General features: G+C 67.2%; 56 protein-coding genes. 14 read left to right on the top strand and 42 right to left on the bottom strand.

The features are described 5' to 3' along the window. Positions 1–277: 277 nt before the first annotated feature. Both AC1DYK_RS27300 and AC1DYK_RS27305 read right to left on the bottom strand, forming a co-directional pair. Positions 278–517 carry a DUF5666 domain-containing protein gene (locus AC1DYK_RS27300; protein ID WP_478169197.1) on the bottom strand — a complete coding sequence of 80 codons (240 nt, stop codon included), beginning with the start codon at positions 515–517 and terminating at the stop codon, positions 278–280. 815 nt (positions 518–1332) lie between these two features. Further along, complete coding sequence (locus AC1DYK_RS27305; RefSeq protein WP_478169145.1) at positions 1333–1689, bottom strand: hypothetical protein; 357 nt, start codon at positions 1687–1689, stop codon at positions 1333–1335. A gap of 468 nt (positions 1690–2157) precedes the next feature. On the opposite strand from AC1DYK_RS27305, the gene ku reads away from it, so the two are divergent. After that, entirely contained in the window at positions 2158–3018 is an 861-nt protein-coding gene (ku, locus tag AC1DYK_RS27310; RefSeq protein WP_478169146.1) for a non-homologous end joining protein Ku, read from the top strand. Positions 3019–3124: 106 nt separating this feature from the next. Continuing rightward, the gene (locus AC1DYK_RS27315) at positions 3125–3859 is read left to right on the top strand and encodes an oxygen-binding di-iron domain-containing protein (protein WP_478169147.1); all 735 of its coding nucleotides are present in this window, start codon (positions 3125–3127) and stop codon (positions 3857–3859) included. 38 nt (positions 3860–3897) lie between these two features. Here AC1DYK_RS27315 and AC1DYK_RS27320 read toward each other — a convergent pair whose 3' ends face one another. The 10 genes from AC1DYK_RS27320 to AC1DYK_RS27365 form a co-directional block, all read right to left on the bottom strand. Then, the gene (locus AC1DYK_RS27320) at positions 3898–4350 is read right to left on the bottom strand and encodes a chromate resistance protein ChrB domain-containing protein (RefSeq protein ID WP_478169148.1); all 453 of its coding nucleotides are present in this window, start codon (positions 4348–4350) and stop codon (positions 3898–3900) included. Continuing rightward, entirely contained in the window at positions 4347–5261 is a 915-nt protein-coding gene (locus tag AC1DYK_RS27325) for a Fe-Mn family superoxide dismutase (RefSeq protein WP_478169149.1), read from the bottom strand. The genes AC1DYK_RS27320 and AC1DYK_RS27325 overlap by 4 nt, the downstream gene beginning before the upstream one ends. Before the next feature lie 10 nt (positions 5262–5271). Then, a complete protein-coding gene (gene chrA, locus AC1DYK_RS27330; RefSeq protein WP_478169150.1) occupies positions 5272–6627 on the bottom strand; it encodes a chromate efflux transporter in 1356 nt (451 codons plus the stop codon). Further along, positions 6624–7568 (bottom strand): chromate resistance protein ChrB domain-containing protein, encoded by a 945-nt coding sequence (locus tag AC1DYK_RS27335; RefSeq protein ID WP_478169151.1) that lies wholly within the window; start codon positions 7566–7568, stop codon positions 6624–6626. Before AC1DYK_RS27335 ends, chrA begins: the two co-directional genes overlap by 4 nt. Before the next feature lie 93 nt (positions 7569–7661). Continuing rightward, on the bottom strand, positions 7662–8099 hold the full coding sequence (locus AC1DYK_RS27340) for a CBS domain-containing protein (RefSeq protein WP_478169152.1): 438 nt from the start codon (positions 8097–8099) through the stop codon (positions 7662–7664). Between the two features lie 44 nt (positions 8100–8143). Further along, positions 8144–9199 carry a 2-oxoacid:ferredoxin oxidoreductase subunit beta gene (locus tag AC1DYK_RS27345; protein ID WP_478169153.1) on the bottom strand — a complete coding sequence of 352 codons (1056 nt, stop codon included), beginning with the start codon at positions 9197–9199 and terminating at the stop codon, positions 8144–8146. Next, positions 9196–11127 carry a 2-oxoacid:acceptor oxidoreductase subunit alpha gene (locus tag AC1DYK_RS27350; RefSeq protein ID WP_478169198.1) on the bottom strand — a complete coding sequence of 644 codons (1932 nt, stop codon included), beginning with the start codon at positions 11125–11127 and terminating at the stop codon, positions 9196–9198. The genes AC1DYK_RS27345 and AC1DYK_RS27350 overlap by 4 nt, the downstream gene beginning before the upstream one ends. A gap of 77 nt (positions 11128–11204) precedes the next feature. Beyond that, complete coding sequence (locus AC1DYK_RS27355) at positions 11205–13037, bottom strand: FAD-dependent oxidoreductase (RefSeq protein ID WP_478169154.1); 1833 nt, start codon at positions 13035–13037, stop codon at positions 11205–11207. 156 nt (positions 13038–13193) lie between these two features. Then, a complete protein-coding gene (locus AC1DYK_RS27360) occupies positions 13194–13604 on the bottom strand; it encodes an SRPBCC family protein (protein ID WP_478086730.1) in 411 nt (136 codons plus the stop codon). A 36-nt stretch (positions 13605–13640) separates the two neighbouring features. Continuing rightward, a complete protein-coding gene (locus AC1DYK_RS27365) occupies positions 13641–14120 on the bottom strand; it encodes an Lrp/AsnC family transcriptional regulator (protein ID WP_478169155.1) in 480 nt (159 codons plus the stop codon). A 116-nt stretch (positions 14121–14236) separates the two neighbouring features. Between AC1DYK_RS27365 and AC1DYK_RS27370 the strand changes: the two genes are divergently transcribed. Further along, a complete protein-coding gene (locus tag AC1DYK_RS27370; protein ID WP_478169156.1) occupies positions 14237–14857 on the top strand; it encodes a LysE family translocator in 621 nt (206 codons plus the stop codon). Between the two features lie 82 nt (positions 14858–14939). Then, a complete protein-coding gene (locus tag AC1DYK_RS27375) occupies positions 14940–15227 on the top strand; it encodes an acylphosphatase (RefSeq protein ID WP_478169157.1) in 288 nt (95 codons plus the stop codon). Between the two features lie 49 nt (positions 15228–15276). On the opposite strand, the gene AC1DYK_RS27380 is transcribed toward AC1DYK_RS27375, so the two are convergent. Continuing rightward, positions 15277–16203 carry a LysR family transcriptional regulator gene (locus AC1DYK_RS27380; protein WP_478169158.1) on the bottom strand — a complete coding sequence of 309 codons (927 nt, stop codon included), beginning with the start codon at positions 16201–16203 and terminating at the stop codon, positions 15277–15279. 144 nt (positions 16204–16347) lie between these two features. Here AC1DYK_RS27380 and AC1DYK_RS27385 point away from each other — a divergent pair, with 144 nt between their 5' ends. The 5 genes from AC1DYK_RS27385 to AC1DYK_RS27405 all read left to right on the top strand — a co-directional run bounded on the left by AC1DYK_RS27385 (position 16348) and on the right by AC1DYK_RS27405 (position 21524). Beyond that, a complete protein-coding gene (locus tag AC1DYK_RS27385; RefSeq protein WP_478169159.1) occupies positions 16348–17322 on the top strand; it encodes a Bug family tripartite tricarboxylate transporter substrate binding protein in 975 nt (324 codons plus the stop codon). After that, positions 17323–18558, top strand: coding sequence for a CaiB/BaiF CoA transferase family protein (locus tag AC1DYK_RS27390; RefSeq protein ID WP_478169160.1), 1236 nt, complete (start codon positions 17323–17325; stop codon positions 18556–18558). 47 nt (positions 18559–18605) lie between these two features. Then, positions 18606–20390 (top strand): acyl-CoA dehydrogenase family protein, encoded by a 1785-nt coding sequence (locus AC1DYK_RS27395; protein ID WP_478169161.1) that lies wholly within the window; start codon positions 18606–18608, stop codon positions 20388–20390. 64 nt (positions 20391–20454) lie between these two features. Then, entirely contained in the window at positions 20455–20850 is a 396-nt protein-coding gene (locus AC1DYK_RS27400) for a hypothetical protein (protein ID WP_478169162.1), read from the top strand. A 41-nt stretch (positions 20851–20891) separates the two neighbouring features. Then, positions 20892–21524: a class I SAM-dependent methyltransferase gene (locus tag AC1DYK_RS27405; protein WP_478169163.1), complete on the top strand. Its 633-nt coding sequence runs from the start codon at positions 20892–20894 to the stop codon at positions 21522–21524. A 20-nt stretch (positions 21525–21544) separates the two neighbouring features. On the opposite strand, the gene AC1DYK_RS27410 is transcribed toward AC1DYK_RS27405, so the two are convergent. From AC1DYK_RS27410 to AC1DYK_RS27465, 12 genes are all read right to left on the bottom strand, one after another. After that, complete coding sequence (locus tag AC1DYK_RS27410) at positions 21545–23287, bottom strand: SulP family inorganic anion transporter (protein ID WP_478169164.1); 1743 nt, start codon at positions 23285–23287, stop codon at positions 21545–21547. Between the two features lie 33 nt (positions 23288–23320). Next, on the bottom strand, positions 23321–23677 hold the full coding sequence (locus AC1DYK_RS27415; protein ID WP_478169165.1) for a hypothetical protein: 357 nt from the start codon (positions 23675–23677) through the stop codon (positions 23321–23323). A 308-nt stretch (positions 23678–23985) separates the two neighbouring features. Continuing rightward, complete coding sequence (locus AC1DYK_RS27420) at positions 23986–24759, bottom strand: DUF2092 domain-containing protein (protein ID WP_478169166.1); 774 nt, start codon at positions 24757–24759, stop codon at positions 23986–23988. A gap of 64 nt (positions 24760–24823) precedes the next feature. Further along, positions 24824–24949: a hypothetical protein gene (locus AC1DYK_RS27425; RefSeq protein WP_478169167.1), complete on the bottom strand. Its 126-nt coding sequence runs from the start codon at positions 24947–24949 to the stop codon at positions 24824–24826. 11 nt (positions 24950–24960) lie between these two features. Beyond that, a complete protein-coding gene (locus tag AC1DYK_RS27430) occupies positions 24961–25521 on the bottom strand; it encodes a dihydrofolate reductase family protein (protein ID WP_478169168.1) in 561 nt (186 codons plus the stop codon). Between the two features lie 71 nt (positions 25522–25592). Further along, entirely contained in the window at positions 25593–26441 is an 849-nt protein-coding gene (locus AC1DYK_RS27435) for a tetratricopeptide repeat protein (RefSeq protein WP_478169169.1), read from the bottom strand. A 114-nt stretch (positions 26442–26555) separates the two neighbouring features. After that, entirely contained in the window at positions 26556–27500 is a 945-nt protein-coding gene (locus AC1DYK_RS27440) for an MlaD family protein (protein WP_478169170.1), read from the bottom strand. A gap of 203 nt (positions 27501–27703) precedes the next feature. Next, positions 27704–28501, bottom strand: a complete 798-nt coding sequence (locus tag AC1DYK_RS27445; protein WP_478169171.1) for an ABC transporter permease — start codon at positions 28499–28501, stop codon at positions 27704–27706. A gap of 4 nt (positions 28502–28505) precedes the next feature. Continuing rightward, entirely contained in the window at positions 28506–29279 is a 774-nt protein-coding gene (locus AC1DYK_RS27450; protein WP_478169172.1) for an ABC transporter ATP-binding protein, read from the bottom strand. 25 nt (positions 29280–29304) lie between these two features. After that, entirely contained in the window at positions 29305–30306 is a 1002-nt protein-coding gene (locus AC1DYK_RS27455; protein ID WP_478169173.1) for an ABC transporter substrate-binding protein, read from the bottom strand. Positions 30307–30342: 36 nt separating this feature from the next. Further along, positions 30343–32079: a hydantoinase B/oxoprolinase family protein gene (locus AC1DYK_RS27460; RefSeq protein ID WP_478169174.1), complete on the bottom strand. Its 1737-nt coding sequence runs from the start codon at positions 32077–32079 to the stop codon at positions 30343–30345. Further along, on the bottom strand, positions 32076–34196 hold the full coding sequence (locus AC1DYK_RS27465) for a hydantoinase/oxoprolinase family protein (protein WP_478169175.1): 2121 nt from the start codon (positions 34194–34196) through the stop codon (positions 32076–32078). Before AC1DYK_RS27465 ends, AC1DYK_RS27460 begins: the two co-directional genes overlap by 4 nt. A gap of 213 nt (positions 34197–34409) precedes the next feature. Between AC1DYK_RS27465 and AC1DYK_RS27470 the strand changes: the two genes are divergently transcribed. Both AC1DYK_RS27470 and AC1DYK_RS27475 read left to right on the top strand, forming a co-directional pair. Continuing rightward, a complete protein-coding gene (locus AC1DYK_RS27470; RefSeq protein WP_478169176.1) occupies positions 34410–35093 on the top strand; it encodes a TetR family transcriptional regulator in 684 nt (227 codons plus the stop codon). 140 nt (positions 35094–35233) lie between these two features. Beyond that, positions 35234–35611, top strand: a complete 378-nt coding sequence (locus AC1DYK_RS27475; RefSeq protein WP_478169177.1) for a RidA family protein — start codon at positions 35234–35236, stop codon at positions 35609–35611. A 163-nt stretch (positions 35612–35774) separates the two neighbouring features. Here AC1DYK_RS27475 and AC1DYK_RS27480 read toward each other — a convergent pair whose 3' ends face one another. The 17 genes from AC1DYK_RS27480 to AC1DYK_RS27560 all read right to left on the bottom strand — a co-directional run bounded on the left by AC1DYK_RS27480 (position 35775) and on the right by AC1DYK_RS27560 (position 53657). Beyond that, positions 35775–36482 (bottom strand): GntR family transcriptional regulator, encoded by a 708-nt coding sequence (locus AC1DYK_RS27480; protein ID WP_478092133.1) that lies wholly within the window; start codon positions 36480–36482, stop codon positions 35775–35777. 59 nt (positions 36483–36541) lie between these two features. Beyond that, complete coding sequence (locus AC1DYK_RS27485) at positions 36542–37297, bottom strand: aspartate/glutamate racemase family protein (RefSeq protein WP_478169178.1); 756 nt, start codon at positions 37295–37297, stop codon at positions 36542–36544. A 24-nt stretch (positions 37298–37321) separates the two neighbouring features. Then, the gene (gene hydA / locus AC1DYK_RS27490) at positions 37322–38749 is read right to left on the bottom strand and encodes a dihydropyrimidinase (RefSeq protein WP_478169179.1); all 1428 of its coding nucleotides are present in this window, start codon (positions 38747–38749) and stop codon (positions 37322–37324) included. After that, positions 38746–39465: a maleate cis-trans isomerase family protein gene (locus AC1DYK_RS27495; protein ID WP_478169180.1), complete on the bottom strand. Its 720-nt coding sequence runs from the start codon at positions 39463–39465 to the stop codon at positions 38746–38748. Before AC1DYK_RS27495 ends, hydA begins: the two co-directional genes overlap by 4 nt. Positions 39466–39486: 21 nt before the next feature. Continuing rightward, complete coding sequence (locus AC1DYK_RS27500; protein WP_478169181.1) at positions 39487–40812, bottom strand: MFS transporter; 1326 nt, start codon at positions 40810–40812, stop codon at positions 39487–39489. Between the two features lie 228 nt (positions 40813–41040). After that, positions 41041–42267, bottom strand: a complete 1227-nt coding sequence (locus AC1DYK_RS27505; RefSeq protein WP_478169182.1) for a pyridoxal-phosphate-dependent aminotransferase family protein — start codon at positions 42265–42267, stop codon at positions 41041–41043. A 34-nt stretch (positions 42268–42301) separates the two neighbouring features. Beyond that, positions 42302–43072 carry a fumarylacetoacetate hydrolase family protein gene (locus tag AC1DYK_RS27510; protein WP_478169183.1) on the bottom strand — a complete coding sequence of 257 codons (771 nt, stop codon included), beginning with the start codon at positions 43070–43072 and terminating at the stop codon, positions 42302–42304. Between the two features lie 35 nt (positions 43073–43107). Further along, entirely contained in the window at positions 43108–43902 is a 795-nt protein-coding gene (locus tag AC1DYK_RS27515) for a 2-keto-4-pentenoate hydratase (RefSeq protein ID WP_478169184.1), read from the bottom strand. Beyond that, positions 43878–45254, bottom strand: a complete 1377-nt coding sequence (locus AC1DYK_RS27520; RefSeq protein ID WP_478169185.1) for an amidase — start codon at positions 45252–45254, stop codon at positions 43878–43880. Before AC1DYK_RS27520 ends, AC1DYK_RS27515 begins: the two co-directional genes overlap by 25 nt. 7 nt (positions 45255–45261) lie before the next feature. Then, the gene (locus tag AC1DYK_RS27525) at positions 45262–46554 is read right to left on the bottom strand and encodes a TRAP transporter large permease (RefSeq protein ID WP_478169186.1); all 1293 of its coding nucleotides are present in this window, start codon (positions 46552–46554) and stop codon (positions 45262–45264) included. After that, a complete protein-coding gene (locus tag AC1DYK_RS27530) occupies positions 46551–47213 on the bottom strand; it encodes a TRAP transporter small permease subunit (RefSeq protein ID WP_478169187.1) in 663 nt (220 codons plus the stop codon). The genes AC1DYK_RS27525 and AC1DYK_RS27530 overlap by 4 nt, the downstream gene beginning before the upstream one ends. Next, entirely contained in the window at positions 47210–48265 is a 1056-nt protein-coding gene (locus AC1DYK_RS27535; RefSeq protein ID WP_478169188.1) for a TRAP transporter substrate-binding protein, read from the bottom strand. The genes AC1DYK_RS27530 and AC1DYK_RS27535 overlap by 4 nt, the downstream gene beginning before the upstream one ends. 167 nt (positions 48266–48432) lie before the next feature. Further along, the gene (locus tag AC1DYK_RS27540; RefSeq protein WP_478169189.1) at positions 48433–49260 is read right to left on the bottom strand and encodes an IclR family transcriptional regulator; all 828 of its coding nucleotides are present in this window, start codon (positions 49258–49260) and stop codon (positions 48433–48435) included. Between the two features lie 214 nt (positions 49261–49474). After that, on the bottom strand, positions 49475–50488 hold the full coding sequence (locus tag AC1DYK_RS27545; protein WP_478169190.1) for a Bug family tripartite tricarboxylate transporter substrate binding protein: 1014 nt from the start codon (positions 50486–50488) through the stop codon (positions 49475–49477). Between the two features lie 30 nt (positions 50489–50518). Next, positions 50519–51904: a sensor histidine kinase gene (locus tag AC1DYK_RS27550; protein WP_478169199.1), complete on the bottom strand. Its 1386-nt coding sequence runs from the start codon at positions 51902–51904 to the stop codon at positions 50519–50521. Positions 51905–51946: 42 nt separating this feature from the next. Then, positions 51947–52612 (bottom strand): response regulator, encoded by a 666-nt coding sequence (locus AC1DYK_RS27555; RefSeq protein WP_442285891.1) that lies wholly within the window; start codon positions 52610–52612, stop codon positions 51947–51949. Between the two features lie 25 nt (positions 52613–52637). Then, positions 52638–53657, bottom strand: a complete 1020-nt coding sequence (locus tag AC1DYK_RS27560; protein ID WP_478169191.1) for a Bug family tripartite tricarboxylate transporter substrate binding protein — start codon at positions 53655–53657, stop codon at positions 52638–52640. Positions 53658–54078: 421 nt separating this feature from the next. On the opposite strand from AC1DYK_RS27560, the gene AC1DYK_RS27565 reads away from it, so the two are divergent. The 3 genes from AC1DYK_RS27565 to AC1DYK_RS27575 all read left to right on the top strand — a co-directional run bounded on the left by AC1DYK_RS27565 (position 54079) and on the right by AC1DYK_RS27575 (position 55679). Further along, complete coding sequence (locus tag AC1DYK_RS27565) at positions 54079–54345, top strand: hypothetical protein (protein WP_478169192.1); 267 nt, start codon at positions 54079–54081, stop codon at positions 54343–54345. Positions 54346–54643: 298 nt separating this feature from the next. After that, positions 54644–55249 carry a methyltransferase domain-containing protein gene (locus tag AC1DYK_RS27570; RefSeq protein WP_478169193.1) on the top strand — a complete coding sequence of 202 codons (606 nt, stop codon included), beginning with the start codon at positions 54644–54646 and terminating at the stop codon, positions 55247–55249. Between the two features lie 250 nt (positions 55250–55499). Then, entirely contained in the window at positions 55500–55679 is a 180-nt protein-coding gene (locus tag AC1DYK_RS27575; RefSeq protein ID WP_478169194.1) for a hypothetical protein, read from the top strand. Positions 55680–55988: the final 309 nt, after the last annotated feature.

Below are 55988 nucleotides of genomic sequence, written 5' to 3' on the forward strand. Positions count from 1 at the left end.
TCGCCCCGGCCCCAGCGGCCGTCGTTCAGGTTGAACATGGCCGGAAACCGTCTCCACACTGGCTTTGAATTCATTCGTTTCTGTTCTTTGGTCAGTGAACTGGGATTGTGCGCAATCAGTCGGCCGCCCCGTGCAATTCGGCCCCGTCCGCCAAGGGGTGGCCGCACTCTTCGATGCGTTGACACGCTTACGCGAAATTTCCCATCAGGGGTGATCGTACCTTTCCAACGAAATGACCCTCCCGCATACCCGAATTTTCTCATTAGGAATCAATGGCTTACGTCACTCGCCTTGACACAGGGACATCACCCACCAAGGCCGCGGCGAGCCCGGTCACATCGGCCCAGACGGTGGCCTCGTTCGTGGCCACTGTCGTGCCCAGGATGACGAAACTGCCTTGTGCCGGATTGACGGAGAAAAGCGGCCCGCGAATATTCGCGGCCGAATCGACCTGCCGGGCAATGCCGCTCGTGAAGTCCGCGTTGACCAGCCTGTAGCGCAGCCCGCTGACGATGATGCTGCCCGCGCCGTCGAGCCTGACCCATGGATCCTCGGAAGGGAAGAGGCGGGTCGCAACGCTCCGTTACCAACTGGACAGCAACATTGGCCGCTGTCTTACACAGCAAGTGCACATCGCTATAAGACAAGAGTACTATGGATGTGACGTTTTCACATCTGCCTTGCTTTGAAAGGGAAAAAGATGTCAAAGCCTGTCACTCGCAGAAGGAAGTCAGCGCCGCGGAGAAACAAGCGCCCGGCAAGTGCCTTGCGGCGATGCAAGGGCGCGCCGACGCGAGCCCTGCTCGGTCTTCGAAAAACGAGCGCGCAAAGGGCCTGGGCCGCCGCGGGGCGCGTCAGGAAAGCGGTGCAAGATCGCATCGTATGCGCCTTCCGAAAACAGCTTGACGGTTCGGGCCCTGGACCCGCGGATGCAGAACTGCTGATGTTCGCAAGGCTCGCTGTGGCAGAGCAGCGATTGGGACGCAGCCTCGCACAGGCCAAGGTGGAGTGGTACTTCCGACGTGCGCGCTTCGATGGCCAAGCATCCAACCTTCGCCGAGGAGAGCATTCATGAGCACCGTTTCAGTGACCTTCGTCGAGCCTGCGGATTCCCCTTCGGGGGTCGCTTTTGGGAGCCTCATCGATCTTGCAAGAATGCAAACGGGCACGACCGCAGCCGAGATCTGTGAGGCCTGCAGCACCATCAACCTGGGCTCCGCACGTCTGTGCAAAGGCTGTTCGCACAAGCTGCCGGCGTTCTATGCAAACGAGAGTCCCAGCGAACCCATGCCATCCGCCAAGCAGCCGCGCGTCGGGTCAGAGTGGGCGTGGTCATTGGATTTCGCGTTCTTTTGGCTCGTGATCATTTCGCTGGTGGTCGTCACGAGGTTCATTCCCATCGGATAGCACACTCCCAGCGGACAGGGAGGAGATGGCGAAATCACGCGTATCCAGCTTGACGGGCTTGGACGGTTCGACGCGATGGCGCAGCAAAGCCTTGGCCTCGATCACATCGAAATGAAGCTGGCAAGCGTGCACCAGGCTGTCGCCGCGCCCGCGTCCGCCGAACAGGTCGCGCAACGCGTCCTCGGATATTTCGGCAAGGATGCGCGGGCCGTCGAGCCCGTCGGGATAGATGGCGAACCGAACGCTCGCCTTGTCGAAGCAATGAATCGCTTCGCATTTCATGATCGGTCTCCTTCCTGTAGCGCCATGGAACTCGAGCCGGCGTGACCGGCGGTGACCGGAGTTCACGCAGTTTCTGTCGGACCCGTCGTCGAATGCTCCCGCCTGGCGGCGAGGCTGGAGCGTCCGCCCTGGATCCGCTGACCACCGTGGAGGGTATGCAGCGGATGCAGCATTCGTGCCATCAGGCTACGGGCTGAGCGCCTGTAGGCGGCGGCGTCGTTCCCGATCATCACTCCCCGCACGGGTCCCGCGCCGCAGGCGAATGCATCGGCGTCGTCCTGCATGAAAACGGACGCCTTTCCGCCATCGCAGGCGCCCGCCGGCCGCCACACTGCTGCGCATCCGATGGAGAGCTGCAATGCCCGACGATCCTCCTGCCCACGATGCGCACAGTTCGATGGTCGATGCCCACAAGGCCGGCGAGGCGCCGTGCAGGTTCGAGCGCCACGGCGCGCAGTGAGCGGCTCCGTGGCTTCCGGCAGCCGCACGCTCTGGAAGGGTGCAATCACCTTCGGCCTGGTCCACATCCCGGTGGGCTTGCACACCGCGAGCATCGAACAGGGCGTCCACTTCGATTGGCTCGACCGGCGCAGCATGGATCCGGTCGGCTACCGGCGCATCAACAAGAAGACCGGCAAGGAAATCGACCGCGACGACATCGTCAAGGGCGTCGAGTACGAAGACGGCAAGTACGTGGTCCTGTCGAACGAGGACATCGAGGCCGCGTATCCGCGCACCACCCAGACGATCGAGATCCTGCGCTTCGTCGAGGCCGGCGAGATTCCATTCGTCTACCTCGAACGCCCCTATTACCTGGGGCCGATCAACCGGGGTCAGAAGGTCTATGCCTTGCTGCGCGAGGCGCTGGCGAAAACCGGAAAGATCGGGCTGGCCAAGGTCGTGATCGCCACCAAGCAGCATCTGGCGGTGCTCGTTCCTTCGGGCCGGGTGCTGGTGCTGAACCTGATGCGCTGGGGCGACGAGATCAAGACCCTCGAAGGCCTCGACCTGCCGCCCGAGGGCAGCAAAGCCGCAAAGATCAGCGCCGCCGAGATGAAGATGGCCGAGCAGCTGGTGAAGGACATGAGCGGCCCCTGGGAACCCGCGGCGTTCAAGGACGAGTTCAAGCGCCAGATCATGAAACTGGTCGACAGGAAAGTGAAGGCCGGCGACACCGAGACCGTGACCCAGCCCGAGGAAAAGGCGCCCGAAGGCGCCAGGATCATCGACCTGACCGAACTCCTGGCACGCAGCCTCAAGCCGGCCAGGCGCCCGGCGACAAAGGCAGCGCGCAAGAATCCCGCGAAGAAGGCCCGCAAGGTCGCCTGAGGCCAGTGGGCCGGTTCTGTTCGGATCATCGACAAGTCGAAGATCGGAGTAATGTCGGACGCCCTGGCGACACCTCTTGCCGTCATTCAAGCCACAGGAGCCCCACATGACCTCCACGAATCCGCAGTCCGGCACCAACATTCAGGAAATCGCCACGGGCATCTTCCGCATCAACACGCCGGTGCCGCTGCCTGACGGCAACCTGTTCAGCTTCAACCAGTACCTCGTGGTCGACGACCAGCCGCTGCTGTTCCACTCCGGGCCGCGCCAGCTCTTTCCGCTGGTGAGCGAAGCCATCGCCCGCGTGATGCCGGTCGATCGCCTGCGCTACATCGGCCTGTCTCATGTCGAGGCCGACGAGTGCGGTGCGTTGAACCTGTTCCTGGCTGCAGCGCCGCAGGCCGTGCCCCTGTGCGGCGGGATCGCGGCCATGGTCTCGATGGCCGACCTGGCCGACCGCCCGCCGCGCGCTCTGGCCGATGGCGAGGAACTCGCGCTCGGCAGCCACACGATGCGCTGGTTCGACACGCCCCATCTGCCGCACGGCTGGGAATGCGGGCTGATGATGGACACGCACACGCGCACGTTCTTCTGCGGCGACCTCTTCACGCAGCCCGGCAACAGCGAGAAGGCACTGACCGACACCGACATCCTGGGCCCCAGCGAAGCGTTCCGGCACCAGATGGACTACTACGCGCATGCACCGCAGACCGCCGCATTGCTGGACCGGCTCGCGCAACAGGCGCCCCGCACGCTCGCCTGCATGCACGGCAGCGCATGGCAGGGCGACGGCGCATCGCTGCTGCGCCAGCTTTCGCAGGCTCTGTCGGCAACCCATTGAAGGGCGCGCGTGCCAGGAAGCGGGAGCACCGCCTGCCGTCACATCTTCGGCGGCCAGCTGTGCGTCTCTGCCTGGCAGCTCTTGCACCAGGCATAGAACGCGTCATACATCACCATGCCGTGCGCGAGCATCTCGTGGTCGTCGGCGAACACCTGGGACAACCCCAGCGACAGCGCGTACAGCCCGGCAGACTGCGGCGTGAGGTCCAGACGGGAAGTGTCTGCGCCTCGGATGATGGCGGCCAGCTGCCGCAGGGCCGGGTCGCCAAGCTCGTACTTCGACAGGAAGGCATCGAAGCTGCACAGCTCTGCGACATGCGTCATCTCGACGCCGGGGATGTCGTAGGGCACCGCGCCGGTCCTCGCCGCCGTCGCGAGAACCTGGTCGGCGGGAACGTACAGGAACTCCGGCGCATCGTCGATGAAGCGCGCGATGAGCCATGGACATGCGATGCGGTCGATCTTCGGCCGCTCACGGGTCACCCACTTCATGATGGACCTCCTTTGGGTTCCAGGGGCTTGCCTGCAGCCTGCCAGCCATCGAGACCGCCGCGCAGAAAGCGGGCCCGCAGACCGGCCGCCCGAAGGCGCAATGCAGTGGCACGTCCGACCTCGTGTCCGTAGACACAGTAGACGACCAGGTCGCGGTCGGCTGGCAAGTCGCTAGCCCAACGGTCCACGGTGGCAGGGTCCCGCCAGGTGGCACCTGGCAGCCGAGTCTGCGCATCCTCGAAGACCCCGGAGCGACGCACATCGACGACCAGGGCGCCAGCGACCTCATCCTGCGTGGCCCCGAACGGTTCGGTGGCGCCGTGCACGGCGAGCTGGTAGCGCCCGTACACGTTGGCCCAGTCGATGTTCTCCATGAACGCATGAACGTAGTTGCCCGCGGCCGCGCCGAAATCCATGTGGTACGCGTGCTCGTACATGTCCAGTGCAAGGATGGGCACGCCGCCGGCCATGGCATGCGTATGGTCGGCGGACCATTGGTTCACGAGTGTCCCGTCCCGCGGCTGGAACACGAGCAGAACCCAGCCTGACCCACCACCCAGCGCCGTGCCCATGGCGACGAACTCCTCTCGCCAGCGAGCGAGGCTCCCGAAGCTGGCTTGCAGCGCGAGTTCCATGGCCGGAGTCATCGTCTGCCCGTCTCCACCCAGGCTGCCGAAGTACATCTCGTGCAAGAGCATGGAGTTGTTCGCGACGAGCTCTTCGCGCTTCAAGCCGTTGAGCTCGAAGCCCGGCAGGGTCGCGGGCGACCGCGCGGTCAGCTTCGAGCGGATGGCGTTCAGGCGCTTGACCGCGCCGCCGTAATTGTTCTGGTGATGACTGCGAATCAACTTCTCGGACAGACCGTGCAGTGCTGCAGCCTCGAAGGGCAAGTCCTGGATTCGGTTTTCCATGGGGAACCTCTCACGCAAGCAGGGGCCGCAGAAACGTCAGCGCCAGTCCCGCCAGCCCGGAGCCCAGGACCACGGGAATGACGCCGACCTTGAATCGGAACAGGGCCACGGCCGCCGCCACGCCGATGAGCGCGGATGGCCACTCGAATCGACCGGCGAGCCCCTCCGGCCAGAGCACGTGGTACGCGAAGAAGACGGCCAGGTTCACGATCACGCCCACCACCGCGGCCGTGATGCCGGTCAGCGGCGCCGTGAACTTGAGATTGCCGTGGGTCGATTCGATGAAGGGTGCGCCCAGCAGGATGAAGAGGAACGAAGGCAGGAAGGTGAAGAAGGTCACCACCGTGGCAGCCACCGCACCCGCCAGGAAGAGCGCGTCCGGGCCGAAGATGGCCTGGGTCCAGCCGCCGACGAATCCGACGAAGGACACCACCATGATGAGCGGGCCCGGTGTCGTTTCGCCGAGCGCCAAGCCATCGATCATCTGCGGCGCCGTGAGCCACTGGTGGTTCTCGACCGCCCCCTGGAACACATAGGGCAGCACGGCATAGGCCCCGCCGAACGTCATCAGGGCCGCCTTGGTGAAGAACCAGCCCATCTGCGTCAGGACCGCGTCCCATCCATAGAGCGCCGTCAAGGTCCCGATGCCGGCGAGCCAGAGCGCCAGGCACACGGCCAGCACGCGGCCGAAGCGCCGCCAGCTGAACAACGCATGCGCCGGCGTCGGCGTGAGGTCGTCGATGAGTGCCGGGCCGAACGACTTGGCGGCCGTGCCATGGCCGCCTCCGGCGGTGAACTTGGCCGGTGCCCAGCGTCCACCGAAGTAACCGATGACGCCGGCGGCCAGCACGATGAGAGGAAAAGGCAATTGCAGCGCGAAGATGGCCAGGAAGGCCGCCACCGCGATACCCCACAGCCACGCGTTCTTCAGGGCCCGGGATCCCACCCGATAGGCCGCATGCACCACCAGCGCGGTGACGGCGGGCTTGATGCCATGGAACAGGCCGGCGATGACGGGCACATTGCCGTACGCCATGTAGACCCACGACAGGCCGATCAGGATGAACAGCGACGGCAGCACGAACAGGACGCCCGCGACGATGCCGCCCCAGGTGCGGTGCATCAGCCATCCGATGTACGTGGCGAGTTGCTGCGCCTCGGGCCCGGGCAGCAGCATGCAGTAGTTCAGCGCATGCAGGAACCGGCCCTCGGAGATCCAGCGACGTCGCTCGACAAGGTCCTCATGCATGATGGCAATCTGCCCGGCCGGCCCTCCGAAGCTGATGAAGCCGAGCTTGAGCCAATAGACGAAGGCCTCGCCAAAGCTGAGGCGGTCAGGCGCCGCGGTGGTTGTGGTCGTGATCACTGGCGTACCTTCATGGCGGCGTAGAGGGTGTCGAACAGGGGCAGGGACGCCGCGAGCAGCGCATCGTCCTTGTCGTGCTGTGCCTGAAGGCCTCTCACGATGGTTTCAATGCCGGCCGCCTCGTCGACAGGGATGCCGCCGACATCGATGTAGTGCACGAGTTGGCCGAGCCGCCGGATGCCCGGGTCCTCTTCCAGGCCGAACGCATGCGCCACGACCTCAAAGCTGACCTTGTCTCCCACGTGGGTGAACGTGGCGCCGTCGAAGTCGAACCCAAGGACCCCCTTGGGGCACTTGCACGGGTCTGCCAGCCAGACGAAGCGCGCCGAGGCATCGACGAAGCGCTGGATCAACCAGCCCGTGGCGAGCCGGTCCACCCAGGGGCGCTTGCGCGTGGCCCATGTCTTTCCCTGGTAGGCCTGCGGCGAGCGTCGTTCGATCGCTCCCGATGCGGCCGTCGGCTCACCCGGCGAGAGCTTGCGTTCGATCTCCGCTCGCAAGGTTTCGAGGCCCGCAGCTGCCGCGGCGGCTGCCTTGCCCGGAAAGAAGTCCGTGGCGCGAAGGGTCTGGAACTGCTGGTCCAGGGTGCGTGCCACCTTGCGCAGATCGGCTTCCGTCGCAGCCTTGAGCGACTCCCGAGTCTCCTTGAGTGACTGCGCAAAGTCGGCGTACTGCTCGGTCCGGTCGAACAGCGCGAGGAAGGTGTTCTCCTGTTCAGCGTCGCGGGCCTGGAGCGTCAGCATGTGAGCCTCGGCGCCGCCTTCCCGGATGGCCTTCGCGATCGACCACAGGTCTTCGGCGGACGCGGCATTCGCGGGCAGGATGTAGACGCCGTCCCGAAGGGTTCCGCAACCGGTGGCCTTGAGCGAACGCCAGATGCGAACGCGCAAACCGCTCGGAGAGGTCGGCAGCGACGCGGTCAAGACTAGCCAGTTGATCATGTATCAAGTATCACGCAGTGTGATGCTTGCTACAAGAACTGGTCAATGCCTTGATCGCGAAGTGGCTATCGGGATCGATGGATCTGCGACTTCCTAACCCAAGGCATCGTTCACCTGCTCGTTGAATTCGGCCTGGCTCAGCGCCGTGCCGATCTCCCGCGGCAGCGCATCGCGCACCGAGAAAACCCCCAGGATCTTCGTCCCCGCCACCAACGGGAGATGGCGGAAGCCGCGCTCGAGCATCAGCACGACGGCGTCGGACACCGGGGTTTCGGGCGGCACGCAGATCGGATTGGGCGTCATCACCTCGCGCGCCGTGGTGTGATCGGGGTCGAGCCCCCGGGCCAGCACGCGCGTCATCAGGTCGCGCTCGGTCAGGATGCCCAGCAGGGTGTCCGGCGGTTCCATGATGAGCACGCTGCCGCAACCGGCGCGTGTCATGACGCAGGCGGCATCGCGCGCACTGGCCTGCGGACCCAGGCTGGTCACATGCTTGCGCGAGATGGACTGAAAAACAGTGCGTTCGGCCATGGTCCGCCCTCCGAAAGAAGCGCAATGGTGCCCCGGGCCCTCGTTCAGCGCAAGGAGTCGTTGAGCCGTTCCAGCGCCCGGGCGCCGGGGCACAGCTGCGCGGCCTCGAACGTGTTGAGGGGCCGGTCGCAGGTGTTGAGCGCCGTGTGCAGGTCGGTGGCCAGCGGGTCGACGTAGAGCAGGCCCGTCACCACCTCGCCCATCTCCTGGTGCCGCTGCATGTGGGCCATGGCGGCGAAGCGGTCGCCCGGGTTGTAGTCGGCATGCAGGCTGCGCAGCCGCAGCAGGGTGCCGTCGTGCTGGCGCACGTCCAGCACTTCGACCGGCGCCATGTCGACGGCGATTTCCTCGCGGGCGCTGATGAAGTCGATGCGGCTCACCGCCTCGTTGTGCTCGCGCACGTAGTCGTAGCTCTTGGTGCTGCCGGGGTGGTTGTTGAAGGCCACGCAGGGGCTGAGCACGTCGATGAAGGCCGCGCCGCCATGGCTGATCGCCCCCTTGATCAGCGGCACCAGCTGCGCCTTGTTGCCCGAGAAGCCGCGCCCCACGTAGCTGGCGCCCAGCTGCAGCGCCATGGCGACCAGGTCGACCGGGCTGTCGGTGTTGACCACGCCCTTCTTGCTCTTGGAACCCTGGTCGGCCGTGGCCGAGAACTGGCCCTTGGTCAGGCCATAGACGCCGTTGTTCTCCACGATGTAGGCCATCCGCACGCCGCGCCGCATGGCGTGGGCGAACTGGCCCAGGCCGATCGAGGCCGAATCGCCGTCGCCCGAGACGCCCAGGTACAGCAGGTCGCGGTTGGCCAGGTTGGCGCCGGTCAGCACGCTGGGCATGCGGCCGTGCACCGTATTGAAGCCGTGTGAGGCGCCCAGGAAGTAATCCGGCGTCTTGGAGCTGCAGCCGATGCCCGAGAGCTTGGCCACCCGGTGCGGCTCGATGTCCAGCTCCCAGCAGGCCTCGATGATGGCGGCGGAGATCGAGTCGTGGCCGCAGCCTGCGCACAGCGTGGAGATCTTGCCTTCGTAGTCGCGCCGCGTGTAGCCGACCTTGTTGGTGGCCAGCGTCGGATGCCGCAGCCGGGGCTTGGCAAGGTAGGTCATGCAGGGTCCTTCGTATCGGTGGCGCCGGGCGCGCGGGCAGGCGCCTGCAGATGCGCGCTGATCGCCTGGACGATGAAGCGCGCCGTGATGGGTGTGCCGTCGAAATGCAGCACCGGGATCAATCGGGCGGGATCGATGCCCAGCTCGTTGACCAGCAGGCTGCGCATCTGGGCGTCGCGGTTCTGCTCGACCACGAACACCCGCGGGTGCTGGGCCAGGAACTGCACCACGCTGTCCGGGAAGGGAAAAGCGCGCAGCCGCAGCGCATCCAGGTGGATTCCGCGCTCGTCGAGCGCTTCCAGCGCCTCCTGCATGGCCGGGCTGGTCGAGCCGAAATGGATCACGCCGAGATCGGTTTTCTCAGCGGCCGGCTGCAGCACCGGCTGCGGCACCAGGGTGGCCGCGGTCGCGAACTTCTTCAGCAGCCGCTCCATGTTGTAGATGTAGTCGGGCCCGCGCTCCGAGTACCGGGCGTAGGCGTCGCGCGTCGTGCCGCGGGTGAAGAAGCTGCCTTTGGTCGGGTGCGTGCCCGGCAGCGTGCGCCAGGGGATGCCGTCGCCGTCCACGTCCTTGTAGCGGCCGAAGTCCCGGCCCGCCTCCAGCTCCTCGGCGGTCATGACCTTGCCGCGGTCGTAGGCGCGGCTGTCGTCCCAGGCAAAGGGCGCGCACAGGCGCTGGTTCATGCCGATGTCGAGATCGGTCATCAGGAACACCGGCGTCTGCAGCCGGTCGGCCAGGTCGAGTGCCGCCGCCGCGTGTTCGAAGCACTCGTGCGGGTCCTCGGGAAACAGCAGCACGTGCTTGGTGTCGCCATGCGAGGCATAGGCACACGAGAGGATGTCGGCCTGCTGGGTCCGCGTGGGCATGCCGGTGGAAGGGCCGCCGCGCTGCACGTTGATGAGCGTGACCGGGATCTCGGCGAAATAGGCCAGCCCGATGAACTCGGTCATCAGCGAAATCCCGGGCCCCGAGGTCGGCGTGAAGGCCCGCGCACCGTTCCAGCCGGCACCGACCACCATGCCGATCGAGGCGAGTTCGTCTTCTGCCTGGACGATGGCGAAGCGGTTCTGGCCGGTGACCGGATCCACCCGGAATTTCGCGCAGTACTTCTGGAAGGCCTCCGCCACCGAGGACGACGGCGTGATCGGATACCAGGCCGCGACCGTGGCGCCGCCATACACGCAGCCCAGCGCCGCGGCGCTGTTGCCGTCGACGAAGATCCGGTCGCCCACCCGGTCGGCGCGGCGGACCTGCAGCCCGACGGGCTCGCGCAGGTTCTCGCGGGCGAAGTCGCATCCCAGGTGCAGGGCCTGCACATTCGAGGCCAGCAGCTTCTCCTTGCCCTTGTACTGCTCGCCGAACAGCTTCTCGACCACTTCGGGCTCGATGCCCAGCAGGATGGCCAGGGCGCCCACGTAGACGATGTTCTTGAACAGCTGGCGCTGGCGCGGGTCGTGGTAGACCGCGTTGCAGATCTCGGTCAGCGGCATGCCGATCACCCGGATGTCGCTGCGGAACTTCGACGGCGGCAGCGGCCGCGTGCTGTCGTAGAACAGGTAGCCGCCGGGCTCGAGCTCGGCCACGTCGGCGTCCCAGGTCTGCGGGTTCATCGCCACCATCATGTCGGTGCCGCCGCGCCGCCCGAGGTGGCCTTTCTCGGTCACGCGCACCTCGTACCAGGTCGGCAGGCCCTGGATGTTGCTGGGAAAGATGTTGCGCGGGCTCACCGGCACGCCCATGCGCAGGATGGCCTTGGCGAACAGCTCATTGGCCGAGGCCGAGCCCGAGCCGTTGACGTTGGCGAACTTGATGACGAAATCGTTGACGGCCGCAATCTGGGGAATCACTCCCCCCACGCTCGCCACTTCGTGTGCTTCGCTGCCCCCCAAGGGGGCTTTCGCGCCTTCGGGCGGCCGTACGGCGCGAATGGCCCCCACGCTCGCCACTTCGTGTGCTTCGCTGCCCCCCGGGGGGGCCTTCGCGCCTTCGGGCGGCCGTACGGCGCTCATGCCGGCACCCCCCTGGCCGGCACCGGATGCGCATCTCGGCACGCCGGCCCCGCCGGTGTCATCTCGAGCAGGAACTTCTGCATGTCCCAGGCCCCCGTGGGGCAGCGCTCGGCGCACAGGCCGCAGTGCAGGCAGACGTCCTCGTCCTTGACCATCACCCTGCCCGTCTTGAGGCCGCCGGACACGTACAGGTCCTGCGCCAGGTTCAGCGCCGGTGCCTTCAGCCGGGGCCGCAGGTCCGCCTCCTCGCCGTTGACGGTGAAGCTGATGCAGTCCATCGGGCAGATGTCCACGCAGGCATCGCATTCGATGCACGCGGTCTCGGTGAACACGGTCTGCACATCGCAGTTCAGGCAGCGCTCGGCCTCCTTGAAGGCGGTGGCGGCGTCGAAGCCCAGTTCCACCTCCACGCGGATGCTGGCCAGGGCCGCCTCGGCCTTGGCCCAGGGCACCTTGTAGCGCAGGTCGTTGGAGGTGTCGTTGTCATAGCTCCATTCGTGGATGCCCATCTTCTGCGACACCAGGTTGGTCATGGGCGCCGGTCGGACATGGATCGGCTCGGCATGCAGGAGCTTGTCGATCGACACGGCAGCCTCGTGCCCATGCGCCACGGCCGTGATGATGTTCTTGGGTCCGAAGGCCGCATCGCCGCCAAAGAAGATCCGCGGCACCGTCGACTGGAAGGTGTCCGCGTCCAGCGTCGGCAGACCCCATTTGTCGAAGGCGATGCCGCAGTCGCGCTCGATCCAGGGGAAGGCGTTTTCCTGCCCCACGGCCACCAGCACCTCGTCGCATTCGAAGAAGGCCTCCGGCTCGCCGGTGGGCACCAGCGAGCGGTTGCCCTCGCCGTCGTACTCGGCCCGGACGATCTCGAAACGCATGCCCAGCAGCTTGCCGCCCTCGTGCACGAAGGCCTTGGGCACATGGAAGTTGATGATCGGAATGCCTTCGTGCTGGGCGTCTTCCTTTTCCCAGGGCGAAGCCTTCATTTCCTCGAAGCCACTGCGCACGATGACCTTCACGTCGATGCCGCCCAGGCGGCGGGCCGACCGGCAGCAGTCCATCGCCGTGTTGCCGCCGCCGAGCACGATCACGCGCTGGCCGATGGTGGTGACGTGGCCGAACGAAACGGAATTGAGCCAGTCGATGCCGATGTGGATGCTGGCCGCCGCTTCGTGCCGGCCGGGAATCACCAGGTCGCGCCCGCGCGGCGCGCCGCAGCCGACGAAGATCGCGTCCCACCCCTGCGCCATCAGGGCCTTCATCGAGTCGACGCGCTCGCCGCTGCGGAATTCCACGCCAAGGTCGAGGATATAGCCCGTTTCCTCGTCGATCACCGACTCGGGCAGCCGAAAGCGCGGGATCTGCGTGCGGATGAAGCCGCCGGCCTTGGCCTCGGCGTCGAACACCGCGACCTCGTAGCCCAGCGGCGCCAGGTCGCGTGCGACGGTGAGCGAGGCGGGCCCCGCGCCCACACAGGCGATGCGCTTGCCGTTCTTCGGCTCGAGCTTGGGCATGCGCGACCGCACATCGTCCTTCATGTCGGCCGCCACGCGCTTGAGCCGGCAGATCGCCACCGGCTCGGGGTCCTTGGCGTTGCTTTCCTCGACCCGCCCGCGCCGGCAGGCCGGCTCGCAAGGCCGGTCGCAGGTGCGCCCCAGGATGCCGGGGAAGACGTTGGAGACCCAGTTGACCATGTAGGCGTCGCTGTAGCGGCGCTGCGCGATCAGGCGGATGTATTCAGGGACGGGGGTGTGCGCCGGACAGGCGTACTGGCAATCGACGACCTTGTGGAAATAGGCCGGGTTGGCAATGTTGGTTCGCTGCAAGGCGTGTCTCCTGGCTGCCGCCCGCGGCCTGGTGGTGTCGGCGCGGGTCTGACGCAAGTATGCGCCGCGCCGGGCAGCGTGCTGCCTTGGTGGAATCCCGCAGCACGTCAGGCGAGGCTCAGTGGCGGCGCTCCGTCGGCGACTCACGGCGCGCGGTCAGGATGCGGGCCGCTCCAGCAATCGCTTCAATGCCATCAGGTCCCGCCGGACATGCGCCACATCGGCATCGAAGTCTTGCTGGCTGACGCCCGGCAGCCGAAGCACGACGAAGGTCAGGAGACTTCCTTCGCCGCAGGGCGACACGCGCAACGCATTGTGGACGCTGGTTCCGTCCGGGAGCACGACCTTGTGGTCGAGCACGCCGAAGGGGTTGTCCGGGGCCATGGACACCTTGACCTGGCCCATGGGCGACTCGGCGAGCCATTCGCCCCGGTGCCGGGCAATGCCCTGGGCCAGGCCGGACGCCCACAGCGGCAGGTTCTCCATCTGCCGGGCGAAGCGGTAGACGGTGTCGGCGGGGGCATCGACAGCTTGGCTGACGACCTGTGCTTCGTGCGACTTCGGCATCTGACGATCTCCTTGCTTCAACACCATGCAACGGCCTCAGCGACGCCGGGTGGCTCCCGGCCGGACAAGCTCGCGCCGTTCGATGGGGGTCGAAAACACAATCGAGGTGCGGGTTTCACCATACACGTTGATGGTGCCGACAAAGCGCTCGAGATCGGCGAGGCTTCGAGAAACCACAATCATCACGTAGGAGTCCGCTCCGGCGACGTGATGGCACTCCAGCACTTCGGGTGCCTTCTTCAGCTTTTCGAGCAATGCCTTCTTGCCGGGCTGAAGGACGGTGATGCCCACGATCGCCTTGACGGAATAGCCCGCCTTCGAGGTATCGACATCTGCCGTGATCGCGCGGACAAGGCCGGCCTCCTGAAGCCGCTTCAGACGCTCCGCCGTTGCCGCGACAGACAAGCCCGTGGATTCCGCCAGCGACTTGAGTGGTGCGCGCCCATCTGCTTGCAGCGCATCCAGCAATCTCCACGCCACCTCGTCCAGATCTTCACCAGAGGCCGTTCTTGTCATTGGCTATTCCCACAAGAAAAAACAATCCCATTGTTTCACGGGACAAGAAAATTCATCTGTGATCCTCGAATCTCCTTAGCCATAATCTTGAGCGTCATCGAAAAAATGAGACTTGAATGTCCGACATCCACAACTACACCAGCTTCGTCGCCGCGATCCTTGTCTTCCAGCTGATTCCCGGCGCCGGAACCATCGCGATCCTCAATGCCACTGCGCGCAATGGGCGCGCCGCCGGCATGGCCGCAGTCGCAGGCACCCTTGCAGGAGACTTTCTCTTCATGGTCGCGGCGGTCGCCGGCGTGGCCGCGGTCATGAAGTCCAACCCTCTGCTCTTCCAGGCACTGCAATGGTTTGGCGCAGCCTATCTTTGCTGGATGGGCTTGAAACTGGTGAGGACGAGGATCGATGCGGAGTCGCACGCCGAAGCACCAAGCCTTTCCCCATGGTTGCGCTTCCGCCAGGCCCTGATGGTCAGCCTCACGAACCCCAAGGTGATGCTGTTCTTCGTGTCGTTCTTTCCGTTGTTCCTGAAGCCAGACGCGTCGTCGGTCACGCTGTGGGTGATGATGCTGCACGTCACGGCGATCAGTCTGGCGTATCAGGCTGCACTCGTGCTTGTCGGGGACCGCGTCGCCGTCCGCCTGAAGGCGGTTCCTTCCGCACGCAAGATTGCCACGCGCCTCGCAGGGTTCGCCCTGTTCGGCTTTGGAGTCAGGCTCGCCGCAGGTATTCGGTGACGCCGACTTCCGTCCAGATCGAGGCCGACGTCGCGATTCGTTGAGCAAGGCGGATGCGGGCCTGTCGCACTACAGTGCGAGCATGGCGTTCGTCCAGAAGCACCTCCTCGTCCACGGCTACGTTCAAGGCGTGGGCTACCGCTGGTCCATGGCCCAGGCCGCCGAAGCGCTGGGCGTGCACGGTTGGGTGCGCAATCGCCGCAACGGCACGGTGGAGGCCCTTGCCATCGGCGACGCACCCGCCGTCGACGCCCTGGTGGATTGGGCACGCCGCGGCCCGCCGGAGGCACGCGTCGAACGCGTGGAAGTTGTGGAGGTTCCAGCGCCTGTCCAGGCAGCGGCAGGGTTCGTGCAGCGGGAGACGCTTTAGCGACGACGGGCACGCGTCGTCGATGGCCTTCGATGCCCGCGGGCGAATCTCAGGCCGCCCCGGCGCCCTGTGGTCCCGGCAAAACCTCCCCCACCGGCTCTTCGCGCGGCGCAAGCGCTTCCAGTAGCGAATGCACCAGCGCCGAGGGATCGCCCTCGCGCCAGATGCCGCGCAACTCGGACGGCTGCTCCGATTGGGCCAGCGGCCGGAAGCACAGGTTCGGCAACACCATGGTCTGCAACGACGAGGGCACCAGCGACACGCCGAACTTGCGGGCCACCAGTGCGGCCACCGAGAGCATGTGCCGCACCTCGTGGCGGATGTTGGGCGTGAACCCCGCACGCAGGCACATGGCGACGATCTTGTCGTGGAACTCCGGCGAGAACGGACGCGAGAACAGCACGAAATCCTCGTTCCGGAGTTCCTGCAGACGGATGTCGGCACGGGCCGCCAGCGGATGGTCCGCCGGCAAGACGCACACGAAACTCTGCCTGTCGAGCACGCGCGAGGCGATGCCGCCGGGCAAGGTGCGGGAATGGATGATGCCCAGGTCGATCTTCCGATGCTGGAGCGCGTCCACCTGCTCGAAGCTGTTGAGTTCGTGAATGACCACTTGCACGCCAGGCCGCGCCAAACCGAAGCTTCGAGTCACCTCGGTCAGGCGCGTCAGCAGGGCCGAGCCGACGAAGCCCACGTGGATCGAGCCGGATTCGCCGCGCGCGATGCGCCCGGCCGAGGCCTGCGCCTCCCGCGTGAGCGAGAGGATCTTGAGCGCCTCCTGGTACATCACCTGACCGGCCGGCGTCAGCGCGACTTCGCGCGTGCTGCGGCGCAGGAGCTCGAAGCCCAGCGAGTCCTCCAGCTTGGCGATATTGAAGCTCAGGGGCGGCTGCGTGATGGACAAGCGCTGCGCTGCACGGCCGAAGTGAAGTTCCTCGGCCACTGCCACGAAATAGCGAAGCTGTCTCAGGTCCATGGGCGCTCGATTTATCCAATCCGTGGATCAATGGGGCGAAAAAATGTATTGGACCAGAAAAATCGGCGCGGCAAGAATTTCAACCAGCGCGCCGATCGGCCCCCCCGAAACACGGCGCGCAGCAGACCCAAAAAAGGAGACAACTTGAAAACCAGGATCGTCGCAGCCTGCGCCGCCCTCGCGGCCTCGGTACTCGCTGCCGCTGCAGCCCATGCGCAGGACTACCCGAACAAGCCCATCCGCGTCATCGTCCCGTACGCGGCGGGCGGCATGACCGACGTGGTGGCCCGCGTCATCGGCCAGAAGCTCGGCGAGCGCCTGGGCCAGCCGGTCGTGGTGGAAAACAAGCCGGGCGCGGCCACCATCATCGGCGCCGAGGCCGTTGCCGGCGCCAAGCCCGATGGCTATACCCTGCTGGCCGCCACCAACACCACGCTCACCATCAACGGATGGCTGTACCCCAACCTGCGCTACGACCCCGTCAAGGCCTTTGCGCCGATCGCGCTGGTGGCTGCGGCGCCGAGCGTGATCGTGGTCCATCCCGCGGTCAAGGCGAAGACGCTCGACGAGCTTGTCAAGCTTGGCGCCACCAAGGCCGGGGACCTGAGCTACGCCTCCTACGGCAATGGCTCGAGCGCCCATCTGGCCGGCGAAATGCTCAGGACGCGAACCCGGATGGAAGTGCTGCACGTGCCCTACAAGGGCAGCGCGCCCGCCAAGGCCGCCGTGATGGCCGGCGAGGTCTCCATGACCTTCGAGCCGGCCTTCACCGGCGTGCCGCAGATCAACGCAGGCCAGCTGCGCGCCCTGGCCGTCATGAGCGGCAAGCGTTCGGCCGCCCTGCCCGAGGTGCCCAGCGTGGCGGAGCTTGGCTATCCGGGCATGGAAATGTCCGCCTGGGTCGGCCTGGTGGCGCCCGCGGGCACGCCGCCCGCGATCGTCGCGAAGCTGGCGACCGAAATCGAGAAGGTGCTCGCGCAGCCCGAAGTGCAAAAGCAACTGCTGGGCAACGGCGCCGAACCCGTCGGTCACTACCAGGAGGCCTTCGCGGCCTACATGCGCGAAGAAAGCGCGCGCTATGGCAAGGTGATCGCCGACGCGCACATCAAGGCGGACTGAATGCAGGCACAGACGATCAAGCCGCTGTCGCACGTCCGGGTGCTCGACCTCTCCCGCGTGCTCGCCGGCCCCTGGTGCACGCAGAATCTCGCCGACCTCGGCGCCGAGGTCATCAAGGTCGAGCGGCCCGGCGTGGGCGACGAGACGCGCGGCTGGGGACCTCCATGGCTGCCTTCGGGCGACCATCCGGAGCGCCAGGATTCGGCCTATTACGCATCGACGAATCGCGGCAAGAAGTCGATCACGGTCGACCTGGCAAGCCGCGAAGGCCAGGACATCATCCGGCGCCTGGCCGCCACCTGCGACGTGCTGGTGGAGAACTACAAGGTCGGGACACTGGCGCGCTACGGGCTGGCCTATGACGACCTCAGGGAATCCCATCCCGGATTGATCTATTGCTCCGTCACCGGCTTCGGCCAGACCGGCCCCTACAGCCACCGGCCGGGCTACGACTTCGTGTTCCAGGGCATGGGCGGCCTCATGAGCATCACCGGCGAACGCGACGACCTGCCCGGCGGCGGGCCGCAGAAAGTAGGCATCGCGGTCGCCGACGTCACGACGGGCATGTACGCGAGCCTGGCGATCACCGCTGCGCTGGCCTGGCGCGAACGCAGCGGCCGCGGCCAGCACATCGACATGGCGCTGCTCGACTGCGCGATGGCCTTCAACAGCAACCAGGCAGTGAATTACCTGGTGTCCGGCCGGATGCCGCGACGCTACGGCAACGCCCATCCCAATGCCGTGCCCTATCAGGTGTTCGCCAGCAGCGACGGCCAGATCGTGGTGGCGGTCGGCAACGACGGCCAGTTCGCGTCCTACTGCCAGGCCATCGGCCGGCCCGAGCTGAGCGCAGACCCGCGTTTCGCGAAGGTCTCGGGCCGTCTCGTCAACCGCGACCAGTTGCTGCCCCAACTCGGCGACATCATGCGCAGCGACACCACGGCCCACTGGCTGGAGCGTCTCGAAGCCGCCGGCGTGCCTTGCGGACCGATCAACGACTTCGGCCAGGCTTTCGAAGACCGGCAGGTGCGCGAACGCGGCATCCGCGTCGACATCCCGCTGTCCAGCGGCGGCACCTTTCCCGCCGTCGCCAGTCCGATGCGTTTTTCAGAGACACCGATCGACTACCGCGTCGGCCCGCCCGAACTGGGCGAGCACACCGAGGTAGTGCTCGGCGATGCGTTGGGCCTGTCGACCGATCAGATCGAACGCCTGCGCACCGCCGGCGTGATCTGAGGCCGCGCTCCGCCGGCCGCTCTTCCCTTCCTGATCTCGAGGTGACCATGTCCTTCAAACCGAACTACTCCGAATACGTACGCCCTCGTCCCGCCACGTCGAACCAGAGCTCGCAGCATCTCGCACCGGACTGCGCAGGGCTGGACTTCTACGCGATGGACCGGGGCCTTCAGGACCTGCTGGCGCTGTACCTTCCAGCCGACCAGCGCCGGCAGTTGCAACCGCATTTCGAGCGCATGGGTCAGCTGGCCGGGGGGCGCCTGAACGCGCTGGCCACGGTGGCCGACAAGAACCCGCCCGTGCTGCATGCGCGCACGCGCTGGGGCGAGGACGAGGACTGGATCGACTACCACCCGGCCTACCAGGAGATGGAACACATCGCCTTCGGCGATTTCCAGTTCCACGCCATGGGCCATCGCGCCGGCGTGCTCGGCTGCAGCGAGCCGCTCCCGGCGCTGGCCAAGTACGCCTTCCAGTATCTGTTCGTCCAGTCCGAGTTCGGCCAGATGTGCCCCATCAGCGTGACGGACACCTCCATCCACCTGATCCGCAAGTACGGCAGCGCCGAACTCCAGCAGAAACTCCTGCCGCGCATGCTCAGCGACGACATGGAGACGCTGTGGAAAGGCACGCAGTTCATGACCGAGAAGGCGGGCGGCTCCGACGTCGGCGCGGTCGAGACGGTGGCCCGGGAGATCGATGGCCGGTGGCACCTGTTCGGCGAGAAATGGTTCTCGTCGCACACCGACGCCGACATCGCCCTCATCCTTGCGCGTCCCGAAGGCGCGCCCGCCGGCACCAAGGGCCTGGCGCTGTTCGCGATGCCGCGACGGCTGGAAGACGGCAGCCGCAATGCCTACCGCATCGTGCGGCTCAAGGACAAGCTGGGCACCCGTTCGATGGCCAGCGGCGAGCTGCGGCTCGAGGGCGCCTTCGCCTACCCTGTCGGCGCGCTCGACCAGGGCCTCAAGCAGATGATGGAGCAGGTCAACCTCTCGCGTCTGTCGCATGCGGTGCGTGCTGCGGCCATGATGCGGCGCTGCCTGAACGAGGCGATGCAGGCCGCCCGTCACCGCTCGGCCTTCGGCAGCCCCGTCATCGCCTATCCGCTGCTGCGGCGGCAACTGCTCAAGCTGATGCTGCCGACCGAAGCCGCGCTGTCGATGGTCATGGCCACCGCCGACGTGATGCACAAGGCCAACCAGGGCGATGCCACGGCGCGCGACGCGCTGCGACTGCTCACGCCGCTGATCAAGTTCCGCGCCTGTCGCGACAACATCGTGGTGGCGACCGGCGCCATGGAAGTGCGCGGCGGCAACGGCTACATCGAGGATTTCGTCAATGCGCGCCTGGTGCGCGACGCCCACATCGGCGTGCTGTGGGAAGGCACCAGCAACATCAACGCGCTCGACGCCATCCAGCGCGCGGTGCGCAAGAACGGCGCCCAGAATGCGCTCAGGAGCATCCTGGCCGCACGCCTGGAACAAGGCACGGCAATCCCGGCGCGCCTGCGCCAAGCGCTGCAGACCAGCCTGGACCGCGCGATCGCGCTGGCCGAGTCGGTGGCGGCGAATGCCCGGCATGAAGGCGACGTGCGCCGCGCCGCGAGTGGCCTGTACTACGCCTGCGCGGCCATCCTGCTGGCCTGGGAAGGTGCACAGCCGGGCGTGGACGCTCGCCGCCTGCTGCTGGCCGATGCCCTCGTGCGCACGCGCCTGGCCCCGCGCGATCCGCTGGCAGGCCCCGATGAGGGGGGCGAGCATGCGGGCGACGCCCTGCTGCTCCAGGCCGACGCGCCCGGGCCGGACGAGGTAGCCGCGCTCTTCGCCTGAAGCCTTCGCGCGCATTGCCGTACGCCTCGCTGCGGCGTATCGTGTCTGGCTGAAGGAGCAGCCCATGCCTTCACGAACACACCTGGTACGCCAAGCAGCGCGCGGCATGCCGCCGATGCCCCTGAGTCCACCGAGCGACCCGGAGGCAATGACGCCGCCGCCGTCGGATGCCGAGCTGTGCGAACGCGCCGTGCAAGCCATCTGGCGATGTCTGGATGCGCATGATCTTCTGGATGAGCACGGACGAAACGACCTGGCAGTGGTCCTCGAGCCGCTGACCGCCCTGGCGCTCGGGGACCGTCCACGACGCCTGGTCAACACGCTCAGATTGCCCGACCCGATCGATGCCTCCCTGCTGTATTGGCTCACTCGCCGGCTCCTGACTCTGATCCCCGAGCTGCAAGCCGCGGCGATCGCATTCTCCAAGCCAGGCCGCAATCCGACTCCGCCCCTTGCCTGATGGCGTCTAGCCGCCAGACGAGAATCAGGGAGGAGCCGAATATGCACTTTTCATCTGACGACCTTGGGCGGATCGCCGCCGTGACGCTCGGGCACTACGACCTGCACGCGGAAGAATTCTGGCAAGGCACGCGGGACCACGACGTCAGTCAGAACATCGCGGCGCTCCTGCAGTACATCGAGACGGATCCGCCGTTCGAGATCCTGGATTTCGGCTGCGGGCCCGGGCGCGACCTCATGACATTCCAGCGACTCGGCCATCACGCGACAGGACTCGAGGGGTCCGAGCGGCTCGCCGCGATGGCGCGGGCGTACAGCGGGTGCGAGGTCCTGCGGCAGGATTTCCTCAAGCTGAGTCTGCCGGCCGGCCACTTCGACGGCGTGTTCGCCAATGCAGCGCTGTTCCACGTCCCCGGTCAGGAATTGCCGCGCGTACTGGGCGACCTCCACGCGACGCTCAAGCCAGGCGGCGTGCTGTTCAGCTCGAACCCCCGTGGCGATGGCCAGGAGGGTTGGAACGGCGACCGCTACGGCGCCTTCCACGACCTGGACGCCTGGCGCCGATACATGTCGGCAGCCCGCTTCACCGAACTGGCCCACTACTACCGACCGTCCGGCATGCCGCGCGAACAGCAGCCCTGGCTGGCGAGTGTGTGGCGCAAGCCGGCACCCTGAGCGCCGGGGCCCCCTCACTCTCACCCCGGTGCTTCCGCAGTCTTGCGGCCCTCCATCTCGTCGATGACGTCGGCCACCGAGATCCTGCGCCCGAAGTAACCCACGCTCTCTTCCAGTCCTTCGGCGCGGAGAAGGTCGCGAACCGGGGCATGCGCCGCAACCAACCGCATGCGGATGCCCGCTTCGGCGAGCTCCTGGTGCAGTTTGGCCAACATCCTGGCCCCGGCCAGGTCGACCTGGGGCGAGGTCGACAGGTCGCAGACCACCAGCTTCAGCGTGCCGGGGGCGGAGCGAAGCATCTGCCGAACCGTCTCGCGCACGTGCTCGGCGTTGAAATAGAGCAGGGCCGCATCGACGCGGAAGGCGAGCACGCCCGGCACCGCCGTGTTGTCGGGGTTGCGCTCGATGTCGGAGAATTTCCGCGTGCCCGGTATGCGTCCGAGGGTGGCCACGTGCGGGGACGCGACGCGGCTGATCAGCAGCGCCAGCGACGCCAGCACCGCGACGATGACGCCATTGAGGATGCCCAGCAGCAGCACCGCGACGAAGGCGATCATCGACACCGCGAACTCGAAGCGACTGACCCGCCACAGTCGCTTCATTTCGCCGATGTCCACCAGCCCCTTGACGGCCACCAGAACGATGGCGGCGAGGACGACGTTGGGCAGGTTCTTCAGCCCGTCGGTCAGGAACATCAGGCACAGGCCGATCGTGACCGAGGCGAACACCAGCGCCAGCGGTGTCTTGGCGCCGGCCTTGTCGTTGACCGACGATTGCGAGAGTCCGCCAGCCACCGGATAGGCCTGGAAAAGCGCCGCGCCGAGGTTGGCCGCACCGAGCCCCAGGAATTCCTGGCGCGGATCGATCTCGTACTTGTGGGCTTCGGCCAGGGCGCGTGCGGCTGAGACGCTCTCCACGTAGGAAAGCAGCAGGCAGGCGAACGCGAGCGGAATCACGCCGTCCACGTCGCGCACCCGCAAGCCGGGCAGCTTGAAGTCCGGCAGACCCTGGGGCAGCGCGCCGACGACCTTGAAGCCCAGATCGCCCAGCGGAGTCACCGACAGCACGACGATGGAGGCCACCACCACGAACAGCGCGGCCGGGCGGCCCGGCAAATACTTCTCCGCCAGCAACAGCAGAATCAGCGCCACGAGACCAAAGGCCAGCACGGCGAGGTGGGTCTCGGGGATCTGGCCGCCGAGTATGACGAGGCGCTCGAAGAAGGATTCACCGCCTCCCTTGACGCCGAACAGCTTGGGCAGCTGGGTCAGTGCGATGGTGCAGGCGGCGCCGGCCTTGAAGCCGAGCAGGATGGTCTCGCTGATGAAGTTGACCAGCGAACTCAGGCGCAGGAGCCATGCCAGCACGCACATGGCCGCGATCAGCAATGCGGTCAGCGCCGCGATGCTGGCCCAGCGTTCCGGATCGCCTTGGGCCATGCCGGCCACGGTAACGCCGACCAACATCGAGATCGCGGAAGTGGGTCCGATCGCCAGCTGCCGCGACGTGCCGAACAGCGCGTAGAACAGGCCGCCGACCAGGTAGCAGTAGATGCCGTACTGCGGCGGCAGGCCGGCCAGCGTGGCATAGGCCAGCGACACCGGGATGCCGTAGGCGGCCAGGGTGACGCCGGCGATGGCGTCGTTGGCCAGCCACTTGGGCTGATAGGACGCAAGCCACTGCGCCGGCGGGAAGGCAGCGCGCCAGCCGCGCACCTGGGCGTCTTCAGCCAGCGCTGGTACAGGTTCTGCTGGTTGAGTCATGGTTGAACTCCGGCCCGGGTGGCCGCCGCCGCATCAGTACGGTGGATTGACCACCACGTATTGGGATCCCTGCGGCTGATACCACTGGCTGCCGCATTGCTGGTACACCATGCCGCTGTAGTTGACCGGCACACAGTTGGCCGGCACGGAATTCACCATCGAGCCCACCACGGCCGAAGTCACGGCCACCGCGGCGCCGACGGCCACCGCGCCGGCGACCGGATGGTAGTCATTGTCCCAGCCGCCGCCGCAGCAGTTGTTGTTGCCGGCGACATTGACGTTGACGTTCCGATTGGCATTGACGTTCGTATTACGGTTGGCGTTGACGTTGGCATTGCGGTTGCTGTTGACGTTGTTCGCGCTGGCACTTCGGACGTCATTGGTCCGCACGTCGGCCCTGCTGTTGTTGACCTGCGCGGCCTGCCTGCCTCCGCCCGCAGCCGCAGCGCCGCCACCGCCCCCGGCGCGGGCGCCGCCTCCGCCTCCTGCAGCATTTGCGCGGGCGCCTCCACCGCCTCCGCCGCCTCCGCCGGCGCTCGCGCGAGCCCCGCCACCGCCACCCCCGCCGCGGCCCCCGCCCCCACCGCCGCGATCACCCGCGGCCTCGGCCACAGGGGTCCACGCGAAGCTGACCAAGACCAGGACGGCCAGGGGAGCCGCAAGCATCTTGCTGAATGATCCTTTCATGATCGCGCTCCTCACCTGGCTTTCACCGGAACAATTTCGATTCGGGTCGCACCCTTGGGTGGTGTGAACCTGAACGTCGCCTCGTTGAAGGCCGGCTTCAGATTCCAGTCCATGAGGGTGATCGATTGCGGTCGCGCATCGTCGCCGCGGTTGGTGATCACGAGCTTGCGCGGCAAGGGCTTGCTGCCCGCCGTGATCCAGATCTGCCAATCGAAATCCCCCTGTCGAAAGGCGTAGTGGTCGCAGAGACTGTCCCCGATGAAGTCCTGCCCGGCATTCATCGCCGATTCGATCTTGTCGACCGGCGCTGCCGGGGTGCCCCACGTGAACAGGTCGGACATCGGGATCTCGACGCCGTAGCGCTCTTCCAGCTTGCCCACGAGCACGCTGTTGGGCTCCGAGAACTCGACGGTCGAGTAGTACTTCTGCGCAGGGATGTAGAGCGCAACCGTCTTGCCGTCATAGAAGATCTCGCGCTCCGAGCGAACACTCCACATGCGGGCGCGCAGCTTGTTGGGACGCTCCGCATCGACCGTGGCCGAGGCCGTGTGCATCAGCTTCTGGCCGTCGCTCAGGACGCGCTCGCCCGTCAGCGTGGTCGAGGTCCGGAACCGATCCAGCGTCTGCAAGTAGGCGCCCATGTCCTTGAGGGCCTGAATCGAAGCCGGATCGACGGGATTGGCGGCGGGCGGCGGGGCCGCGCCCGCGGGGGCTGTTTGTGCGTCGACGACCGGTGCCGCCAGAGACAAGGCCAGCACGGCCGATGCAAGTCTTCCGAGTTTCATCTGCGCTCCTTTGCAGCTGCTTGTCCAGCATGCGCGAGCGGGTCGGATCGCCAATTGACAAATATCAATCGCCATGCCGAATGCCGGGCGCCGCCCACGCCCGAGCGATCTCGTCGCGGCCAGGCGCGAACTCGCCGTATCCGGCTGAATCGCAGGCAACGGCACGGATCGCCGCGTCCAGGCCGTCCACGGCGGGCGTCCTCAGTGCAGGGTTCGGTAGGACAGAGCCACATTGCCGTTCTCGAAGCGGCGCTCGTCCATCAACTGCAGTTCGATCCGCTCGACGATGCCTTCGAACAGCGTGCGGCCGGCGCCGAGCACCAGCGGGTTCAGCACCAGCTGGAACTCGTCGACCAGCTTCGCGCCCGCGAGTTGGGCGACGACCTGGCCGCTGCCCATGACCACCATGTCCGGGCCGCTCTCGTTCTTGAGCGCACGCACGGCATCGAGCATGCCGCTGCGGACCAGGCGGGTGTTCTGCCATGCGGCGGCCTTCAAGGTCGTGGAGAACACGACCTTGGGCGCTGCGTTGATGGCGCGCGCCACCTCGGGCATCGCCTGCGCCGCCGCGGGCGTGGGCCAGTACGAGGCCATCTGCTCGTAAGTGACGCGGCCGAACAGCAGCATGCCGCCCTGCCCGGCATTGGCCCGGGTGAACGCCACCCACTCGGGGTCGGACTTGTGGGCCCAGCGCATGTCGCCGCGCGCGTCGGTGAAATAGCCGTCGAGCGAGACATTGTTGAAGACCGTGAGCTTTCGCATGGCGGCGGACCTCCCTGCAAGAACCGGCAGTGTCCCGCCGGGCGGCCAGACCGTCAACGCCGCGCCGCGGTCTACGGCGCCGCAGCCGCCAGCAGCCTCGCGGTGCGCTCGGAACCCGCTTCGTTCCCGGCGGCGAGCGCCACGTCGCGCGCCCGGGTCCAGTAGTCCCGGGCGAGTTCCGGCTTGTCCTGCGACGCCAGGCCCAGGAGCAGCAAGTCCTGGTAGATCTTCTCGCTCGCTCCCGCCGCCTTGTCCATCTTCAAGGCCTCTTCGAGCAGCGGCACCGCGGCGGCCGGCGTCTTCATCGCGAGATAGGCACTGCCCTGCAGGCGCAGCGCATTGGCCTTCTCCAGCGCATCGTCCTTGGCCAGCGCGCGCTGGGCCTGCTGCGCCAGCCGCAATCCCTCCTCGGCGCTTCCGGCGCTCAGCGCCAGATAGGCCTTCAGGTTGAGGATCTTGCCCCTGACACTGCAGCCGCTGCCGCAGAGCGTGGCGGCCCGATCGAGCGATTGCCCGGCGCTCGCGCGATCGCTCGTCTGCACCGCCATGGCGCGACGCAAGGCGGCCTCGGCACGGCGCTCGGCACTGAACGCGAGGCGGCGCTCGTCCAGCACCAGGTCGAGCTGCTTCAGCGCCTCGTCCTGGCGCCCCATGCGCAGGTAGACCATCGAGAGGTTGAGCCGCGTGGCGGCGATGGCGTCATCGTCCTCGATCGACTGTTCGACCACCAGTGCCTGCTGGAAGAAGGCCAGCGCACGCGGCAGTTCCCCCGCCTTGTAGCGATCGATGCCCTGGGTGTTGTAGCCCTGAGCCTGGATCTCGGACGGCGAGCGCACGGGCGGCGTCGAGCAAGCGCCGAGCAGGCCCAGGGCCAGGGCACACAGCCCGCAGGCGACCCGTCTCTCTGCGCGGCTCGTCATTGCGAGCCTCCGCGCAGCAGCGCTTCGGTATTCGCCTTGGGAGCGGCCCGGCGGCTCATTGCGAACCTCCGCGCAGCAGCGCTTCGGTATTCGCCTTGGGAGCGGCCCGGCGGCTCATTGCACCTCCCCCGGCAGCGGCAGCCCGCCGATGCTGTCGATCGGCAGCGACTGTGGCGTGGTCGGTGTGCCGGTCAGCAGGCTGATCGGCCAGGTCTGGCGCGCATTGCTCACCATCTGGTTGGTCTGCGTCGCCGCGGCCTGGACCTGGTCGAGCACGGCGGGCAATCGCTCCGACGCCTGGGCCGCCATCGCCTGCAGTTCGGCACTGGCCTTCTGCGAGGTGGCCGCGGCCTGCTGCACCTTCTCGATCACCTCGGGCGCGGCCTGCGCCACGACGTCGATGGTCTGGCCGGCCCTCTGCAGCGTGGACACGGCACCGCTCTCGATGGTCTGCACGGCCTGCTGCGTCTTGTCGAGCACGTCGCTGGTCCTCTCGGCGATCGCGGGCATTTTCGAGACCACGTCGCGGCCGGCCTGCAGCGTCTGCTGGAAGGCGCCGTCCGGGTCGGTCAGGCTTTCGGTCAGCTTGCGCGCGTCGGCGATCACCGGCATCAGCGCGGCCTGCATCTCCTGCGCGATCAGGCCGCCGTCCCCGCCGCGCTCGAACGCCAGCACCTCGCCGGACGCCACCGGCTGCCCGCCGGCGCGTGGCGGCACCAGGTCGATCGCGGGCTTGCCGATCGTGTTCTCCTGCACCAGGCGGGCCCGCGTGCCCTTCGGGATCTGCGCCATGTGGTCGCGGCCGATGCCGAGTTCGAGCCGTGCGCCCGGTGTGCCGGGCGGCGACAGCGAGATGGCGCGCACGTTGCCGACCACCACGCCACGGGTGGTCACCGGCATGCCCTGGGCCATGCCGGCCGCGTCGGGCAGGTCGACGAAGAGCCTCTCCTGGCGCTGGAACAAGCCCTGCTGGTAGGCGATCCAGGCCAGCAACGCGGCGATGACCAGGACGAGGACCACCGCGGGGGCAGTCCGGTGCCTTGTGTCGGATTTGAGCATCGGTATCCTCCGGTGAAAGAGAGCGCCAGATTCCTGAACCTCGCGAGTATCTCCGCGATTGGGGTCCTGGGTGTGCGCGCTCCGGAAGGCGGCTGGAACTCACTTCACCACCCGGAAGAAGGTCAGAGGCCCTTCAATGCATGTCAGTCACTACCGGTAGCGTAGGAAGTCGGCAAATTCATAGGCGCCCGAAAGGAATTCCCTCAAGCCGATGCGCCGTTCAGCCCCGGACGCTCGCGCTGCGAGGCATGCCAGACCAGGTAGCGCGCCTCCGCGACCTCGATGGCCTTGAACAGCAGCACCCCCAGGATGCACAGCAGGATCAGCGCGACAAACACCGTGGACGTGTCGAAGCTCCCCTGTGCCACCAGAATCACATGGCCAAGCCCCGCCTCGCCCGCGACGAACTCGCCGACGATGGTGCCGACCAGCGCGAAGGACACGCCGACCTTCATGCCCGCGAAGATGCTCGGCAACGCATTCGGGAATCGGATCTTCCACAGCATCTTGGCGCGCGAGGCATGGTTGACGCGCGCCATGTCGAGCATGTCGGGATCGGTCGAGCGCAGGCCGAGCACGGTGTCGATCAGGATCGGGAAGATCGCGATCAGCATCGCGATTGCGACCTTCGGCATGGCGCCCGTACCCATCCAGATCACGAACAGCGGTGCCAGCGCGACCTTCGGCACCGCGTTCAGCGCGACCAGCAGCGAGTAGAGCGTGCGGTCGAGGAACCTCGAATACACGATGCCAATCGCCGCAGCCACGCCGAGCAGCAGCGCGAGCGCGAAACCATAGAGCGTGGTGCGCAGCGTGTCGAGGCTTTCGAGCAGCAGGTAGCCCGGCTGGGCGAAGAACTGCGCGATGATCTTGGACGGCGCCGGCAGCAGGAAGTCGCGGATGCCCAGCATTCGCACGCAGACCTCCCAGATCACGAGCAGCACCAGCAGCGTGAGCATCGCCTGCCGGCTGCGCTCGGTACGGGCCCAGAGGTATTTCATGGTGTCAGCCCTTGAAGATGCCGATGTCTCGGAAGGTGTCTCGGATGCGGGCCACGTAGGCGGCGAACTCCGCCGTCTCGCGGATGTCGAGCCCGCGCGGTCGCTCGAGCTCGATCGGTATCACGTCGGCGATGCGGCCGGGCCCGCGCGCCATCATCACCACCCGGCCGCCGAGATAGACCGCCTCGGTGATCGAATGGGTGATGAAGACCACGGTCTTGCCCGTGGCCAGCCAGGTCCGCTGCAGCTCGGCATTGAGCTCGTCGCGGGTGAACGGATCGAGCGCACCGAAGGGTTCGTCCATCAGCAGCAGCTGCGGGTCGAGCAGCATGGCGCGGCAGATCGACACACGCTGGCGCATGCCGCCCGACAGCTCGCGTGGAAAGCGGTCGAGGAAGGCCGACAGACCGAACAGGCCGAGCAGCTCGCGCGCACGCGGCTCGTGCTGGCGCCGATCGAGGTCATGGAACTCGGCTGCCACCAGCACGTTGTCGAGGATGTTGCGCCACTCGAGCAGCAGGTCGCGCTGGAATACCACGCCCATGTCGTCTGGTGGCGCATCGATGTCCCTGCCGCGCAGCGCGAGCTTGCCGCTGGTGATCGGCTCGAGCCCGGCCATGCAGCGCATCAATGTGCTCTTCCCGCAGCCGCTCGGGCCGACGATGCTGACGAATTCGCCTTCCTCGATGTGCAGGTCGATGTCCTGTAGCGCATGGATCGGCTTGCGCTCCGAGCGGTAGATCTTGTTCAGCCGCTCGATCTCAAGAAAGCTGGACACGGGGGTGTTCCGCGCGGGAGCGGGTTCAGACGGCCAGGAGCGCATTGGTGTAGTAATCCGAGGGTTTGTGGCCGGGCTTGGTCTGGCCGGTCTGCTCCATCGACCTGATTGCCGCGGCCCAATCGGCGTCAGCCTGCAATCCGAACGGCAGGTTCTTGGTGGTCGGACTCTCGAAGAACGGGCGATAGGCGGCGATCTGCCCGCGCAGCACGTCGGCATCGAGCTTGGCATTCGGCCGCTGGGCGATGGTCGCAGCCACCGCCTCGTCGACGTGGCCGTCGTGGATGTACTGCCAGGCCTTGACCTGCACCTGGACGAACTTCGCGATCGCCTCGCGCTTGCTCTCGAGGGTCTTCGGCGTCAGCGCCAGTCCGTAGCTCGGGAAGCTGATGCCGCTGTCGCCGAGCAGCAGCGCCGATGCCTTGCGCGTCTTCAGCACCATCGGCTGGCCGAACGGCGCCTGCGACATGAAGCCGTCGCTGTTGCCCGATGCATAGGTCGAGATCATCGCGCTCGGCGCGACCATCACCAGCTCGATGCTGCTCTTGGTCATGCCGTTGGCCTTGAGGAAGGGCTCGATGAAGGGCGCCCACGGGCTGGTCGTGAAGCAGACGATCTTCTTGCCGGCGAGATCCTTGGGCGTCTTGATGCCCAGCGACTGGTCCATCAGCACCGCCAGGTCGCCGGTGCGCGCAAAACCCGCCACCGAGATCAGGTCGAGCCCGTTCTCCTTCGCGACCGCCATCGTGCCGAGTGCCACCTGGCCGATGTCGGCCTGGCCTGCCGACAGCAGTTGCAGGGTCGAGATGGTGCCGGTGCCGTCCTGCACTTCGACGTCCAGGCCCTGCGCCTTGAACAGGCCTTTCTGCAGCGCCAGGTGCATCGCGCCATGCATGCCCCAGGGCGAGAAGTCCAGCCTCACGCGCAGTTTCTCCGCGCCTTGCGCACGCGCTGGCGCGCCGCCCAGGGAAAGGACAGGCAGGGCAATCATTGCCGCCAGCCCGGTGCTCAGTGTCCGTCGCTTCATTGCATTCTCCGGTTGCAGGTTGTGGGTGGGAACCGTTCAGGAAGGGGTGCTGGCCGCGCGCTCGGCACGCAGCGCCCGCGTCGCGGCAGGGTCGGCCTTGCCGGTATGCGGATCGACGATCGCCAGGTAGTGCTGCCGCACGAACGCCGCGCTCAGCTTGTGATTCCAGACGTCGTGCTCGATCTCCGCCAGCGGGCGCAGCAAGGGATGGCCGAATCCGCCGCCGCCCGGCTGGATGTGCGTCACCTTGTCGTTTCGGGCAATTTGAATGCCGACCTTGCTCGGCAGCGCCTCGTCGACGTCGCCGCGGGTGAGGATGTTCGATGCCGCGGCCGCCGCGCCGCCGCCATCGAGGCCGTAGGGCTGAAACTTCATGCGGTCGGCGCGCAATTGCAGCAGCACGTCGTCGGCCAGCACGCGGTAGCTGCGCTGGATGCCGAGGCCGCCGCGGTAGCGGCCGGCACCGCACGAATCGGGCTGCAGCTCATACGATTCGACCCGCACCGGATGCTGCGCTTCCAGCGTTTCGATCGGCGTGTTGGACAGGTTCTGCGAGGCGTTGGTGATGGCCTCGACGCCATCGGCATGCGGCCGTGCGCCCCAGGCGCCGCAGATCATGTCGACGATGATGTAGGGTTGGCCATCGTCCCGCTTTCCCGACAGGCAGACCACCGTGTTGCCGCCCTCGCCCGCCGCCGGGATGCGGTCGGGAACCACCTGGGCCAGCGCGCCGAGCATGGTGTCGAACACCCGGTAGCCGGTCAGCGCACGGGCCGCGACGGCCGCCGGCTCGACCGGATTCAGCACCGTCCCTTCGGGCACGTGGATCTCGACACAGCGGAACACGCCGGCATTGTTCGGCACGTCGCCCTTGAGCGCGCAGCGCACGCTCAGGTAGGTGCACGAGTTGGTGTACGAGCGGGTCGAGTTGATGGCCGCGCGAACCTGCGGCGACGAGCCGGTGTAGTCGACGCTGACGTGGTCCTCATGCACCGTCAACGCGACCCGGATCGGGATCGGCTCCGGCGACAGGCCGTCGTCGTCGATGAAGTCCTCGAAGGTGAAGGTGCCTTTGGGCCAGGTCCGTATCTCGGCGCGGGTCAGGCGCTCGGCGTAGTCGAGCAACTCGGCGAAGTAGGTGCGTGCACCCTCGCGGCCATAGCGGTCGAGCAGGCTGGTGAGCTCGCGCACGCCGACCTGGCAGGCGGCGTACTGCGCGCGCAGATCGCCGAGCACCCGGTCCGGCACCCGCACGTTCTGCGCGATCACGCGCTCCATGATGTCGTTGACCTTGCCGGCGTCGTAGAACTTGACCACCGGGATGCGCAGCCCTTCCTGGTAGATCTCGGTCGAGTCGCTGGCGTTGGAGCCCGGGACGCGGCCGCCGACGTCGGTGTGGTGGCAGATCACGACGCAGAAGCCTTCGAGCTCGCCCTGGTAGAAGAACGGCACGAACATGAAAATGTCGGGCAGGTGCATGCCGCCCTGGTACGGGTCGTTGACGATGATCGCGTCGCCGGGCGCCAGGTCGTTGCCGTAGCGCGCCTTGACGGCCTCCATCGCCTCGGGGATCGCGCCCAGGTGCAGCGCGATGGTCTTCGCCTGCGCGATCATCCGCCCTTCGCGGTCGCAGATCGCGGCCGAGTAGTCCATCACGTCCTTGACGATCTCCGAGCGCGCGGTGCGCAGCACGGTGTAGGCGACCTCGTCGACGATCGAATCCATCGCGTTCTTGATCACGGCGAAGGTGATCGGGTCGATCTGGATGGTCATTGCGCTTGCTCCTGGAGGTCGATGATGATGTTGCCGATCGCATCCGAACGCACGCTGCAGTGCGGCGGAACCACGATCGTGGTGTCGTAGGACTCGATCACGAGCGGACCCTGCTCGGCCGCCTGGCCGATCCTCGCACGCGGCACGATGCGCGTCATGAGGGGCGCTTCGCTGGCCGAGAAGCTCACCAGCCGCGTGCCGGTCTCGCCCTGCAGCGCGGTCGCGTCGACCTGGCAGCTGGCGAAGTCGAGGCGGTGCTTGCTGCGGCCGCGCGCCGAAACCCGCAGGTTGACCAGTTCCAGCGGCTCGTCGCTGCTGTAGCCGAAGGTCTGCTGGTACGTCGCCTGGAAGTCGCGCGTCAGTTGCGCAATCACCTCGGCGTCGAAGCGCGGCGACGCCAGCGGTACCGTGAGCTCGGAGCTCTGGCCCAGGTAGCGCAGGTCAGCGGCCAGCACGGCGCTCGCGTCTTCCGGTGGATAGCCCTCCGAGGCCAGCACCGTGTAGCCCTTGTCGGCCAGCGCATTCGCGATCGCGCCCATGGCGGCCGGCTCGCAGTCCGCGAGCGGCCGCAGCACGGCCTTGACGAAGTTGTGCTCGGCATCGGCTGACAGCATGCCGGCCGAGCAGAACACGCCGGCCATGATCGGCGCGATCACCCGCTTGATGCCAAGCAGCCGGGCCACGGCGACCGCATGCAGCGGGCCGCCGCCACCGAAGGCGATCATCGACATCTCGCGCGGATCGCGGCCCCGCTCCACCGTCACGGCCCGGATGGCGCGCGCCATGTTGACGTTGGCGACCTGGCGCACGCCGTGCGCCGCGGCCAGCAGGTCGAGCCCGAGCGGACGGCCGACGTCGCGCTCGATCGCGGCCTTCGACAGCTCGGGCGACACCTTCAAGCTGCCGCCCGCCAACGCCTTCGGATTCAAGTAGCCGAGCACCATGTTGGCGTCGGTCACCGTCGGATGCGGATTGCCGTTGCCGTAGCAGGCCGGGCCCGGGTGCGCGCCGGCCGACTCCGGGCCGACGCACAGCAGGCCGCCGGCATCGATCCAGGCGATCGAGCCGCCGCCGGCGCCGACTTCGGCGATGTCGATCGCCGGCACCTTGAGCACGTAGCCGCCGCCCTTGACGAAGCGGCTCGGCGCACTGATGCCGTCGCGGAACTCGTACTCGTTGGTCAGCGAGGGCTGGCCGTTCGCGATGATCGATGCCTTGGCGGTGGTGCCGCCCATGTCGAACACGATCAGGTCGGCGTCGCCGCCGAGCGCGCCGATCTCGACCGCGCCGGCCACGCCGCCCGCCGGTCCCGAGGCGACCGCGAAGACCGGCTTGTCGCTGGCCGAGGCGATGCCCATCATGCCGCCGTTCGACGCCATCACCTGAAGCGATGCGGTGATGCCCATGCGCGTGAGGTCGTCGCGCAGCCGGGCCAGGTAGGTCCGCATGGCCGGCAGGATGTAGGCGTTGACCACCGTCGTGCTGGTGCGCTCGTACTCCTTGATCTCCGGCAACACCTCGCACGAGACGCTCAGCAACAGCTGCGGAAAGTGCTGCTGCAGCAGCGCCTTGGCCGCCAGCTCGTGCGCCGGATTGATATAGCTATTGATGAAGCAGATCGCGAGCGAGGTCACGCCCTCGTCAGCCAGCTGCCGCGTCTCGACGAGCAGTTGCGCCGTGTCGAGCGCCGTGACGACGCGGCCCTGCGCATCGATGCGCTCGCGGATGCCGCGGCGCCAGCGCCGGGTGGACAGCGGTTCGGGCTTGGACCAGCCGAGGTCGAACATCGTTGGCGTGCGGATGCGGCCGATCTCGAGCACGTCGCGAAAGCCCTTGGTGGTCAGCACGCCGGTCGGCGCACCGACCTTCTGCAGGATCGTGTTCGAGGCCGTGGTGGTGCCGTGCACGATCTCGGTGATGTCGCCGGGCGCCACGCCGGCCTGTTCAATCAGCGCGCCCAGGCCGTTGACGATTGCCAGGCCGAGGTTCTCCGGCGTGGTCGACGTCTTGTTCACGAACAGCCTGCCGTCGGGCAGGGCCAGGACGATGTCCGTAAAGGTGCCTCCAATGTCGCACCCGACGCGGACGCCTCGAGAGGCGCTCTTGGTCAAGTTCATCCGCTACTCCGTTTCACATGCCTCGCGGCTTGGTTGATAATCCGACTCATCGATAAACTAACTAACTAGCTAGTCCAATATGAAGCGAAATATAGGAGACGTCATGGTCGCCTGTCAACGCGAACTTTCATCAGTTTCGGCAAGAGGTTCCGGATGGGCCCGCTAAACTCGCGCGGCCGGGTTGGGCCCAGCCCGCAGGAGACCGGTGAATCCATGACAGAAACCAAGGCCGCCACGGCCAAGCGCCGGCCGCGCAATGCGCAGGCCACGCGCGAGCGCATCGTCAAGATCGCGAGCAAGGAGTTCGCCGCGCACGGCTACGACGGCGCGCGGGTCGATGCCATCGTCGCGCGCTGCAAGATCAGCAAGAACCTGGTCTATCACTACTTCGCGAGCAAGGAAGCCCTGTTCATCGAAGTGATGGAGCATGCCTACGGCGCCATGCGCGAGCGGCAGAACGAACTCGCGCTGACCGGCGACAACCCGGTCGAGGACATGCGCGAACTGGTGATGAAGACCATCCAGCACTTCATCGATCAGCCTGATTTCCTGCAGTTGCTGTCGACCGAGAACCTGCACAAGGCGGCGCACATCCGCAAGTCCAAGCAGATCGCGGCGATGTTCAATCCGTTGCGCACGGCCCTGGCCAACGTGCTCGAGAAGGGCAAGGAACAGGGTGTGTTCCGGGTGGACGCGGACTGGGTCGATCTCTACGTGTCGATCTCGGGGCTGGGCTCGTACTTCATCACCAACCGCTACACGCTGTCGTATGTGCTCGGCGTCGACCTGGGGGCGCCGGAGCGCGTGCAGGCACGGCTGCACCATGCAGCCGACATGGTAATCAGTTACCTGTGCGACAAGCGGGGGCATCCGGCGACCCCTTCAATCGCTTGCTGAATCCGCGCAACGGTCATTCGAGTTCTCCCTGGTGTCGACGACCCGGCACTTTACGCGGCACTTCGCTTCCTGAAGAATGAGCCAGCGGGTCGCATCGGCACCTCGCCGGGTCCCCTTCTTCACGAAAGGTGGTGCCGAAAATGACGACGGAGTTCTTTCTAGAGAGCAATGCGGGTACACGCACACTGCCGCGCTCGCTGGCGACGAAGGCCGGCGGCTTCGTGTTTGTGTCCGGACAGGTGGCCAGGGACGACAGCGGCAACGTCGTCGCAGGCGGGATAGAGGCTCACACGCGCCAGACGATGAAGAATGTCGCTCATGCACTTGCGTTGGCCGGTTGCACGCTCGAGGACGTGGTGAAGACCACGGTCTGGCTCGATGACGCACGCGACTTCGATGAATTCAATCGCATCTACAGCGAGTTCTTCCCTGGAAACAAGCCGGCGCGCTCGACCATTCAGGCGAGAAACATGGTCGCCACCAAGATCGAGATCGAGGTCATTGCCTACAGGCCGTGAGGCCGATGCCGGCGCGCGGGCGGCCTTGTCCCCGGACCCGGTGGACAGCCTTGTGGACAACCGCATGCGAATCGCAGGGGAATGACTCCAGACGGGCCTTCCGACGCGATGCCTCAAAAAAAGGCAGCGCGCTGATGGAACCCAGGGCGCCCAGAGCCGCCCGCTATCCGAGGATGCTCTCCAGGTCGGCCTCGTCGCTTCCGGCGTCGAGCCTGAGGCTTTGCTGAATGTGGTCCAGATGGTGGAGCATGAGGGTTTCGGCCCGCCGCGCGTCGTTGCGCTTGATCGCGTCGACGATCTCTTCGTGCTCGTCGGCGCGGCAACTGGTCGCGGTGGGCGCGTCGTACAGCGAGATGATCAGGCAGGTCAGCGTCGACAGTTCGCGCATCGTGCGCGCGAGCGCCGAGTTGCCGGCCAGTTCGGCCAGCAGCAGGTGAAATTCGCCCGACAGGCGCACCACGGCGCGCGCATCGTTGCGCTGGCGCGCGTCGGCCTCGAGTTCGAGATGCCGGCGCAGGCGCTGCATCTTGAAGTCGTCCATCGTGCCGATCAGCCGGCGCAGCACGCCGGGCTCGATCAGGCGGCGCGCCTCGAAGACGTCCTGCGCCTGCTCGATGGTCGGCTTGGCGACGTGGGCGCCGCGCTGCGGCACCAGTTCGACGATCTGCTCATGGGCCAGGCGGGCCAGCACCTCGCGCACCTTGGCGCGGCTGGTGCCGAAGATGGTGGCCAGCCGGTCTTCGCCGAGCTTGGTGCCCGGCGCCAGGCGATGTTCGAGAATCGCCGTGGAGATCTTCTCGGCGATGGCTTCGACGCTCTGCTCGCGGCCGGTTGCGCTCGTGTCCTTGGGAGAAATCATTTTCTTTGGCATGCGTTGCGATCTTAGCGACGGAATTCAGGCATCGGACACCCATCCGGTCGCCGCCAGGCTCATCTTTGCGCGCGGTCCCGCGCGAGCAGCCTTGCAATGCCTTCAGGCAATCCGTGGTTCGGCTTGATCGGCGGCGGCGCGAAACTGCCCTGGCGCGCGGGCAGCGTCCCCAGCGACACCAGCGTCTGCGCGTGGCAGACGGCGCTCGACACGCCGTCGACCACCGGCACCGGGATGCGGTCCCGGATCGATCGCGCCAGTCCCGCCAGCGGTGCGCCGGCGATGATGATCACGTCGGCGCCGTCGTCCTGCACGGCCGACAGGCACAGCGCTTCCAGGCGCGCCGTGTGGTCTTCCTGGACGCGCCCGATGTCCTTCAGCGGGTTGTCCAGGTTGCGGATGCTTGCCAGGCGCTCGCTCAGGCCGTTGGCCTGGACGCATTCGCGGTACCAGGCGGTGATCCGGTGCGAGATCGCGACGATCGAGAAGCGCTTGCCGAGCAGGCAGGCGCTCATCAGCGCGGCCTCGGTCAGCCCGACCACGGGGATGTCGAGCACTTCGCGCAGCCCGTCGATGCCCGGATCGCCGAAGGCGGCGACCACGATGGCGTCATGCCCGTCGCAGTGTTCGGCAGCGAGCGTGGCGGTGGCGTAGGCGCCGATCAGCGATTCGAAGCGGGTCTCGATGTACGCGACGCCGAATGGCGCCGTGAGCACGCGGATCTGGGTGCCCGGCGCGGCCGCGCGGCGCGCCTCCGCCTCGATCAGGTCGGAAACGCTCTGGGAGGTGTTGGGGTTGATCAGCAGCAGGTTCATGACGGGCCTCGGTTCTGCGTGGCGCTATCGGAGGGGGCGCGCCGGCAGCAGGCTCGGCCGGCCGCGCTTCAGAAACTGTCCACGGCCGGCGCGAGGATGGAAGGTGTGGCCGTCCCACACCACCTCGCCGCGCGCGATCGTCAGCGCCGGCCATGCCTTCACCTCGATGCCCTCGTAAGGCGTGTAGTCCACCGCGTGGTGAAGATCGGCATTGCGCACCTGGCGCGGCGTGGCGCCCCAGACCACGAGGTCGGCATCGGCGCCGATGGCGATGGTGCCCTTGCGCGGATGCAGGCCGTAGGCCTTGGCGGGGTTCGTCGACGTCAGTTCGACGAAGCGGTTGATGCTGATGCGTCCGTCGAGCACGCCGTGAGAGAACAGCAGCGGCAACCGGGTCTCGATGCCCGGAATGCCGTTGGGAATGTGGCGGAACTCGACCTCCTTGCCGCCCGGCTTCTTGCCTTCCGGTGCGTCATAACGAAACGGCGCATGGTCGGACGAGAAGATCGTGAACAGGCCGTCGGCCAGGCCGTTCCAGATGACTTGCTGGTTGTCCTTGTTGCGTGGTGGCGGGCTGCACACGCAGCGGGCGCCGCCATAGCTGTCGTCGATGCCGAGGTCCTCGGCGGTGAGAAACAGGTACTGCGGACAGGTCTCCGCAAACACGTGCAGGCCGTGCGAGCGCGCCCAGCGGATCTGTTCGACGGCCTCCTTGCCCGAGACGTGGACGATCATGATCGGCACGTCGACGAGTTCCGACAGCGCGATGGCCCGGTGCGTGGCCTCGCGTTCGACCAGCATCGGCCGCGAATGCGCGTGAAAGCGCGGCGCCGTCCGGCCGCTGGCCTCCAGGCGCCGGGTCAGCCACTCGATGCAGTCCGCGTTCTCGGCATGGATCATCGCCATGGCGTCGTGGCTTCGCGCGACATCCAGCACGTCCAGGATCTGGCCGTCGTTGAGCTTGAGATCGTCGTACGTCATGTAGATCTTGAACGACGTGTAGCCCTCGGCGATCAGCTGCGGCAGCTCGTGCTTGAGCACCTCCTCGGTCGGGTCGCTGACGATCAGGTGAAAGGCATGGTCGACGTGCGCGCGGCCCTCCGCGCGCTCGTGGTAGTCGCGCACCGCGGCGCGCAGCGACTGGCCCTTCTGCTGCGCGGCGAACGGAATCACCGTGGTGGTGCCTCCGCAGGCGGCCGCACGGGTGCCGGTGTCGAAATCGTCGGCCATGCGCACCGGCGCCTCCATCGGCTGGTCGAGATGGCAATGGGCATCGACGCCGCCCGGCGTGACGAAAGCGCCGGCCGCATCGATCTCGCGAATGCCGGCGGGCAGGCCCATGCCGAGCTGGACGATGCGGCCGTCGACGATGCCGATGTCGGCATCGAAGGTGTCGCTGGCGGTGGCCACGCGCGCATTGCGCACGACCAGATCAAGACCCTTGGCGCTCATGAAAACAGCCCTCCCCAACCCTTGACACCGCGCGTATCGACACCGATGAGCTTCAACGCCTTCCAGACCACGGTCGCCACCGAGTCGTAGATCGGGATGCCGAGCTCGCGCTCCAGCGCGTCCACCAGCGGCGCACCGTGCAGGTTGGTGCACATCACGGTGATGGCGTCGGGCTTGGCCTGCGCCACCTCGCGAATCATCGTGCGCAGCGTGTCGGGCGCGACCTCGGCGAACGAGAAGTTCACCGTGAGATCGAGGTGCCGTTCGGCCACGCACTCGACGTCGAGTTCAGCGTAGTTGGCGACGATGCGCCGCTGCACGTCCTCGACATAGGGCGACACGAGCCCCAGCGTGCGCGCGCCCTGCGCGGCCAGCAGGTCGTTGAGCGCCAGCACCGAGGTGGTCGCGGGAATGCCGGTCGCTTCGGTGATGCGGGCGCACAGTGCGCGGTCGCGTTCGAAGCCGAGCCAGCTCGCGGAGGTGCCGCTCCAGCAGATCACGTCGACATTCGCATCGGCCAGCAGCTTCGCCGCGTCGAGGATCGTGCGCTCGTCGAACTGGCTCTGCGACTTGTCGCCCATCGAGATCTCGGTCACCCGGAACCGCGAGAAATGCGCCGTGACACCCGGCACGCCGGCGACCATGGCACTGGTCAGCGGCTCGAGCGCCGTATTGGAGGAAGGCGTCAACACGCCGATGCGTTTTTGCTGGGACATTTCGCGAACTTTGAAAGTGAACTAGACGGGCAGCTTCTTGCTGTAGTCGATCAGCAGCGTGGAGCAGACGAACAGGCCCGCGCCGGCCGCCGCGAAGAGCATCAGCGCCAGGAAGTAGGAACCGGTCGCCTGCACGATCAGGCCGACCACGATCGGCACGCCGATGCCCGCGACGTTGCCGCCCAGGTTCATCGTGCCGCCGAGGAAGCCGACGTGCGCCCGGCGGCCGAGGATCGAAGGCACGCACCAGAACAGGCCGCACCAGCGCAGGAAGAACAGCGTGATCGACAGCAGCACGACCACAACGACCGGGTTCGTGATCTGCGACACCATGTAGATCGCAATGGTGGCGATCACCGACGAGATGCCGAACAGCGTGCGCAGCACCCTGCTGGTCGAGGCGCCCGCGGCCTTCCACTTGTCGGCCAGCCAGCCGCCGAACATTTCACCGACGAAGCCCGAGAAGAACATGATGAACACCGCGCCGCCCATCTGCTTGATGTCGAAGCCGTGCACCTTGGAGAGGTAGTTCGGCATCCAGGTGAGCAGGCCGTAGAAGAGCGCGTTGAAGCACATCCAGCCGAAGAACATGCCCCAGACCGAACGGAAGCGCAGGAAGTCGAGCAGACGGCCGCTGGCGCCTTGCGGCTCGCTGGCGGCGTCCTGCGCATGGCTCGCCTCGATGTACTTCGCCTCCGCCTCGTTGACGCCGGGATGTTCGCGCGGATGGTTGCGGATGTAGCTCCAGGCGAAGAAGCCGGCGACGACGGTGCCGACGCCCGCGATGACGAAGGCCAGGCGCCATGAGCCGAGCACCGCGATGAGGCCCGAGATCAGAATCGCGCCCAGTGCGGCGCCCAGCGGCGCGCCGCCGTCGAGCAGGGTCGCACCCCGGCCGCGCTCGTTCTGCGTCATCCAGATGCCGTTGAGCTTGCCGCCCGCGGGGTAGATCGGCGCCTCCGCCGCACCCAGGCCCAGGCGCGTCAGCAGCAAGGGAACCCAGCCGGTGCAGAACGCGGCGATGGCCTGGAAGAAGCCCCAGCCGAGCGTCGCGCCGGCGATGACGACGCGCGGGCCGAAACGGTCCGCCAGCATGCCGCCCGGAATCTGCATGAGCGCATAGGTCCAGAAGAAGGAACTCAGCAGCAGACCCTGCACGGCCGGCCCGATGTCGAACTCCTTGGCGATCAGCGGCATGGCCACGGACAGCGACGCCCGGTCGATGTAGTTGATCGAGATGAGGAACAACATCATCAGGAAGATCTTCCAGCGCACCTTGGTGGGCTGGAGGGCGGTGTCGGGTGCTGCGGCGGTCGCTGTCGCGTCGGCCGTCATGGTGGGTTGCATCGGTTTGTCTCCTTGCTTGGCACGGGGTGCCAACCTGCAGGGAAGCACCCGGCACGCTGGCGAGCTTGCAGCCGCGACGCGGGCTGGTCTGGTCTGGTCTGGCCAGTGCACCTCCGAGGCTGTCCGGTGGAATTTAGATTCCGTCGACTTCGATGTCAACATCAATGTTGACAATGTCGTCGACGTTAGGTGAAAACACCTACCACTCCGCCCGCCTCCAAGCCGGAATCAGCTCGCATTCGCCAGGGGCGTTGCCGCGAAGAACGCCATGGCCGCCAGCACGCCGCTGCCGGCCAGCGGAACGCCTGCCAGCTTGAAGCCCATCTCGACGCCCGTCAACGCAGCCATCAGGGTCAGGTCGTTGCAATCGCCCAGGTGCCCGATGCGGAACATGCGGCCCCTCAGCTTGCCCAGCCCGGCGCCGAGCGAGAGATCGAATCGTTCGTGGATCAGCTTGCGCAGCGCATCGGCATCGACCCCTTGCGGCGTGATGACGCCGGTCAGCACCGGCGAATGCACCCGCTCGTCCGCGCATTGCGTCGGCAGGCCCCAGGCACGCACCGCGGTCCGAACCCCCTCGCCCCATCGCTGGTGGCGTGCGAACACCGCGGGCAGGCCCTGCTCGAGCAGCATGTCGAGCGCTTCGCTGAGACCGTAGAGCAGATTCGTGCTGGGCGTGTAGGGCCAGTAGCCGCCCTTGTTCATCTCGACGATTTCATCCCAGGCCCAGAATGCCTTGGGCAAGCGGGCCGTCCGGCTGACTTCGATCGCCTTGGGCGACAGCGCGTTGAAGCTGATGCCCGGCGGCAGCATCAGCCCCTTCTGCGAGCCGCTGACCGTGACGTCGACCCCCCACTCGTCGTGGCGGTAATCGGCGCTCGCGAGGCCGGAGATGGTGTCGACCATCAACAGGGCCGGATGGCCCGCCGCGTCGATCGCACGGCGCACCGCGGCGATGTCGGAGGTGACGCCCGTGGAGGTTTCGTTGTGCACCACGCACACGGCCTTGATGCGATGCGCGCTGTCCTTGCGCAGGCGCTCCTCGATCAGATCGGCCTGCACGCCATGGCGCCAGCTGCGCGGCAGGCCGGTCTCGTCGGTGCCCGGCAATGCGAGGAATTCGGGCTCCAGGCCGAGCCGTTGCGCCATCTTCTGCCACAGCGTCGCGAAATGGCCGGTCTCGAACATCAGGACGCCGTCGCCGGGGCTCATCACGTTGACCAGCGCGGCCTCCCAGGCGCCGGTGCCCGACGCGGGATAGACCACCACCGGATGCCGCGTCTGGAACACCTGCTGCAACCCGCCGATCACCTTCTTTCCGAGCGTGGCGAACTCGGGCCCGCGATGGTCGATGGTCGGCAGGCTGATAGCCCGGAGGATCCGGTCGGGCACCGGGCTGGGGCCGGGAATCTGCAGGAAATGGCGGCCGCTGGAATGCTTGTCGAGAGCGATCATTTGTGTCTCAGTCCTTGGGGTCTGGTTCGAGGGTCTAGAACTGCACCGACGCGCGGCCGATGCCCGGAAAATCCACGGTGACGAGGTCACCCTCGGCCGCGGTCAGGATGCCCACCCAGGTGCCGGTGGTCACCACCGTGCCGGCCGCCATGCGGTCGCCATGGCGCGTGGCATGACGCAGCCACGCGGGCAGCACATGGGCAGGGTCGCCGAGCGAGTGGGTGCCGCGCCGTTCGACCGGCGCCTGGCTGCCGATGCGCACCTCGCAGGTCTGTGCGCTCCAATCGCGCCCGGCAAACGGAATCCATTCGCCGAGCACCAGCGCACCGTGCGATTGCAGGTCCGCCAGCTTGCACAGCGCAGGCGCGTCGATGGCCTCCTGCCAGCGCGAATCGACGACTTCGATCGAGACCGCCATCGCATCGACCAGGGCACGCGCGCTGTCGACATCCAGCGTCGATGCGAGCGCTAGGTCGACCTCGCGTCCGAGCCGCAAGGCCACTTCGGCCTCGATGCCGCGCATGTGGAACGGCCAGTGGCCGGCGCGCGCCGGGCTCGTCCACACGCCGGCAGGCGGCAGCGGCGCGCAGGTCAGCTCGGCGTCGCGCGACGGGCCGCCGGCCTTCCAGTAGCGCGGCGGCGAGGTCGCGAACCAGCCCAGCTCGCCGGCCACCCGCTGCTGCACCGCGTAGGCATCGTCCGCGCTGCCCAGTGCGTCGGCCAGGGGCGCGGCAGGGCGCAAGGTGTTGTCGCGACGCGCGCGAACCAACGCTTCGGCGACTGCATCGATTCTTGAAAGGGACATAGTTGGATTTCCTGTTGTCGGCTTCGAAAGGAAGCTCAGAAGAACACGCTCAGCGGCGCGAGGCCCGCCACTTCCACCCGCACGGCCGTCCCTTGCGAGGCGAACAGCATGCCGGTGCACGAGCCGGTGGTGACGACCTGGCCGGCCTTGAGCCCGGCGCCCCGTGCCGCGCAATGATTGGCCAGCCACACCAGCAGGCCGCCGACATCCGGCTGGGGGTGCTCGCCGACCGTGTGCGCGACGACCTGGTCGTCGAAGCGCATCATGACCTCGACCTGCTTCAGGTCGAACCAGGCGGGATCGAAAGGCTCGGGCTCGCCGAGCACCAGTCCGCCGTGGCACAGCAGATCGGCGAGGAGCGCGGCAGGGTCCGCGTCGAGCCAGTTGGCCAGGCGGGTTTCCGCGATCTCGATCACAGGCAATACCGACGCGATCGCCAGCGCCAGCTCGTTGCGCGTGTAGGGGCGGGCGCGCGGCGGCAGGTCGGACCCGAGGCGGAAAGCAACTCCGGCTTCGGCCCCGCGCAAGTGCCAGGCGGAACCCTGGAGCACCGCTGCGTCGGGCACCAGGCCCCCGGCCGGCAGCGGCGCGCAGATCGGCTCCTGGCCGGAGCCCGCCGCGCCAACCTTCCAGCCGCCGATCGGACCGATCGCGGCCAGCGTCGCGTCCTGGATCGCATAGGCCTCGTCGCGATTTCGCGGCTGCAGCCGCATCGACGGCACCCGCCGGCCATCGCGCCGCGCACGGCACAGGGCCTGCGCGGCAGCGTCCGGCGTGAGCTCGGCGACCGCGGCGGCCGACATCGTCAGAGCTCGGGGAAGCGATGCCATGGATCAGCCTGTTCGATCGAGCGGGCCAGCGCGAGCAGCGCGGCGTCCGCGCCTTCGCGGGCCACCAGCTGCATGCCGACCGGCAGGCCGTCCGCGAAGCCGCATGGCAGCGCAATGGCCGGCAGGCCGACGGCGTTGGCGAAACCCGCGAACACCGCATGGCCTCGCGGGCCGACCTCGCGTCCGTCGATGCGCGTCGGATGGGTCTCGTTCGCCGGCCAGGGCAGCGCGGCCGCCGCCGGCGTCAACAGGAAGTCGTATTGGTCGAACAGGCGCGACAGCGCCGTGCGCAGCCGCTCTGCCTCGAACAGCAGGTCGAACAGATCGGCCGCCGTGGCCTTGCGGCCGGCTTCGGCGTTCGCCTGCATCACCGGGCCGAACAGCGACGGATCGAAGGGTGGGCCCGACAACTCCTGCGGATGCGCGACGAGCCACGCCAGGCCCACCTGGGCCAGCAGCGACCAGCGTTCGTTGACCGCTTCGACCATGGCGAAGTCCTGCGCCGTCGTGACCTCGTGCCCCAGCGCTGCGATTCTTTGCGCGGCCGCTCGCGTCAACGCCGCGATCTGCGGATCGACCGGGTGATCGCCGAAGCGCGGTATGAAGAGAACGCGCGCGCCCGCCGGACTCCCCTCCTCCATCGGGCCGCGCCCGATCACCTGCATCACCGCAGCCACGTCGGCCACGCTGCGGGCGATCGGTCCAGCCACTTCGAAGTCGAGAAAGATCGGCGGCAAGCCGCCGCCGCGCGGCACGCGTCCGCGAGAGGGCTTGAAGCCCACCAGGTTGGTGTGCGAGGCGGGCCTGCGGATCGAGCCGCCGCCATCGGTGCCCAGCGCGATCGGGCATCCGCCGGCGGCCACCAGCGCCACCGCGCCACCCGACGAGCCGCCCGGCGTGAGCGCCGGGTTCCACGGGTTGCCCGTGGGGCCGAACACCGGGTTGTCGGTGTAGCCCTGCATCGTGAACTCGGGCACGTTGGTCTTGCCGAAGATCACGGCGCCGCTTTCGCGCAGTCTTGCCACCGGAAGCTCGTCGCGCTCGGCGACGAATCCGCCGAGGGCACGGCTGCCCCAGTGGGTCGGCAGGCCGAGCACCTGCAGGTTGTCCTTGATGGTGACGGGCACCCCGTCCAGCGCGCCGAGCGCCCGGCCTGCGCGCCAGCGCGCGGTGCTTTGCTCGGCGGCGTGCGCCGCGCCTTCGCGGTCGAGCGTGATGAGCGCATTCAGCCGTGGGTTGACCTCGGCGCTGCGAGACATGCAGGCCCGCAGCGCCTCGGTCGGCGTGAACGACGCGTCGCGAAAGCCGGCCACGAGCTGCGCCGCAGTGAGCTGCCAGAGCGGTGTGTTCATCGCTGCCTCACATGTGCGCCGGCAACCAGGTCACCAGCTGCGGCACGGCCATCAGCAGCAGCGTGAACAGGATCATGATCAGCGCATAGGGCAAGGCACCGTAGATCGCATCCTCGATGCCGCCCTTGTCCGGACGGATGCCATGCACCACGAACAGGTTCATGCCCACCGGCGGCGTGATCAGGCCCAGCTCGCACATCAGCACGATGAAGATGCCGAACCAGATCGGGTCGACACCGATCGCCGTCGCAATCGGGTAGGTGATCGGAATCGTCGCGACCTGCATCGACAACACGTCCATGAACATGCCCAGGATCAGGTAGAACACGATCAGCGCGAGGATCAGGCCGGTGGCCGATAGCCCCAGGCCCGCGACCCACTTCGTCATCGCCTCGGCGACGCCGGTGAGGCTCACCGTCAGGTTGAGGATGAAGGCCGCCGCGACGATCAGCAGGATCATGCCGCTCACGCGCGCGGTCGAGACAAAGCAGTTTCGCAGCAGCTCCCAGTTCAGCTTGCCAGACTGCCACACGAAGGCAAGCGCCGCCATCACGCCGAGCGCCGCGCTTTCGGCCGCGGTGGCGATCCCGAAATAGAGGCTGCCCATCACGATGCCGAACACCACCATCGGCGGGATCAGGTGCACGAGCACACGCAGCCGTTGGTCGAGCGGCACCTTCGGCTCGCGCATCACCTTGCCGCTGGCCAGGCTCGACAGGGCGATCCAGAGCATGAAGCACAGCGTGAGCAGGATGCCCGGGATGATGCCGGCGATGAACAGCTTGCCGATCGAGTTGTTGGTGAGCGACCCGTACACGATCATGTTCACGCTCGGCGGAATCAGGATGCCCAGCGTTCCGCCCGCGGCCAGGCTGCCGAGCGAGGCGCGCATCGGGTAGCCGCGCTTGTGCAGCGAGGGCAATGCCACCGTGCCGACCGTGGCCGCGGTGGCGACCGACGAGCCGGAAGTCGCCGCGAACAGCGCGCAACTGCCGATATTGGTGTGCAGCAGCCCACCCGGCAAGCGGCCGAGCCAGGCCGACAGCGCGATGTACATGCGGTCCGCAATGCCGGAGCGCAGCAGCAGCTCGCCGAGCAGCACGAACAGCGGCACGGAGGTCAGCAGGGCTTCGTTCTGCACGCCCCACACCACCGGTGCGATCGAGTCCATGAACGGAATGCCGTAGGCGGCGATGCCGCCGATGATCCCGACCGCCGCCATCGACACGGCGATCGGCATGCCGACCAGCATCAGGGCGAGCATGGCGAAGAACGCGAATCCGATCAGTGCGATGTTCATGGTGCCGCTCCTTCGGCCGCCTGGCGCACCTTGAGGTCGTCCAGTTCCTCCTTCAGCTCTTCCTTCGCGCTCTTCGGATGGAAGTCGCTGTTGAGCGTGGCGATGTCGCCGCGCAGCAGCAGCTGCGTCGCACGCAGCGCCAGGCCGCAGGCCACCAGCGCAAAGATCACGAGGCCTGCGTACCAGACGCCCTGCGGGATGATCAGCGGCGTGGCCCACGGTGTCTGCGCGGTGCTGCGGTAGGCGGTCGTGTCCTGGATCACCTTGAACGCCACCCAGGCGATGAACAAGGCGAACACGGCCAGCGAGAGGATCGAGATCCAGTTCAGAAGCGCCTGCACGCGCAACGGGAACTTCTCGTGGAAGACGTCGACGCGGATGTGGTTGCGCCCCAGCAGGGCCAGGCTGAAGGCGATCGTCGACCCCACGGCCAACGCATAGCCGCCCAGCTCGTCGGCGCCTTGCAGCGAGATGTTGAACACCTTGCGCGAAATGGTCTCGATGGTGACGATCACCGCCAGGCCCAGGAAGATGGCGCCGAACGCGGTGGCCAGCACCGTCTCCATGCGCGTCTTGAAGTCGACAGCCCCGGCAGGCGCCACCTTCCCGGTGGGCGCTGCGATGGGCTGCCGCTCGCTCGTCATGGCGCGGCTGTTCACTTCAGCCCCAGCACCGGTGCCACCGTCGCCTGCCAGGTCTTCGAGCAGGTGGGGTTGGACTTGTCGCACACCTCGGCCCACACCGGCAGCGACACCTTGTTCACCGCGCTGCGCACCAGCTCGATGTCGGCCGGCGTGACCGGCACGTTGACGAGGTTGAACTTCTTGCCGGTCGTGCACGGGTCCTTGCCGGCATTGCAGTTGAGCGCGTCCTGGAACAGCTCTTCGGAGTACTTCCACACGTCGTCGGTCAAGGCGTCGAAGGCCTTCGTCAGCTTCGCCTGCTGGTCGGGCGTCAGCGCTTTCCATGACTTCATGGTCATGCCGTAGCCATTGAGCGCCATCTGGAAGCCGATCGCCATCTGGTGGGTCGTCACTTCAGGCCAGCCCGCCGAGTTGGCCGAGCTCGGCCCGGTGATCGCGCAATCGACCACGCCGAGCGACAGCGACTGGTGCGTGTCGGCAAACGACACCGGCACCGGCGTGCCGCCCACCATCTCGATGAACTTGGCCAGGTTCTGGTCGTACACGCGCACCTTCAGGCCCTTGATGTCGGCCAGCTTGGCCACCGGCTTCTTGCAGAAGAGGATCTGCGGGCCGAAGGGCCAGACGCCCAGCAGCTTGACGCCGAACTGGGCCTGCAGCCGCGCATCCGCCGTGTCGAAGTAGGCCTTGGCCACCTTGCGGCCCGTGGCGTAGTCGGGCGCCGCGCCCACCAGGTCGAGTCCCAGGATGGTCGGCTCGTCACGGGAGTTCTGCGACACCCGCAGCGACACGATGTCGAACAGCCCGGCCTTCATGACGCGCAGTTGCTCGGTGTCCTTGATGCCCAGCGTATCGATGGGCTTGTAGTCGACGTCGATCGGCAGTCCGGTCCTGGCCGCGAAGTTCTCGAAGAACGGTTGCTCCTTGTTCTTCTGGATCAGCCCGGTGGCCAGCGGCTGGCCGACGGCTTTCAGCTTGATCCTGTCTTGCGCGTGGGCCGCGGGCAGGCCGAGCATCACGGCCAGGGCGACCGTCGCGAAGGATTTGAGACGAGGGTGAAACAGCATGAAGACTCCTGGAGATGTGAGACGGGTTGGCGGGCGGCACTGGAGAAACGATGGGCCATTGGATGCCGACGCGGCGTGGCGCTGCAGACTATTCCGCTGCGCGGGAAGCCGAACAAAAACTCTTTGGGATCAATGACTTGGCGCTGCGCGCCGGTGGAAGACCCGCGCTAGAAGGTGCGGCCGCCGTAGGCGGATGTGATCTCGTCGGCGGCGGCGCGCACCGCGGCGCCAAGCTGCACGAAGTCGGTGCTCTTGATGCGCTGCGTGGGCCCGACGAGCGAGATCGCGCCGAAGGGCTGGCCATGCTCGTCTCGGATCGCGGCGGCGATGCATCGCAGGCCGACCGCGTTCTGCTCGTCATCGATCGCATGGCCCGCGCGGCGCACTTCGCCGAGCGTTTCATGCAGTCGCGAGGCGCGCGCGATCGTGTTGTTGGTGAGCTTCGGCAGGCCATAGGTGCGCAGGTACTGCAGCACGTCGTCCTCCGCCATCGCCGCCAGGATCGACTGCCCCATCGCGGTCCCGTGCAGCGGCGCGCGAAACCCCGGCTTGCCGATGGCGCGCATCAGTTCACGGCTTTCGACCTGCGTCACGAAGACGATGTCGCCGAGATCGGCAATGCCGAGATTGATGCTCTCGCCGGTGCTGTCGCGCAGCCGCCGCATCACCGGCAGCGCCAGGTGCGCGATGCGGCGGCGCCGCGCGAACGCGGCCCCCACGGAGAAGCAGCGCACGCCCACATACCAGAGGTTGGTCTCGCGGTCGAACTGGACGAACTGCCGCTGCTCGAGCGTCGTGAGCAGGCGGTGGGCCGTGGACGACGACAGCCCGCTGTGCGCCGCGATGTCGACCAGGCGATAGCCCTCGTCGTCCTCGGCGAGCAGTTCGAGCAGCTGCATCGCGCGCGTGAGCGACTGCACGGTGCTGTCGCTGTCTCGGTCGATGCGGGTGACCTTGGTGGTCTTGGCGGGCGGGGGAGGCGAGCTGGCGGTCATGGCGTGCCTTTTGCAAGTTGCGCGCCATCGGCCTCTGGCCGTCCGCAGCGCGATCTGGCCGTCGATGGTCCGTGACAACGGGAGCGTCAAACACAGTGTTTACACTGATGTCGACATTATTCCGGGCAAACCCGGCCGGCCCGACGCATGCAGAACGTCGCACCGCGATGGTGCAGATGGGGTTCCAGGCCATGGCAGGCCAGCGGGAATCTCGCTAGCCGTTCCAGCGCCGCAGCCCCAGATCCGAGGCCAGGCCCCGATAGCGCCCGATGCTGGCCTGGACATACGCCTCCAGCGCGCTCCCCGTGCGCGAGAACGGATAGAGCCGATGGCGCGCGCGCAAGGCCGGATAGTCCGGCGCCTCCATCGCCTCGCGAAAGGCGTCGATCCATGCGCGCGCGGCCGGCTCGGGGGCGGCGGCGCTCATGTAGACACCGCGGACGGTGGGCCAGACCAGGTCCACCTTCTGTTCGCGCGCGGTGGGGATGCCGGCGAGCTGGCCGTCGAGCGCCGTCTCCGACAGCACCGCCAGGATGCGCACCGCGGCACCGCCGGCGATGGCCTGCAGCGCTTCGGCGGCATCGCCGGGAAACAGGTCGACGTGCTTGCCCTGCAGCGCCCGCAACGCATCGCCGCCGCCTTCGAAGGAGACGAAGCGCATCGACCTGGGGTCGCGCCCCGCGGCCCTCAACAGCAGCGCGGCCTTCACCCAGTCCTGGCTGCCGACCGTGCCGCCGGCGCCGAAGGCGAGGCGCGAAGGCTCCTGCCGCAGGGCCGCCACCACATCCTGCAGCGACTGGTAGGGCGAGTCGCGGTGCACCGCGACCACGCCGTAGTCCGTGCCGAGGGCGGCGATCCAGCGCGCGACATTCGGCGAGTGCGGCCCGAAGCGGCCTTGCGCGATATTGAGCAGGGTGCCGCTGGAAAACGCCACGAGCAGCGAAGGCCCGCCCATCTGGCCGGTGGCGATGCGGTCGAAGGCCACCGCGCCGATGCCGCCGGGCATGAAGCGCTGCGCCAGAGGCGGACGCGCCGGACGCACCGCCTGCAGGCCGTCGCGCGCCAGCGCGCAGGTGAGGTCGAAGCCGCCGCCCGCCTTGGCGGGGATCACGCATTCCGCCGCGGCCGCGCTCGGATCGTCGGCCGGCCCGGCCCCGCCGACGCCGGGCAGCGCGAGGCCCGGGAGCGTGCACAGCACGTGGCGGCGGGTGACATTCAGCTCGAACATGGTCGACGGGACTCTCTTTCTGCGGGCGCGTCAAGGCCCGGCCGCAGGCCACCACAGCGACGCGTGCAGGCCCCGGGTGCCCTCGCGGGCCTTGAGTTCGAGATCACCCTGGTGGCGCTGCGCGATGGAACGCGCAATCGCCAACCCCAGGCCGGACCCGCCCTGGCCCGCGCGGCTCCCGCGCACGAAGCGCCGCCCCAGCGCCGCGCATTCCTCGTCGCTGAGCCCGGGGCCGTCGTCTTCCACGGTCAGGCGCCAGCCGCGTTGCTCCTCGACCGCCATGAGGGTGATGGTGCCGCGCGGCGGCGTGTAGGCGATCGCGTTGACGACCAGGTTGCTCAAGGCCTCGCGCAGCAGGCCCGCATCGGCCACGGCGCGGAGCTTCGCGGCCGGCGGATGGATGCCCAGGTCGATCTGCTTGCTGCGCGCCAGCGGCAGCAGGTCGACGGCCACGTCGCGCAGCAGCCCCGCGAGGTCGACCGGCTCGAACGCCAGCGACGCGGTGTCGCTGCGGCCCAGGGCCAGCAGCTGCTGGGTGCTGCGCGTGACGCGGCCGATCTCGACGCCGAGCGCTTCGAGGGCCTGGCTCACCTGGGCCGGATCCTGCGCGCGGCGGGCATAGTCGACCTGCATCTGCAGCGTCGTGAGGTGGGTGCGCAGCTGGTGCGAGGCGTCGTCGAGAAACTGGCGCTGCTGGGCCACCAGGTCCTGCGTGCGGGCCATCTGCTGGTTCACCGCGCCGACCAGCGGCCGGATGTCCGCCGGCAGGTCGGCATCCTCGATGCGCGTGAGGTCGTCGGGCGTGCGCGCCTGCACCTCGCGCGCCAGCCGCGTCAGGGGCCGCAGCGCCGCCGCCAGGGCCAGCGCGGTGCTGAGCAAGAGCAGCGCCAGCACCACGCCGTCGCGCAGCGCCGCGCGCCGGACGAAGCGCGAGCTGAACGCCTGCCGCGAGCGCGTGCTTTCGCCGACCTGGATCAGCACGCTGCGCCCGCTGCTCCCGGCCGGCGCGCGGTCGAGCTCGCGCCGGTAGGCGGCCAGGCGGACCGGCTCGCCGAAGTAGCTCGCGTCGTAGAACACCGGCACACCAGGCTTCAGCTCGGCGCGCGGCTCGGGCAGGTCGGCGCTGCCGAGCTCCACCAGGCCGTCCGAAGTCGCCACGCGGAAATAGACCTGGCCGCTGGCGGTCAGCTCGAAGAACTCGAACAGGGTGTACGGCAGCTCGACCGACAGCCCGCCCGAGGCGGTCGAAATGTTCGCGTCGATCGACTTCAGGGCGCCGAGCACCGAGCGGTCATAGGCCGCGTTGGCCGCCTCGAGCGCATCGTGCCGGGTCATCCAGAGCTCGATGCAGGTCACCAGCAGCAGCGAAGGCAGCAGCAGCAGCGCCAGGCGTTGCCGCAGGCTGGCACGCCGCATCCAGGTCGCGGCGGCGCCGAAGGGCTGCAGCAGCGCGCTCACTCAGCCGAGCTCCAGCGCGTACCCCAGGCCGCGCAGGGTCGTGATGCGAACGCCGCTGCCGTCGAGCCGCTTGCGCAGCCGATGCACGAACACCTCCACCGCCTCGGGGTGCACGCTCTCGTCGTCCGAGAACACCCGGTCGAGGATCTGCTGCTTCGACAGCGGCTCGCCGCTGCGCTGCGCCAGCACCCGCAGCACCGACAGCTCGCGCGGAGACAGCGCCAGCGGCTCGCCGTGCAGCGTGAACTGCTTGCGGCCGCCGTCGTACACCAGCGGACCGCAGGCCAGGCGCGGATGCTCGACGCCGCGCGCGCGCCGCACCAGCGCCTGCAGGCGGGCTTCGAGCTCGGCCAGGGCGAAGGGCTTGGCCAGAAAGTCGTCGGCGCCCGCGTTCAGCAGCGCGACGCGTTCGGCCAGCGAATCCCGGGCCGTGAGGATCAGCGTCGGCAACCGCTGGTCGCGCTCGCGCAGGCGCTGCAGCACCTCGTGGCCATCGAGGCCGGGCAGGCCGAGGTCGAGCACCAGCGCGTCGTGGTCGTGCGCCTGCAGCGCGCGATCGGCCAGGCGGCCGTCGTCCACCCATTCGACCTGGATGCCGGCGTGCTCGAGCGCCTTGCACAGCCAGGTGCCAAGCGTGTGTTCGTCCTCAGCCAGCAGAATGCGCATGGCCTCGATGGTAGGGCCGCCGGCTTCAGTCGGGCTTGATGTTCGCCCGCGCGATGACGGTCTTCCAGCGGGCCTGCTCGGCGGCGATGAACTGGGCGAACTGCTCCGGCGTGCCGCCGACGACCTCGGCGGCATCGCCGCGCAGGCGCTCCGTCGCAGCGGGCGATCGCACGGCCTTCATGGTTTCCGTGGAGAGCTTCGCCAGGTTGGCCGGCGCCATGCTCGCGGGCGCGAGCATCCCGTACCACTGGGTCATCTCGAAGCCCGGGTAGCCCTGCTCGGCCACGGTCGGCACGTCCGGCAGCTGCGGCAGGCGCTTGGCCGAGCCGGTGGCGATGCAGCGCACCTTGCCCGACTTGATGAAGGGAATGATGGCGGCCGCGCCGATCGCCGAGGCGTCGAGCCGGCCCGACAGCAGGTCGGTGAGCATCGGGCCGGTGCCGCGGTAGGGCACGTGCAGCATGAAGACGCCGGACGTGACCTTCAGGTATTCGAAGGCCAGGTGGCCGGCGCTGCCGTTGCCGGCGGAGCCGTAGCTGAGCTTGCCCGGCTTCGACTTGGCGTAGGCGATGAATTCCTTCAGGTTCTTCGCCGGCACGTCGGGATGGACCACGTACAGGCTCGGCACCTTGGCGAGCAGGCTGACGGGCTTGAAGTCCTTGTTCGGGTCGTAGGGCAGCTTGTCGAAGATGAAGGGGTTCACGGCCAGCGTGCCGATGTGGCCGAGGATGATCGTGTGCTGGTCGTCGCTGCGCGCGACCTCGGCCATGGCGATGTTGCCGGCGGCGCCGGGCTTGTTGTCGACGTAGACGCTCTGGCCCAGCGTGTTGGAGAGTTCCGCCGCGGTGGAGCGGGCCACGATCTCCGAGCTTCCGCCGGGCGCGAAGGGCACCACGAAGCGCACCGACTTGCCGGGCCAGCTCCCCTGGGCGGATGCGAATCGCGGAACCAACCCCGCCAGGCCCAGGGCGCCACCCGCCTGGAGGAAGGTGCGGCGGGCCAGGTGGGCGTCGGCGCGGGGGTCGTCACGGTGGTCAGCGAACATGTTGTCTCCATTCGGTCTTGCAAGGCCGCGATGGTGCGCCTGCGAAGCTTTCGGAATGCTGTCAGTGCCTGCCCGCTTTTGCAAACAGCTCTCTCCGTCCGACGTGTCATCGAACGGGAACTCCGCACGAAAGACGAAGCCCCGGCGATGATCGAAGCCCTGCGCACGGTGATCAAGCGTATGCACTATCCACGAGTAGTCGCCGCTCGCCTCGGGCTGAAAGGCGATGGCCGCGACTTCCGCGGAGCACTCTTCGCCTGAGGATGTGAGCCATTTCGCGACCCCTGGACCGCAGCTTCGTGCCTGGAGCATTCGTGACTTCCGCCTCGCAGGCACGCGTCGTTTGTGGTGAATACCCTCGGCAGAACTGTCATGTTGCCCCGCTATATTGGCCCGAGCCAGTAGTCAGAAGAACGAGACAATGTCCTATCAAGAGTGGGTTGAGACCCTGTATATCGCGCCCGGCCACCCTACGTGCCCGGTTTACGCCATGCCGTATCCCATGGCCCGCAACCAGACGCCAGCGGATCTTCCGTTGGAGCACCAGCAGCAGGACTGGCGCGAGGTTGCGAAGTTGGACGGTAACCTCGCGCTCGTGCATATCGAGCCGGGCTACGTGGACTTCGCAACTGACATCGCCGGCCGACAGGTCGGCACGCATTTCGAAGTGACCCGGCACGCACATTGAGCCGCTGCGTCGCTGTACGCGCGACCACTTGACGCCGATCGGGTCGAAGGCCTGCTTCGCTCAGCCTCCCAGAAGCGCGCACGCCGCCACAGAACGGGCGCTCGCTGCTACGCGCCTGTCGCCGAAGGCAGTACGCTGTTGCATCCTGAGCTCCACGTCTTGGGGCAGAATCCTGCCGAATGCAAACGACCCCGCAAGCAGGAGGTTCCTCCTGCGCGAAGGCCAAAGGAACCCCAGAGCGAAGTGGCGTCACCTGGTATCGGAACCGTTCGGTCGGCGCCTGACGAGAAGCGTGAATATGCACTCAGCCTCCGCCACCATCTTCGACGAAGCCTACTACCAGCGGTACTACTTCGACAAGAAGACCAAAGTGGTGGACCCACAGCGTGTCGAGCGCTTGGGCGCATTTGTCTGCGCTTACCTTCGATACCTGCGCGTGCCCGTCAATCGAGTGCTCGACATGGGTTGCGGCATCGGGCTCTGGCGCGACATCGTGGCGCGAGAATTCCCCTTGGCCAGCTACCACGGAGTGGAGTACAGCGAGTATCTGTGCGGGCGCTACGGGTGGGAGCGCGGCTCGGTGGTGGATTACCAAGTCAGGAAGCCCTTTGACTTCGTCATCTGCCAGGGCGTACTGCCTTATCTCAGCCCGCAGGATTTGAAGCGCGCTCTGCGCAACCTGAGCCTGCTGAGCCAGGGCGCCCTGTATGTGGAAGCAGTGACGCGCGAGGACTACGAGCGCGACATCGTCGATGAGGACCTCACCGACCCCCACATCTATCGCCACCGCGCCGAGATCTACCGGCACGGGCTGTCGCGGCACCTTCAAGAGGTGGGCGGCGGCGTGTGGCTGAGCCGGCAAGCCGACGTGCCACTGTTCTCACTGGAGTGCGTCACAGAGTGACGGTTCCCCCGGAAAGCCCCTCAGGCAAAAGTGTGACTGTGTCGGCGTCGAGTGGCGACCGATTCGAGGCTGAAGGGTGCGGGCTCCGACTGCATGGTGCGCTTGGGCAATGGCGTCGGCGAACGATTTTTTCCTCAGGCATCGCGTACGGCGCCCATCCGCACGCCACAGTTCTACGCAGAATTCGTGAAGTAATGCACGCCCACTAGGCCGTCCGGTCAGTGGTGCGGACAACAGGAGGAGCCTAACGTTGGCACGTGACGCGCACTTTCGTGCGCGGGCTCAAACTGACGCGCGCGAACTCGACACTTCGCCCGTCAACTCCTTCTGGCTGGTTGAGAAAGGTGGAAGCGTTCATCACGCGCGGCCCGCCACCAGCCAGTCTTTTGTTGCCGCCGTGGCAGACGATGCGGCCATCCTCGATGGTTGACGTTCCTCCGTGGCCAGTCCCCAACGAAACTGAAGTAGACCCGCGTTCGCCCTCGATGGTCGAACTCGAGGCGCGGAACGAACTTCTGCTGTGGGCCGTTGGCGGCTTCAGGGGATCCTGGGAAAGTACGTTGGTCGGAGCTTACCTACGACGGCGGCTCCGACTTGTCGATAGCATCCAAACGGCCAATCCCGCGGCAATTCCTGCCACGGGCACGAGAAGCGCGGTCTGCGCTGCGGCTCGCGGACTGAGGCGCTTCGCCGCCATCTGCCGAGCGCTAAAAGAAATGGCCCGGGCTCTACCGATCCC

It is taken from the genome of Variovorax sp. P2_H12, assembly GCF_056403395.1.

Excerpts from the sequence above, each read along its gene's own strand:
- AC1DYK_RS27305 (WP_478169145.1), bottom strand. The coding sequence starts at position 1,689 with ATGAAATGCGAAGCGATTCATTGCTTCGACAAGGCGAGCGTTCGGTTC.
- AC1DYK_RS27315 (WP_478169147.1), top strand. The coding sequence starts at position 3,125 with ATGACCTCCACGAATCCGCAGTCCGGCACCAACATTCAGGAAATCGCC.
- AC1DYK_RS27320 (WP_478169148.1), bottom strand. The coding sequence starts at position 4,350 with ATGAAGTGGGTGACCCGTGAGCGGCCGAAGATCGACCGCATCGCATGT.
- AC1DYK_RS27325 (WP_478169149.1), bottom strand. The coding sequence starts at position 5,261 with ATGGAAAACCGAATCCAGGACTTGCCCTTCGAGGCTGCAGCACTGCAC.
- AC1DYK_RS27335 (WP_478169151.1), bottom strand. The coding sequence starts at position 7,568 with ATGATCAACTGGCTAGTCTTGACCGCGTCGCTGCCGACCTCTCCGAGC.
- AC1DYK_RS27340 (WP_478169152.1), bottom strand. The coding sequence starts at position 8,099 with ATGGCCGAACGCACTGTTTTTCAGTCCATCTCGCGCAAGCATGTGACC.
- AC1DYK_RS27345 (WP_478169153.1), bottom strand. The coding sequence starts at position 9,199 with ATGACCTACCTTGCCAAGCCCCGGCTGCGGCATCCGACGCTGGCCACC.
- AC1DYK_RS27360 (WP_478086730.1), bottom strand. The coding sequence starts at position 13,604 with ATGCCGAAGTCGCACGAAGCACAGGTCGTCAGCCAAGCTGTCGATGCC.
- AC1DYK_RS27365 (WP_478169155.1), bottom strand. The coding sequence starts at position 14,120 with ATGACAAGAACGGCCTCTGGTGAAGATCTGGACGAGGTGGCGTGGAGA.
- AC1DYK_RS27370 (WP_478169156.1), top strand. The coding sequence starts at position 14,237 with ATGTCCGACATCCACAACTACACCAGCTTCGTCGCCGCGATCCTTGTC.
- AC1DYK_RS27375 (WP_478169157.1), top strand. The coding sequence starts at position 14,940 with ATGGCGTTCGTCCAGAAGCACCTCCTCGTCCACGGCTACGTTCAAGGC.
- AC1DYK_RS27380 (WP_478169158.1), bottom strand. The coding sequence starts at position 16,203 with ATGGACCTGAGACAGCTTCGCTATTTCGTGGCAGTGGCCGAGGAACTT.
- AC1DYK_RS27390 (WP_478169160.1), top strand. The coding sequence starts at position 17,323 with ATGCAGGCACAGACGATCAAGCCGCTGTCGCACGTCCGGGTGCTCGAC.
- AC1DYK_RS27395 (WP_478169161.1), top strand. The coding sequence starts at position 18,606 with ATGTCCTTCAAACCGAACTACTCCGAATACGTACGCCCTCGTCCCGCC.
- AC1DYK_RS27400 (WP_478169162.1), top strand. The coding sequence starts at position 20,455 with ATGCCTTCACGAACACACCTGGTACGCCAAGCAGCGCGCGGCATGCCG.
- AC1DYK_RS27405 (WP_478169163.1), top strand. The coding sequence starts at position 20,892 with ATGCACTTTTCATCTGACGACCTTGGGCGGATCGCCGCCGTGACGCTC.
- AC1DYK_RS27410 (WP_478169164.1), bottom strand. The coding sequence starts at position 23,287 with ATGACTCAACCAGCAGAACCTGTACCAGCGCTGGCTGAAGACGCCCAG.
- AC1DYK_RS27420 (WP_478169166.1), bottom strand. The coding sequence starts at position 24,759 with ATGAAACTCGGAAGACTTGCATCGGCCGTGCTGGCCTTGTCTCTGGCG.
- AC1DYK_RS27430 (WP_478169168.1), bottom strand. The coding sequence starts at position 25,521 with ATGCGAAAGCTCACGGTCTTCAACAATGTCTCGCTCGACGGCTATTTC.
- AC1DYK_RS27435 (WP_478169169.1), bottom strand. The coding sequence starts at position 26,441 with ATGACGAGCCGCGCAGAGAGACGGGTCGCCTGCGGGCTGTGTGCCCTG.
- AC1DYK_RS27440 (WP_478169170.1), bottom strand. The coding sequence starts at position 27,500 with ATGCTCAAATCCGACACAAGGCACCGGACTGCCCCCGCGGTGGTCCTC.
- AC1DYK_RS27445 (WP_478169171.1), bottom strand. The coding sequence starts at position 28,501 with ATGAAATACCTCTGGGCCCGTACCGAGCGCAGCCGGCAGGCGATGCTC.
- AC1DYK_RS27455 (WP_478169173.1), bottom strand. The coding sequence starts at position 30,306 with ATGAAGCGACGGACACTGAGCACCGGGCTGGCGGCAATGATTGCCCTG.
- AC1DYK_RS27460 (WP_478169174.1), bottom strand. The coding sequence starts at position 32,079 with ATGACCATCCAGATCGACCCGATCACCTTCGCCGTGATCAAGAACGCG.
- AC1DYK_RS27465 (WP_478169175.1), bottom strand. The coding sequence starts at position 34,196 with ATGAACTTGACCAAGAGCGCCTCTCGAGGCGTCCGCGTCGGGTGCGAC.
- AC1DYK_RS27470 (WP_478169176.1), top strand. The coding sequence starts at position 34,410 with ATGACAGAAACCAAGGCCGCCACGGCCAAGCGCCGGCCGCGCAATGCG.
- AC1DYK_RS27475 (WP_478169177.1), top strand. The coding sequence starts at position 35,234 with ATGACGACGGAGTTCTTTCTAGAGAGCAATGCGGGTACACGCACACTG.
- AC1DYK_RS27480 (WP_478092133.1), bottom strand. The coding sequence starts at position 36,482 with ATGCCAAAGAAAATGATTTCTCCCAAGGACACGAGCGCAACCGGCCGC.
- AC1DYK_RS27485 (WP_478169178.1), bottom strand. The coding sequence starts at position 37,297 with ATGAACCTGCTGCTGATCAACCCCAACACCTCCCAGAGCGTTTCCGAC.
- hydA (WP_478169179.1), bottom strand. The coding sequence starts at position 38,749 with ATGAGCGCCAAGGGTCTTGATCTGGTCGTGCGCAATGCGCGCGTGGCC.
- AC1DYK_RS27495 (WP_478169180.1), bottom strand. The coding sequence starts at position 39,465 with ATGTCCCAGCAAAAACGCATCGGCGTGTTGACGCCTTCCTCCAATACG.
- AC1DYK_RS27500 (WP_478169181.1), bottom strand. The coding sequence starts at position 40,812 with ATGCAACCCACCATGACGGCCGACGCGACAGCGACCGCCGCAGCACCC.
- AC1DYK_RS27505 (WP_478169182.1), bottom strand. The coding sequence starts at position 42,267 with ATGATCGCTCTCGACAAGCATTCCAGCGGCCGCCATTTCCTGCAGATT.
- AC1DYK_RS27510 (WP_478169183.1), bottom strand. The coding sequence starts at position 43,072 with ATGTCCCTTTCAAGAATCGATGCAGTCGCCGAAGCGTTGGTTCGCGCG.
- AC1DYK_RS27515 (WP_478169184.1), bottom strand. The coding sequence starts at position 43,902 with ATGGCATCGCTTCCCCGAGCTCTGACGATGTCGGCCGCCGCGGTCGCC.
- AC1DYK_RS27520 (WP_478169185.1), bottom strand. The coding sequence starts at position 45,254 with ATGAACACACCGCTCTGGCAGCTCACTGCGGCGCAGCTCGTGGCCGGC.
- AC1DYK_RS27525 (WP_478169186.1), bottom strand. The coding sequence starts at position 46,554 with ATGAACATCGCACTGATCGGATTCGCGTTCTTCGCCATGCTCGCCCTG.
- AC1DYK_RS27535 (WP_478169188.1), bottom strand. The coding sequence starts at position 48,265 with ATGCTGTTTCACCCTCGTCTCAAATCCTTCGCGACGGTCGCCCTGGCC.
- AC1DYK_RS27540 (WP_478169189.1), bottom strand. The coding sequence starts at position 49,260 with ATGACCGCCAGCTCGCCTCCCCCGCCCGCCAAGACCACCAAGGTCACC.
- AC1DYK_RS27545 (WP_478169190.1), bottom strand. The coding sequence starts at position 50,488 with ATGTTCGAGCTGAATGTCACCCGCCGCCACGTGCTGTGCACGCTCCCG.
- AC1DYK_RS27550 (WP_478169199.1), bottom strand. The coding sequence starts at position 51,904 with ATGCGGCGTGCCAGCCTGCGGCAACGCCTGGCGCTGCTGCTGCTGCCT.
- AC1DYK_RS27555 (WP_442285891.1), bottom strand. The coding sequence starts at position 52,612 with ATGCGCATTCTGCTGGCTGAGGACGAACACACGCTTGGCACCTGGCTG.
- AC1DYK_RS27560 (WP_478169191.1), bottom strand. The coding sequence starts at position 53,657 with ATGTTCGCTGACCACCGTGACGACCCCCGCGCCGACGCCCACCTGGCC.
- AC1DYK_RS27565 (WP_478169192.1), top strand. The coding sequence starts at position 54,079 with ATGTCCTATCAAGAGTGGGTTGAGACCCTGTATATCGCGCCCGGCCAC.
- AC1DYK_RS27570 (WP_478169193.1), top strand. The coding sequence starts at position 54,644 with ATGCACTCAGCCTCCGCCACCATCTTCGACGAAGCCTACTACCAGCGG.